Source organism: Arthrobacter sp. S39 (genome assembly GCF_004320525.1).
Classification (GTDB): domain Bacteria; phylum Actinomycetota; class Actinomycetes; order Actinomycetales; family Micrococcaceae; genus Arthrobacter.
The window spans coordinates 1-57,671 of record NZ_SIHX01000013.1 but is presented as its reverse complement, the minus strand read 5'-3'; the positions used below and the strand labels follow the sequence as shown (position 1 = coordinate 57,671).

The 57,671-nt window shown below is 66.0% G+C and carries 51 protein-coding genes (1 of these 51 running past the window's edge); 37 read left to right on the top strand and 14 right to left on the bottom strand.

Annotation, left to right across the window (positions count from 1 at the left end; genetic code table 11):
• Positions 1-10, bottom strand: the start of a protein-coding gene (locus tag EYS21_RS20030; protein ID WP_131134998.1) for a ParA family protein. Its footprint begins 809 nt before the window's first position; the window shows 10 of its 819 coding nt (coding positions 1-10); its start codon is at positions 8-10; its stop codon lies beyond the left edge, outside the window.
• A gap of 304 nt (positions 11-314) precedes the next feature.
• Between EYS21_RS20030 and EYS21_RS20025 the strand changes: the two genes are divergently transcribed.
• Positions 315-3,710: a pyruvate carboxylase gene (locus EYS21_RS20025; RefSeq protein ID WP_131134997.1), complete on the top strand. Its 3,396-nt coding sequence runs from the start codon at positions 315-317 to the stop codon at positions 3,708-3,710.
• 83 nt (positions 3,711-3,793) lie between these two features.
• Here EYS21_RS20025 and EYS21_RS20020 read toward each other — a convergent pair whose 3' ends face one another.
• The gene (locus EYS21_RS20020) at positions 3,794-5,605 is read right to left on the bottom strand and encodes an AMP-dependent synthetase/ligase (protein WP_131134996.1); all 1,812 of its coding nucleotides are present in this window, start codon (positions 5,603-5,605) and stop codon (positions 3,794-3,796) included.
• A 175-nt stretch (positions 5,606-5,780) separates the two neighbouring features.
• On the opposite strand from EYS21_RS20020, the gene EYS21_RS20015 reads away from it, so the two are divergent.
• Positions 5,781-6,872, top strand: a complete 1,092-nt coding sequence (locus EYS21_RS20015) for an ROK family glucokinase (protein ID WP_242633529.1) — start codon at positions 5,781-5,783, stop codon at positions 6,870-6,872.
• 18 nt (positions 6,873-6,890) lie between these two features.
• Here EYS21_RS20015 and EYS21_RS20010 read toward each other — a convergent pair whose 3' ends face one another.
• The 3 genes from EYS21_RS20010 to EYS21_RS20000 are packed head-to-tail and all read right to left on the bottom strand — an operon-like array spanning position 6,891 to position 9,107.
• On the bottom strand, positions 6,891-7,496 hold the full coding sequence (locus tag EYS21_RS20010; RefSeq protein ID WP_131134995.1) for a hypothetical protein: 606 nt from the start codon (positions 7,494-7,496) through the stop codon (positions 6,891-6,893).
• Positions 7,489-8,322: an alpha/beta fold hydrolase gene (locus tag EYS21_RS20005; RefSeq protein ID WP_131134994.1), complete on the bottom strand. Its 834-nt coding sequence runs from the start codon at positions 8,320-8,322 to the stop codon at positions 7,489-7,491. Before EYS21_RS20005 ends, EYS21_RS20010 begins: the two co-directional genes overlap by 8 nt.
• On the bottom strand, positions 8,319-9,107 hold the full coding sequence (locus EYS21_RS20000) for an alpha/beta fold hydrolase (RefSeq protein WP_131134993.1): 789 nt from the start codon (positions 9,105-9,107) through the stop codon (positions 8,319-8,321). The genes EYS21_RS20005 and EYS21_RS20000 overlap by 4 nt, the downstream gene beginning before the upstream one ends.
• 112 nt (positions 9,108-9,219) lie before the next feature.
• Between EYS21_RS20000 and EYS21_RS19995 the strand changes: the two genes are divergently transcribed.
• Positions 9,220-9,996, top strand: a complete 777-nt coding sequence (locus EYS21_RS19995) for a lysophospholipid acyltransferase family protein (protein ID WP_242633528.1) — start codon at positions 9,220-9,222, stop codon at positions 9,994-9,996.
• 68 nt (positions 9,997-10,064) lie between these two features.
• Positions 10,065-11,459, top strand: coding sequence for a 3-deoxy-7-phosphoheptulonate synthase class II (locus EYS21_RS19990; RefSeq protein WP_131134992.1), 1,395 nt, complete (start codon positions 10,065-10,067; stop codon positions 11,457-11,459).
• A 90-nt stretch (positions 11,460-11,549) separates the two neighbouring features.
• Here EYS21_RS19990 and pknB read toward each other — a convergent pair whose 3' ends face one another.
• A complete protein-coding gene (gene pknB, locus EYS21_RS19985) occupies positions 11,550-13,613 on the bottom strand; it encodes a Stk1 family PASTA domain-containing Ser/Thr kinase (protein WP_131134991.1) in 2,064 nt (687 codons plus the stop codon).
• A 112-nt stretch (positions 13,614-13,725) separates the two neighbouring features.
• Positions 13,726-15,111 (bottom strand): lytic transglycosylase domain-containing protein, encoded by a 1,386-nt coding sequence (locus tag EYS21_RS19980; protein WP_131134990.1) that lies wholly within the window; start codon positions 15,109-15,111, stop codon positions 13,726-13,728.
• A gap of 241 nt (positions 15,112-15,352) precedes the next feature.
• Between EYS21_RS19980 and EYS21_RS19975 the strand changes: the two genes are divergently transcribed.
• A complete protein-coding gene (locus tag EYS21_RS19975; RefSeq protein ID WP_131134989.1) occupies positions 15,353-15,706 on the top strand; it encodes an Rv2175c family DNA-binding protein in 354 nt (117 codons plus the stop codon).
• A 9-nt stretch (positions 15,707-15,715) separates the two neighbouring features.
• Here EYS21_RS19975 and EYS21_RS19970 read toward each other — a convergent pair whose 3' ends face one another.
• Positions 15,716-16,810 (bottom strand): polyprenyl synthetase family protein, encoded by a 1,095-nt coding sequence (locus EYS21_RS19970; protein WP_131134988.1) that lies wholly within the window; start codon positions 16,808-16,810, stop codon positions 15,716-15,718.
• Positions 16,807-17,334 carry a hypothetical protein gene (locus tag EYS21_RS19965; protein WP_131134987.1) on the bottom strand — a complete coding sequence of 176 codons (528 nt, stop codon included), beginning with the start codon at positions 17,332-17,334 and terminating at the stop codon, positions 16,807-16,809. The genes EYS21_RS19970 and EYS21_RS19965 overlap by 4 nt, the downstream gene beginning before the upstream one ends.
• 88 nt (positions 17,335-17,422) lie before the next feature.
• Here EYS21_RS19965 and dinB point away from each other — a divergent pair, with 88 nt between their 5' ends.
• From dinB to dnaE, 23 genes are all read left to right on the top strand, one after another.
• Complete coding sequence (gene dinB / locus EYS21_RS19960) at positions 17,423-18,634, top strand: DNA polymerase IV (protein ID WP_242633527.1); 1,212 nt, start codon at positions 17,423-17,425, stop codon at positions 18,632-18,634.
• Between the two features lie 239 nt (positions 18,635-18,873).
• Complete coding sequence (locus tag EYS21_RS19955; RefSeq protein ID WP_131134986.1) at positions 18,874-19,248, top strand: DUF3040 domain-containing protein; 375 nt, start codon at positions 18,874-18,876, stop codon at positions 19,246-19,248.
• A 374-nt stretch (positions 19,249-19,622) separates the two neighbouring features.
• Complete coding sequence (gene mraZ, locus EYS21_RS19950) at positions 19,623-20,051, top strand: division/cell wall cluster transcriptional repressor MraZ (RefSeq protein ID WP_108599862.1); 429 nt, start codon at positions 19,623-19,625, stop codon at positions 20,049-20,051.
• A gap of 168 nt (positions 20,052-20,219) precedes the next feature.
• Positions 20,220-21,212, top strand: coding sequence for a 16S rRNA (cytosine(1402)-N(4))-methyltransferase RsmH (gene rsmH / locus EYS21_RS19945; RefSeq protein WP_131134985.1), 993 nt, complete (start codon positions 20,220-20,222; stop codon positions 21,210-21,212).
• The gene (locus tag EYS21_RS19940; RefSeq protein ID WP_131134984.1) at positions 21,209-21,895 is read left to right on the top strand and encodes a hypothetical protein; all 687 of its coding nucleotides are present in this window, start codon (positions 21,209-21,211) and stop codon (positions 21,893-21,895) included. Before rsmH ends, EYS21_RS19940 begins: the two co-directional genes overlap by 4 nt.
• A gap of 42 nt (positions 21,896-21,937) precedes the next feature.
• The gene (locus EYS21_RS19935; RefSeq protein WP_207307836.1) at positions 21,938-23,740 is read left to right on the top strand and encodes a penicillin-binding protein 2; all 1,803 of its coding nucleotides are present in this window, start codon (positions 21,938-21,940) and stop codon (positions 23,738-23,740) included.
• Positions 23,741-23,800: 60 nt separating this feature from the next.
• Positions 23,801-25,441 (top strand): UDP-N-acetylmuramoyl-L-alanyl-D-glutamate--2,6-diaminopimelate ligase, encoded by a 1,641-nt coding sequence (locus EYS21_RS19930; protein ID WP_131134983.1) that lies wholly within the window; start codon positions 23,801-23,803, stop codon positions 25,439-25,441.
• A 6-nt stretch (positions 25,442-25,447) separates the two neighbouring features.
• Positions 25,448-26,914 (top strand): UDP-N-acetylmuramoyl-tripeptide--D-alanyl-D-alanine ligase, encoded by a 1,467-nt coding sequence (gene murF, locus EYS21_RS19925; RefSeq protein ID WP_131134982.1) that lies wholly within the window; start codon positions 25,448-25,450, stop codon positions 26,912-26,914.
• Positions 26,911-28,020 (top strand): phospho-N-acetylmuramoyl-pentapeptide-transferase, encoded by a 1,110-nt coding sequence (mraY, locus tag EYS21_RS19920; protein ID WP_131134981.1) that lies wholly within the window; start codon positions 26,911-26,913, stop codon positions 28,018-28,020. The genes murF and mraY overlap by 4 nt, the downstream gene beginning before the upstream one ends.
• A complete protein-coding gene (gene murD / locus EYS21_RS19915; RefSeq protein ID WP_207307835.1) occupies positions 28,002-29,579 on the top strand; it encodes a UDP-N-acetylmuramoyl-L-alanine--D-glutamate ligase in 1,578 nt (525 codons plus the stop codon). Before mraY ends, murD begins: the two co-directional genes overlap by 19 nt.
• A 2-nt stretch (positions 29,580-29,581) precedes the next feature.
• A complete protein-coding gene (ftsW, locus tag EYS21_RS19910; protein ID WP_131134979.1) occupies positions 29,582-30,910 on the top strand; it encodes a putative lipid II flippase FtsW in 1,329 nt (442 codons plus the stop codon).
• Between the two features lie 6 nt (positions 30,911-30,916).
• On the top strand, positions 30,917-32,017 hold the full coding sequence (murG, locus tag EYS21_RS19905; protein WP_131134978.1) for an undecaprenyldiphospho-muramoylpentapeptide beta-N-acetylglucosaminyltransferase: 1,101 nt from the start codon (positions 30,917-30,919) through the stop codon (positions 32,015-32,017).
• The gene (murC, locus tag EYS21_RS19900; RefSeq protein WP_131134977.1) at positions 32,014-33,390 is read left to right on the top strand and encodes a UDP-N-acetylmuramate--L-alanine ligase; all 1,377 of its coding nucleotides are present in this window, start codon (positions 32,014-32,016) and stop codon (positions 33,388-33,390) included. Before murG ends, murC begins: the two co-directional genes overlap by 4 nt.
• Positions 33,383-34,402 carry an FtsQ-type POTRA domain-containing protein gene (locus EYS21_RS19895; RefSeq protein ID WP_131134976.1) on the top strand — a complete coding sequence of 340 codons (1,020 nt, stop codon included), beginning with the start codon at positions 33,383-33,385 and terminating at the stop codon, positions 34,400-34,402. The genes murC and EYS21_RS19895 overlap by 8 nt, the downstream gene beginning before the upstream one ends.
• 188 nt (positions 34,403-34,590) lie before the next feature.
• On the top strand, positions 34,591-35,823 hold the full coding sequence (gene ftsZ, locus EYS21_RS19890) for a cell division protein FtsZ (protein ID WP_066285766.1): 1,233 nt from the start codon (positions 34,591-34,593) through the stop codon (positions 35,821-35,823).
• A gap of 8 nt (positions 35,824-35,831) precedes the next feature.
• On the top strand, positions 35,832-36,521 hold the full coding sequence (locus EYS21_RS19885; protein WP_131134975.1) for a polyphenol oxidase family protein: 690 nt from the start codon (positions 35,832-35,834) through the stop codon (positions 36,519-36,521).
• Positions 36,514-37,236 (top strand): YggS family pyridoxal phosphate-dependent enzyme, encoded by a 723-nt coding sequence (locus tag EYS21_RS19880; RefSeq protein ID WP_131134974.1) that lies wholly within the window; start codon positions 36,514-36,516, stop codon positions 37,234-37,236. Before EYS21_RS19885 ends, EYS21_RS19880 begins: the two co-directional genes overlap by 8 nt.
• Before the next feature lie 88 nt (positions 37,237-37,324).
• On the top strand, positions 37,325-37,855 hold the full coding sequence (sepF, locus tag EYS21_RS19875; RefSeq protein ID WP_131134973.1) for a cell division protein SepF: 531 nt from the start codon (positions 37,325-37,327) through the stop codon (positions 37,853-37,855).
• A 122-nt stretch (positions 37,856-37,977) separates the two neighbouring features.
• A complete protein-coding gene (locus EYS21_RS19870) occupies positions 37,978-38,265 on the top strand; it encodes a YggT family protein (RefSeq protein ID WP_131134972.1) in 288 nt (95 codons plus the stop codon).
• 175 nt (positions 38,266-38,440) lie between these two features.
• Complete coding sequence (locus EYS21_RS19865) at positions 38,441-39,136, top strand: DivIVA domain-containing protein (RefSeq protein WP_131134971.1); 696 nt, start codon at positions 38,441-38,443, stop codon at positions 39,134-39,136.
• A gap of 90 nt (positions 39,137-39,226) precedes the next feature.
• Positions 39,227-39,823 carry a signal peptidase II gene (lspA, locus tag EYS21_RS19860; RefSeq protein ID WP_131134970.1) on the top strand — a complete coding sequence of 199 codons (597 nt, stop codon included), beginning with the start codon at positions 39,227-39,229 and terminating at the stop codon, positions 39,821-39,823.
• Positions 39,816-40,742: an RluA family pseudouridine synthase gene (locus EYS21_RS19855; protein ID WP_131134969.1), complete on the top strand. Its 927-nt coding sequence runs from the start codon at positions 39,816-39,818 to the stop codon at positions 40,740-40,742. The genes lspA and EYS21_RS19855 overlap by 8 nt, the downstream gene beginning before the upstream one ends.
• Before the next feature lie 35 nt (positions 40,743-40,777).
• Positions 40,778-44,335, top strand: a complete 3,558-nt coding sequence (dnaE, locus tag EYS21_RS19850; protein ID WP_131134968.1) for a DNA polymerase III subunit alpha — start codon at positions 40,778-40,780, stop codon at positions 44,333-44,335.
• A gap of 3 nt (positions 44,336-44,338) precedes the next feature.
• On the opposite strand, the gene EYS21_RS19845 is transcribed toward dnaE, so the two are convergent.
• Positions 44,339-44,839 carry a flavin reductase family protein gene (locus EYS21_RS19845; RefSeq protein WP_347559580.1) on the bottom strand — a complete coding sequence of 167 codons (501 nt, stop codon included), beginning with the start codon at positions 44,837-44,839 and terminating at the stop codon, positions 44,339-44,341.
• A 137-nt stretch (positions 44,840-44,976) separates the two neighbouring features.
• Between EYS21_RS19845 and EYS21_RS19840 the strand changes: the two genes are divergently transcribed.
• The 3 genes from EYS21_RS19840 (at position 44,977) to nrdR (ending at position 47,563) form a co-directional block, all read left to right on the top strand.
• Positions 44,977-45,510: a hypothetical protein gene (locus EYS21_RS19840; RefSeq protein ID WP_242633526.1), complete on the top strand. Its 534-nt coding sequence runs from the start codon at positions 44,977-44,979 to the stop codon at positions 45,508-45,510.
• A 9-nt stretch (positions 45,511-45,519) separates the two neighbouring features.
• Complete coding sequence (gene hisD, locus EYS21_RS19835) at positions 45,520-46,896, top strand: histidinol dehydrogenase (protein ID WP_131134967.1); 1,377 nt, start codon at positions 45,520-45,522, stop codon at positions 46,894-46,896.
• 151 nt (positions 46,897-47,047) lie between these two features.
• Positions 47,048-47,563: a transcriptional regulator NrdR gene (gene nrdR / locus EYS21_RS19830; RefSeq protein WP_131134966.1), complete on the top strand. Its 516-nt coding sequence runs from the start codon at positions 47,048-47,050 to the stop codon at positions 47,561-47,563.
• 78 nt (positions 47,564-47,641) lie between these two features.
• Here nrdR and EYS21_RS19825 read toward each other — a convergent pair whose 3' ends face one another.
• The 3 genes from EYS21_RS19825 to map form a co-directional block, all read right to left on the bottom strand.
• Entirely contained in the window at positions 47,642-48,376 is a 735-nt protein-coding gene (locus EYS21_RS19825) for a glucose 1-dehydrogenase (protein WP_131135032.1), read from the bottom strand.
• Positions 48,377-48,411: 35 nt separating this feature from the next.
• Positions 48,412-49,215, bottom strand: coding sequence for a polyphosphate--glucose phosphotransferase (gene ppgK, locus EYS21_RS19820; RefSeq protein WP_131134965.1), 804 nt, complete (start codon positions 49,213-49,215; stop codon positions 48,412-48,414).
• A gap of 73 nt (positions 49,216-49,288) precedes the next feature.
• On the bottom strand, positions 49,289-50,167 hold the full coding sequence (map, locus tag EYS21_RS19815) for a type I methionyl aminopeptidase (protein WP_131134964.1): 879 nt from the start codon (positions 50,165-50,167) through the stop codon (positions 49,289-49,291).
• A 133-nt stretch (positions 50,168-50,300) separates the two neighbouring features.
• On the opposite strand from map, the gene EYS21_RS19810 reads away from it, so the two are divergent.
• Positions 50,301-50,465: an SPOR domain-containing protein gene (locus tag EYS21_RS19810; RefSeq protein ID WP_131134963.1), complete on the top strand. Its 165-nt coding sequence runs from the start codon at positions 50,301-50,303 to the stop codon at positions 50,463-50,465.
• Between the two features lie 30 nt (positions 50,466-50,495).
• Here the strand turns inward: EYS21_RS19810 and panB are convergent, their stop codons facing one another.
• Entirely contained in the window at positions 50,496-51,401 is a 906-nt protein-coding gene (gene panB / locus EYS21_RS19805; protein ID WP_131134962.1) for a 3-methyl-2-oxobutanoate hydroxymethyltransferase, read from the bottom strand.
• 264 nt (positions 51,402-51,665) lie between these two features.
• On the opposite strand from panB, the gene glnA reads away from it, so the two are divergent.
• From glnA to EYS21_RS19780, 5 genes are all read left to right on the top strand, one after another.
• Entirely contained in the window at positions 51,666-53,006 is a 1,341-nt protein-coding gene (gene glnA, locus EYS21_RS19800; protein WP_131134961.1) for a type I glutamate--ammonia ligase, read from the top strand.
• A 9-nt stretch (positions 53,007-53,015) separates the two neighbouring features.
• On the top strand, positions 53,016-56,027 hold the full coding sequence (locus EYS21_RS19795; RefSeq protein ID WP_131134960.1) for a bifunctional [glutamine synthetase] adenylyltransferase/[glutamine synthetase]-adenylyl-L-tyrosine phosphorylase: 3,012 nt from the start codon (positions 53,016-53,018) through the stop codon (positions 56,025-56,027).
• A 63-nt stretch (positions 56,028-56,090) separates the two neighbouring features.
• A complete protein-coding gene (locus EYS21_RS19790) occupies positions 56,091-56,534 on the top strand; it encodes a VOC family protein (RefSeq protein ID WP_131134959.1) in 444 nt (147 codons plus the stop codon).
• Positions 56,535-56,539: 5 nt separating this feature from the next.
• The gene (locus EYS21_RS19785) at positions 56,540-57,100 is read left to right on the top strand and encodes a GNAT family N-acetyltransferase (RefSeq protein ID WP_131134958.1); all 561 of its coding nucleotides are present in this window, start codon (positions 56,540-56,542) and stop codon (positions 57,098-57,100) included.
• Between the two features lie 204 nt (positions 57,101-57,304).
• On the top strand, positions 57,305-57,487 hold the full coding sequence (locus EYS21_RS19780; protein WP_131134957.1) for a hypothetical protein: 183 nt from the start codon (positions 57,305-57,307) through the stop codon (positions 57,485-57,487).
• The last annotated feature ends 184 nt before the right edge of the window (positions 57,488-57,671 follow it).

The window sequence follows — 57,671 nt, the reverse complement described above, 5'->3', positions numbered from 1 at the left end:
CTACTTGCACTTGAGAGACCAAAACCTAACGCCGGCTGCCGTGTTGGGGGTAATGTTTGCTCCGGCAGTGCCGAAGCCGGGCGGCTCCTGCCGCCCTACTCATCATATGTTGATGCGCCGGCGATTCCTGCTTTATCGGGCGTCGGCATGGCACCTCGGCGTGATGGCAACAGCTGGTTCCGGCGGTCCCGGTCAAAGCGTCGCGGACATGACGGCAACTTCTGTGACGGTGGCCACAATGATTTGTATTTCTAAGCGCGGGTCTTAGACACTGTGACCACTTACCGATACACCCGCAATGATGCAGGAGAAGTATGTTTTCCAAGATTCTGGTGGCCAACCGCGGCGAAATCGCGATCAGGGCATTCCGCGCCGGCTACGAGCTGGGCGCCAAGACCGTTGCTGTGTTCCCGAACGAGGACCGTAACTCGATTCACCGCCAGAAGGCCGATGAGGCTTATCTGATCGGAGAGGAAGGCCATCCCGTCAGGGCATACCTTGACGTGGCCGAAGTGGTCCGGGTGGCCAAGGAGTCCGGTGCCGACGCCATCTACCCCGGCTACGGATTCCTGTCCGAGAACCCGGACCTCGCCCGCGCCGCGAAGGAAGCCGGGATCACGTTTGTTGGTCCGCCGGCTGAGGTGCTGGAACTCGCCGGCAACAAGGTTGCCGCGCTGGAAGCTGCGCGGAAGGCCGGCGTCCCGGTGCTGAAGTCCAGCCAGCCGTCGAAGGACCTTGATGAGCTCATTGCCGCGGCCGACGAGATCGGGTTCCCCATCTTCGCCAAGGCTGTCGCCGGCGGCGGCGGGCGCGGCATGCGCCGCGTGGACACCCGCGAGGCCCTTCCGGAAGCCCTGCAGTCCGCCATGCGCGAAGCGGATGCGGCGTTCGGTGATCCCACCATGTTCCTGGAGCAGGCTGTGCTCCGGCCGCGGCACATCGAGGTCCAGATCCTCGCTGATGCCGAAGGCAACGTCATGCACCTCTTCGAGCGCGACTGTTCCATCCAGCGGCGCCACCAGAAGGTCATCGAGATTGCACCGGCCCCCAACCTTGACGAGGGGATCCGCCAGGCCCTCTACCGTGACGCGGTCAAGTTCGCCAAGGCGCTGAACTACGTCAACGCCGGAACCGTCGAGTTCCTGGTGGACACCGTCGGCGAACGCGCCGGGCAGCACGTCTTCATCGAAATGAACCCCCGCATCCAGGTCGAGCACACCGTCACCGAGGAAGTGACGGATGTGGACCTGGTGCAGGCGCAGCTGCGGATCGCGTCCGGCGAAACCCTCGCGGACCTGGGTCTCTCCCAGGAAACCGTCCAGCTCAAGGGCGCAGCCCTGCAGTGCCGTATCACCACCGAGGACCCTGCCAACGGGTTCCGGCCCGACGTCGGAAAGATCACCGGTTACCGCTCCGCCGGCGGCGCGGGAGTACGGCTCGACGGCGGTACCGTGTACTCGGGTGCCGAAATCAGCCCGCACTTCGACTCCATGCTGGTGAAGCTGAGCTGCCGTGGCCGCGACTACCCGGCCGCGGTGGCCCGCGCCCGCCGGGCCCTCGCGGAATTCCGCATCCGTGGCGTTTCCACGAACATCTCCTTTCTGCAGGCCGTGCTGGACGACGCCGACTTCATTGCCGGCAACGTCGCAACGAACTTCATCGACGAGCGGCCCCAGCTGTTGAAGGCCCGGGTCTCCGCGGACCGCGGCACCAAGCTGCTCACCTGGCTGGCCGAGGTCACGGTGAACAAGCCCAACGGCGAACTCACCGTCCACTCCAATCCCGCATCCAAGCTTCCGTCCGTCGCAGGCATCCAGCCCGTGAAGGGGTCCCGCCAGCGGCTCCAGGAGCTGGGCCCGGAGGGCTTCGCCAAGGCGCTGCGTGAGCAGACCGCTGTGGCCGTCACAGACACCACGTTCCGCGACGCCCACCAGTCCCTGCTCGCCACCCGGGTCCGGACCCGCGACCTCGTGGCCGCCGGCCCTGCCGTCACCGCCCTGGTGCCTGAGCTGCTCTCCGTCGAGGCCTGGGGCGGCGCCACGTACGATGTGGCCCTGCGCTTCCTTGGCGAAGACCCGTGGGACCGTCTTGCCGCACTGCGGAAGGCCCTGCCCAACGTCTGCCTCCAGATGCTGCTCCGTGGCCGCAACACCGTCGGGTACACCCCGTACCCCGAAGAGGTCACGGTTGCCTTCGTCAACGAGGCAGCCGCCACCGGCATCGACATCTTCCGGATCTTCGACGCCCTGAACGATGTCAACCAGATGGCGCCCGCCATCCGTGCAGTCCGCGCCACCGGCACGGCAGTCGCCGAAGTGGCCCTGTGCTACACCGGTGACCTGCTGGACCCGGACGAGAAGCTCTACACGCTGGACTACTACCTCGAGCTCGCCCAGCGGATCGTGGATGCCGGCGCGCACATCCTGGCCATCAAGGACATGGCAGGGCTGCTCCGTCCCGCCGCCGCCGCGAAGCTCGTGGCCGCGCTCCGTGAGAGGTTCGACCTTCCGGTCCACCTCCACACCCACGACACCGCCGGCGGCCAGCTGGCCACCCTCCTGGCAGCCGTCGACGCCGGCGTGGACGCGGTGGACGTGGCGTCCGCCTCGCTGGCCGGAACCACCAGCCAGCCGTCCGCTTCGGCCCTGGTGGCGGCACTGGCGCACACACCGCGTGACACCGGGCTCAGCCTGGCGGCAGTCAGCTCCCTGGAGCCCTACTGGGAGGCCGTGCGGCGTGTCTACGCGCCGTTTGAGTCGGGCCTGCCGGGCCCCACAGGCCGCGTCTACCAGCACGAAATCCCGGGCGGGCAGCTGTCCAACCTCCGCCAGCAGGCCATGGCCCTGGGCCTGGGGGAGCGCTTCGAAGCCATCGAGGACATGTACACAGCGGCGGACCGCATCCTGGGCCGCCTGGTGAAGGTCACTCCGTCTTCGAAGGTGGTGGGCGACCTCGCGCTGCACCTCGTAGGCCTGAACGCCGACCCTGCGGACTTCAACGAGAACCCGCAGAACTACGACATCCCCGACTCCGTCATCGGCTTCCTGTCCGGCGAGCTCGGTGACCCGCCGGGAGGCTGGCCGGAACCGTTCCGGACCAAGGCACTCCAGGGCCGCAGCATCAAGGTCCGCGACGTTGAGCTCAGCCCCGAGGACAGTGCCGCGCTCCAGGGCGATTCCAAGACCCGCCAGGGTACGCTGAACCGCCTGCTCTTCGACGGCCCCACCAAGGACTACCTCAAGAGCGTGGAAACCTACGGCAACATCTCCGTGCTCGACACCAGGGATTACCTGTACGGCCTGCAGCGCGGGCAGGAGCACGAGATCCAGCTGGAAAAGGGCGTCCGCCTGATCGCCTCGCTGGAGGCCGTCTCGGAGCCGGATGAGAAGGGCATGCGCACCGTCATGTGCACGCTGAACGGGCAGTCCCGGCCCGTCGTCGTCCGCGACCGTTCCGTGGTGAGCAACGTCAAAGCTGCCGAGAAGGCGGACCCGGCCCAGCAGGGCCACGTCGCCGCGCCGTTCGCCGGTGCCGTCACCGTCACGGTCAAGGCAGGCGACACCGTGAGCGCCGGTGACACGGTGGCCACCATTGAAGCGATGAAGATGGAAGCGTCCATTACGACGCCGGTGGGCGGCAAGGTTACCCGCCTCGCCATCTCAACGGTTGAACAGGTGCAGGGCGGGGACCTGCTCCTGGTTGTGGAGTAACCCCTTAAACGCAACGCGGGGTCACTCCTTACCCAATAAACACTGTTTATCGGGCGAGGAGTGACCCCGCGTTGTTTTTTTGCTCAAGACTCCCGGGGCGCGCCGTACATCTCTTCGATGACGGTTTCGAAGTCCTTCATGACCTGGCCACGCTTGACCTTCATTGAAGGCGTCAGGTGGCCTGACGCCTCGGTGAAGTCTGCGGCCACGATCCGGAAGGACTTGATGGCCTCAGCCTGGGACACCGAATTGTTCGCGTGGGTGATGAGGTCCTGGACCGCGGCCTTCACCACCGGATTCTCCACCGCCTCGTCGAGGGTGGTGGTGTTCGGCAGGCCATGGCGCTGCAGCCAGCCGGGAAGTGCTTCCTGGTCCAGGGTGACCAACGCGCCGATGAAGGGCCTGTTGTCGCCAACTACCAGGACCTGGGAAACCAGCGCGTCGGCGCGGATCTGGTCCTCCAGGAGGGCAGGGATCACGTTCTTGCCGCCGGCGGTGACGATGATCTCCTTCTTGCGTCCGGTGATCCAGACGAAGCCGCTCTCATCGAGGCGTCCGATGTCGCCGGTCCTGAACCAGCCGTCGGCGAACGTCTCGCTGGTCAGGTCCTCGCGTTTGTAGTAGCCGTTCATCACGCAGACGCCCTTGGCGAGGATCTCGCCGTCGTCGGCAATCTTGACCGAGTTGCCCGGCAGGGGCTTGCCCACGGAACCGATCTTGATCAGGGCAGGCGTGTTTACGGAAATCGGGGCGGTGGTCTCGGTGAGGCCGTAGCCCTCGAGCACTTGCAGGCCAATGCCCTGGAAGAAGTGGCCCAGGCGCTCTCCCAGCGGCCCGCCGCCGGACACGGCGTGGGCAACGTGCCCGCCCATGGCGGCACGCAGCTTGCCGTAGACCAGCTTGTCGAACAGTGCATGACGGAGCTTTAGGCCGAGGCCAACGTGCCCTTCCTGCCGGGCCTTGGAGAAAGCGATGGCGGTGTCGGCTGCTTTGTGGAAGATTGCTCCCTTGCCGCCGTCCTCTGCCTTGGTCAGGGCGGAGTTGTAGACCTTCTCGAAGACGCGTGGAACGGCCAGGATGAATGTGGGCTCGTAGCTCTGCAGGTCAGCCAGCAGGTTCTTGATGTCCGGGGTGTGCGCCACGGTGGTTCCGGCGGCCATGGCCAGGACGGAGATGAAGCGCGCGAACACGTGCGCCAGCGGCAGGAACATGATGGTCTTGGCGTTCTCATGCACGATCTCGCCGATGATGGCCAGGGCGTTGTCGGAGAGCTCAACAAAGTTGCCGTGGGTGAGTTCGCAGCCCTTGGGGCGCCCGGTGGTTCCGGAGGTGTAGATAATGGTGGCAATGTCGGCCAGGTTGGCGGCACTGCGGCGCGCCTCGAGGTCGGCGTCGCTGATATCCCGTCCGGCTTCACGGACAGCGTCCAGGCCGCGGCCCTCGAGCTGCCAAACGTGCTGCAAGGCAGTCAGGCCTTCGGAAGTGGCTGCCTGGCGAATGATGTCCTCGTGGTGGGCGGCTTCGCCGAACGCGGCCACCGCTCCCGAGTCGCCGAGGTTCCAGGCAACCTGGGACGGGGACGAGGTTTCATAGATCGGCACCGACACGGCGCCGGCGAACCAGATGGCGAAGTCCACCAAAGCCCACTCGTACCGGGTGCGGGACATGATTCCCACCCTGTCTCCGGCGTTGACGCCACTGGCGATCAGGCCTTTGGCCAGTGCCTGGACATCGGCCAGGAAGTCGGTGGCGGATACGTCCTGCCAGGCTCCCGCGGAGTCGAGCCGGGAGAACAGGGCAGGGTTGCTGGGCTTGGCAGCCTGCCGCAGCACCAGGTCAGTGATGTTGGTTTCAGGTGGGACAACAACCAGCGGCGGAACGCTGAATTCGCGCACTATAGCTCCTTTGATATCCGTAGGCCCGGACAGGGTATGTCTAACACTAGTACGCCTGTACCCGGCAGTGCAGTAACAAACCTACTGGCGAGTAACTTATGCGTCAATGCGGGCCGGTCAAGGGGCCGTCCTGGCTTGCCGGGAGGCGGCATCCGTCGGCCTAGAATGGGGAACTATGTATGAACCGCCCCCCGGCGTACAGGCCGGCCCCAACAGACGCCCGGCGCCCTGGAAGCGGCGGCCACCCGCCATCGCGGCCCGGACCGGGCAGGGGGCAACTTTCCGTGAGCACCTCCGGCTGGGCCGGAAAGGACTCGCCATCGGCATAGATATTGGCGGGACCAAAGTTGCCGCCGGGGTAGTGGATGCCGACGGCAGGATCCTCAGCGAAGCGCGGCGCTCAACTCCCGGCAGTGATCCAAGGGCTGTGGAGCGGGTCATTGTTGAGCTCGTTGAAGAACTTGGAGCGGGGCACCGCATCTGGTCTGTGGGCATCGGCGCGGCCGGCTGGATGGACCTCGACGGCGGCACGGTCCTGTTCAGCCCGCACCTCGCCTGGCGCAACGAGCCCCTGAGGGAAAACCTCCAACGCCTCCTGCGCAGGCCAGTCCTGCTCACCAACGACGCCGACGCCGCGGCCTGGGCCGAATGGCGCTTTGGTGCAGGGCAGGGCGAGAGTCGGCTCGTATGCATCACGCTGGGGACCGGAATCGGCGGCGCGATGGTGCTGGACGGGCGGGTTGAGCGCGGACGGTTTGGCGTCGCTGGGGAGTTCGGCCACCAGATCATCATGCCCGGAGGCCACCGGTGCGAGTGCGGAAACCGCGGCTGCTGGGAGCAGTATGCTTCCGGCAACGCGCTGGGCAGGGAAGCGAGGATCCTGGCCCAGGCGAATTCACCCGTGGCGCAGGAACTGATTGCCGCCGTCGGCGGAAACCCTGCCGTCATCACCGGGACGATCGTCACGGAGCTTGCCCTGGCCGGCGACGCCGCCTCCCGCGAGCTTCTTGAGGAAGTCGGGGAATGGCTGGGCCTTGGACTGGCCAACCTGGCAGCCGCCCTGGATCCCGGCCTGTTTGTCATTGGCGGCGGGCTTTGCTCGGCCGGAGACCTGTTGGTGGAGCCGGCAAGGAAAGCGTTCGCCAGGAACCTGACCGGACGGGGCTTCCGCCCGGCGGCGGGCATCGAGCTCGCCGCACTGGGTCCCAATGCGGGACTGATCGGCGCGGCAGACCTGTCCCGGGTCAGCAGCCGGATGCGCAGCTGACCGCTACATAACCGCAGTTCAGACGCGGGCTCCGTCGTCGTTCTCGTCCTTTTCCTGGGGCAGCTTCATGATCAGGTACACCACCGACAGGATAAACACCGCAACCATCCCCAGGATGGCAAGCAGCGGTGCGGACCGCCAGAACATCACGGAGAGCAGCAGGGCAAGCGGGCCTCCCACGGCGCCCAGCCACGCGAGCATGGTCAGCGGGTCGGTGCCGGCAAGGCTGGGCGGCTCCTCCGGAACAAAAGTGTCGTCGTCGTCCACGCCGTAGTCCCGCGGTCCCTGGGCGGGATCGTCCGTGCTCCCGGGAGTCCCAGGGGTCGCGGCGGCGGCCAGCCTCTCGGCAGCTGACGGCTCGGTCGGGGCGGACGGTGCCAGCCCCAGCGGATCAAAGTCCCGGAAGCTGGCGCCGGTGCCCGTAGTACGCCCGGCTGCCGTTCCGGCGGCCGGGCTTTCCGGGGAGCCCGGTGCACCGGCGGGCTTTGGGGTATCGGCGCCGCCTGGCCGCAGTGCTTCGTCCTGGGCCGATGAGGAGCCTTCCAGGCGTGCCACCAGATCCAGCCAGACGGCGTCGTCCTGGTTGGCACTCGGATCCGGGGCGCCGGAATCGGGTTTAGTCACGGGCGGTGCCCTCCTGGCTCGTGGCGGGCGCCTGGTGGACCGGTGCGGCGTTGCTCCCGCCGGCCGGCGCCGTCGCCGGGATGACCGACCGGATGAACTCGATTGAACCTTCGAAGATCTGGTCCGCGTCGTTGTCCAGGGTGGCCACGTGGTAGCTGTTCTCCAAACTGGTCAGCTGCAACGTGGCGTTGGTGAGGCCGCGGCGCAAGGCAACGATGCTGGAGTCGGACACCACGTGGTCCACGGTGGACCTGAAAACACGTACCGGCGCGGTGACCCGGGGGAGAAGCCGGATGGTGTCCTTGAACATCTTGTTGAGCTCATGGGCGGCAGCCACCGGGGTCCGGGGATAGGCGCCCTCATCCATGCCGGCTTTCAGGATGTCGTTGGCGATCGCCGGCGTGCTCTTGAGCACCAGCTTGAGGATGCCCGCCAGCGGGGCGCGGGGATCGTCAATGACAAGGCCGGGGTTGACGAGGATGACCCCTGCGACGGGCCGGGTGGCCGCGACCCGCAGGGCCAGGGCGCCGCCCATGCTGAGTCCGGCGGAGAAAACCTGGTCGCATTCGGCGTCGAGTTCGAGGTAGGCGCCGTCCAAAGCATCGTGCCACTGGGTCCAGCGGGTCCGCGCCAGTTCCTGCCACGTGGTGCCGTGGCCGGGAAGGAGCGGCATACGCACGGCGAATCCGGCGTCGGCCAGCGAAGCGGCCCAGGCCCGCAGGCCGTGCGGGCTGCCGGTGAAGCCGTGCGAGAGGACCACGCCGATGCGTGGTCCGTCGCCGCTGAAGGCACTGTGGAACGGGCTGTGGTCCGGAAGCGCTGTCATGAACTCTCCGACGTGATGGGGCGGTGGGCGTGCTGAAGGAAAAACGAGGTGGATTTCGCAAAAATTTCGGGGGCGTCGGCGTCCAGTGTGGCCACATGGCTGCTGTGGTGCAGCTCCACGACCTCCACCAGGTGCCCGCCCAAACGTCGCCTCAGCATGGCCAGCGACGACGGGGGAACCACGGCATCGGTCCGTGACTTGAATACCTGGACCGGCGCCGTGACCCGTGGCAGGCCGCGGATGCTTGCGCCGAAGAGCTTCTTGAGCTGGTGGACAGCGGCCAGGGGCGTCCGTGAATAGTCCCCGTCATCGGTGACGGCCGCCGTGGACTCGTCCTCCTGGATGGGAAGCGTGGTCTGCTGGAAGTACTTGAGCAGGCCGATGACCCGCACCCGGCGGTCATAGAAACTCAGGCCGGGGTTGACCACGGACACGCCCGCCACCGAATGCCGGGATGCAGTCAGCAGCGCGATGGCCCCGCCCATGGACAGGCCGGCCACGTAGCAGGTTTCCGTGCGTGCGGCGAGGTCAAGGTAGGCGGCTTCAAAGGTGCGCTGCCAATCAGGCCAGGTGGAGCGGGCCAGCTGGCGCCAGTCCGTCCCGTGCCCTGGAAGGAGCGGCACCGAGACGGCGAAGCCCTGGGCCGCGAGATGTTCCGCCCAGGGCAGGACACTTAGGGGACTCCCGGTGAACCCGTGGCAGATGGCGATGCCGGTGCCGGCATTGGGTCCGTGGCCCGGGTAGCTGAAAGCGGCAGGCCGGGGCGGGATGCTGCTTTCTGTCATGACTCCATCGTGTCACTGTTCCCGATAAATCTCACTAGAGTAGGGTGGCATTGGATTCCTGGCCCTGCCCCGCTGAGCCCGGGCCTGCCGCCTTCTTCGAGAGGTTCGTCGCGTGTTTTATTGGGTCATGAAAAGGATCTTTCTGGGTCCGGTGCTGCGGCTCCTGTTCCGCCCCTGGGTCAAAGGCCTGGACAACGTCCCGGCGGAGGGCGCAGCCATCATCGCCTCCAACCATTTGTCGTTTTCCGATTCGATTTTTATGCCGCTGATGGTGCCCCGGCCGGTGATCTTCCTGGCGAAGTCCGAGTACTTCACCGGCACCGGGCTCAAAGGCCGCCTCACGGCGTTGTTTTTCCGGCTGACCAACCAACTTCCCATGGACAGGTCGGGCGGCGCGGCGTCGGCTGTTTCGCTCAACGCCGGCATGGACGTCCTGACCGGCGGTGGTCTGCTGGGAATCTACCCCGAGGGCACCCGCAGCCCGGACGCCCGCCTCTACCGCGGCAAGGTCGGTGTGGCCCGGCTGGCCCTGCAGGCCGGTGTCCCCGTCATTCCGGTGGCCATGATCGGTACGGACAAGGTCCAGCCCATCGGCAAACGCCTGCCCAACATCCGCCGCATCGGCATGATCTTCGGGGAGCCGCTGGACTTCAGCCAATACCGGGAGCAGGCCGAAGACCGCGTGGTGCAGCGCAAGGTAACTGACGAGATCATGTTCGAGCTGATGCGTCTTTCCGGCCAGGAGTACGTGGACGAATATGCCGCCGTGGTGAAACTCCGGCTTGCGGGCAAGCAGGACAAGCCGGCGACGGACACGGCCGCTGATACTTCCGGCGGCCTTGCCGCACCGGAGCCGCAGGACGACGACGGGACGCCGGCCGCCGGATGATGTGACGCCGGTCGCCCCCGCGCGTGACGGCCGGGTGTCCGGATGCCGCCCAGTGACACTACTCTTAGATGGTGACTGAGCTATCCGCAAAACCCGCCTTCTCGCTGTCCAGTACCGCCCAGAGCGGCGCCGCCAATTATCCAGGCCTGGATGACTGGCGGGACCTCCCCATCTCCCAGCAGCCCAGCTGGCAGGACAAGGACGTCTTCGACTCTTCGGTCAAGGAGCTGTCCGTGCTCCCGCCGCTGGTTTTCGCCGGTGAGGTGGACATCCTCCGCGAAAGGCTGGCCGCCGCCGCCCAGGGCAAGGCTTTCCTGCTTCAGGGCGGCGACTGCGCTGAAACCTTCGAAGCCGCCACCGCGGACAAGATCAGCGCCCGTGTCAGGACCATCCTGCAGATGGCGGTGGTCCTCACCTACGGCGCGGCCATGCCCGTGATCAAGATGGGCAGGATGGCAGGCCAGTTTGCCAAGCCCCGGTCCTCGAACGACGAAACCCGCGACGGCGTCACGCTCCCCGCCTACCGCGGCGACATCGTCAACGGCTACGACTTCACGCCCGAATCCCGTGGCCACGACGCAGCCCGGATGCTCCGGGCTTACCACACCTCGGCATCCACCCTGAACCTCATCAGGGCGTTCACACAGGGCGGCTTCGCCGACCTCCGGCTGGTCCACCACTGGAACAAGGGCTTCACCGAGAACCCGGCGCACGCGCGCTACGAGTCCCTGGCCCGCGATATCGATCGGGCCATCAAGTTCATGGCCTCCTGCGGCGCCGACTTTGAGGCGCTCAAGCGTGTGGAGTTCTTCGCCAGCCACGAGGCCCTGCTGCTTGACTACGAGCGGGCGCTGACGCGCATCGACTCCCGGACCGGATTCCCGTACGACACTTCGGCCCACTTCCTGTGGATCGGGGAGCGCACCCGCGAGCTGGACCACGCGCACATCGACTTCCTCTCACGCGTGCGGAACCCGATCGGCGTCAAGCTCGGCCCCTCCACCACAGGCGATGATGCCCTCCGCCTTATCGACAAGCTGGACCCCGAGCGTGAGCCCGGACGGCTTACCTTCATCACCCGCATGGGCGCGAAGAACATCCGGGAGAAGCTGCCCGCCGTCGTCGAGAAGGTTACCGCCTCCGGCGCCCAGGTCCTCTGGGTCACCGATCCGATGCACGGCAACACCGTCACCTCGCCGAACGGCTACAAAACGCGCAACTTCGACGACGTCATTGACGAAGTCCGCGGCTTCTTCGAGGTCCACCATGGCCTGGGCACGGTTCCCGGTGGCCTGCATGTCGAGATGACCGGCGACGACGTCGCCGAATGCCTTGGCGGCGCCGACCCCGTGGACCAGGAGGCGTTCCTGGACCGTTACGAGTCTGTGTGCGATCCGCGGCTGAACCACATGCAGTCGCTCGAAATGGCGTTCCTGGTCGCAGGGGCACTCTCCAAGCACTGACCGCCGTCGTTTTTCAGTCGAAAAGGATGCCTCCCGGACTTCGCGTCACGGGAGGCATCCTTTTGCGTCTGCCGGCACGGGCCGGCCGCGCTACACCACCGTCAGGGTAATGACTGATCCCTCGGGAACGTCTTTGTTAACCGGGTCCTGGTCCCGGACGGTTCCGAAGAAGCCGCCGAGGACGTTGTTCACTTTCACTTCGAAGCCGAGCTGGCGCAGAGCCTGTTCGGCTTCTTTGGCCTGCTTGCCCACGTAGCTGGGAACCCTAACCATCTTCGGGCCATCTGAGATGGTGAGCGTCACCGTGCCGCCCCGGGTGAGGGTGCCGTTCGACGGCGACTGGCTGGCCACTGCGCCCTTGGGCACCTTCTTGTCGTTGACTTCGTCCTTGGCTACTTCTGCCTTCAGCCCGGCTGCCTCGATGGCATCGACGGCGTCGTTCTCGTCCATCCCGACGACGGACGGCACGGGAATGGGCTGGGGACCCTTGGAGACGGCCAGGGCCACCGCGGTGCCGTGCCGGGCGGGGGTCCCGGATGCCGGGTCCTGGGCGAGCACAACGCCGGCGGCAACGCCCTCATCGAATTGCTCGGTGATGGTGCCCAGGGCCATCTCGGCCTTGTTCAGTTCCGTCTTGGCCTGCTCCAGCGTTTGTCCGGTCAGTTTCGGCAGCTCAAACAGCTGGGGCCCCTTGGAGACAAACAAGGCCACCGGCTGGAATTTCCGGATCTCCGTGCCGGCCCCGGGCTCCGTTCCAACTACCAGCCCGGAGGGGACGTCATCGTCAAAAACGTCACGCGTGCTGGACTGGAACCCGGCATCGCTCAGCAGCAGTTGGGCCTGCGCCACCGTTTTGTTCGCGACGGCGGGGATGGTCGCTGGGGATCCCGGGCCCATGCCAAAGAACCAGCCTGCCCCGGTGGCCAGCAGCGCCGCGATGATCAGGATGACCACCCACAGGGCGCCACGGCGCCGGGGGTTGCCTTCCCGCAGGGACCTGAGCGGAGTAGCGGCCGCCCGGGACCTTGCCTTTTCGGCTTCCTTGTCCGCCTTGCGCCGGGCGCGCTTGGTCAGGGGAGCGGGCGTGGTGTCCGGGTAGGGGGAGTACGCCGCCGTGTGCTGTGCGGCCGGGGCACTGGGAAGGGCCGTGGTTGCATAATCCCCGGACAGGGCAGACGCAATCTGTGGTTGTCTTTCGGGCCGCGCCAGCGGTGACATCACCGTCGTGGGGTGGCTGGGGCGGGTGATGATTTCAGTGGGATTCTGCGCGCCGTGGTCGAGCGCTGCCGGCGGCTGGAGGTCCAATTCGCGGTCCGTGAGGTTGGTGCGGATATGGCGGAGTTCCTGGAGCAGGGCGGTACCGTCCACGGGCCTGTTCTCGGGGTCGTTGGAGGTACACCACTGCACCAGTTCATCGACTTCGGCGGCCAGGCCCGGGACCAGGGCCGACGGCGGCCCCACCGTGCCGTTCACGTGCTGGTACGCAACCTGGATGGGGACCTCGCCGCTGAAGGGCTGCTGGCCGGTCAGCATTTCGTACAGCATGATCCCGACCGAGTAGATGTCACTCCGGGCGTCGGCCTGGTTTCCCAGCACCAGTTCGGGGGAAAGATAGGCCACGGTGCCGATCAGTGCACCCGTGCTGGTGGACGTGGTGACGGCACGTGCCAGGCCAAAGTCCCCCAGTTTGATCCGGCCGTCGTCGGCGATCAGGACGTTTTCGGGCTTGATGTCGCGGTGGATCATGCCGGCGGTGTGCGCCGCCGCCAGTCCTTCGACGACGGGATCTATGAGTGCCAGGCCGAGCCGGGGAGGCAACGCGCCCTTGGACCTAATGACGTCCCGGAGCGTATGGCCTTTGATGTACTCCATGACGAGGTAGGCCGTCTGGCCGTCGTTGCCCTGGTCGAGGACACCCACAACGTGGGAGTGGGAAAGCCGGGCCGCTGCCTTCGCTTCACGGCCCAGCCTGCCCAGGAAGGTATCGTCGCCGGCGAGGTGCGGGTGGAGTACTTTGAGTGCGACGTCGCGTTCCAGCCGCAGGTCCGTTGCCAGGTAAACGGTGGACATTCCGCCGCGCGCGAGCTTGGACTGGACGGCGTAGCGGTTATCCACCAGCGTTCCAACAAGTCGGTCAGACACGTGTTCCTGCACCCTACGATCCTAATCCCGCAACGAAACGGGCCCGAATCAACATGCGATCCGGACCCGTATCGTTACCGCGCATGCCACGTCCCTTCCGGGACCGGGCGTTGGGCTTGGTGGCCTAGCCGAAGTTCTTTTCGTGCGCCTTGATGGCCTCCACGTATGTTTTGGTGTCGTCGTACATTCCGTACTTGCTGACGGAATACTGGCCCTGGTAGTAGCCGGCGATCGCGGTGTCGCGGTCCTTGCTGGTGGCGATCAGCTGGCGGATGATCGCTACGCCTGCGGTCGCGTTGTCGTACGGATCCAGCAGGTTGAGCTTGCGTCCCACCAGGTCCGAGGCCCACTGGCCGGAGGACGGAATGACCTGCATGGTGCCGATGGCGTTCGCAGGGGAGACGGCGCGCTGGTTGAAACCGGATTCCTGGTAGGCAAAAGCCAGGGCCAGTGCCGGTTCCACACCCATGGCCCGTGCGGTGTCCGCCACGATGGCCCGCATCTGGTCCCGGGAAGGAACGGGAGATGCGTTGAGCAGCGCCTTATTTTCGTTGGCTGAGCTGACCACTGCCGCGGGGTAGGTGAATCCGAGGAACGAACTCGGCACCAGGGGAGTGACATTCGCGGCCGGCTGCGTGGCGGCCGGCTGAACGGCGGCGCCGGGGATGACCAGCTTGTTGCCTGGGTAAATGACGCTGGACAGGCTCAGCTGGTTTGCGGACAGGACGTCGGAAAGCTTCACGCCGTGCTTGGAAGCAATGGCGCTGAGGGTGTCGCCGGCCTTTACCGTATAGGAACCGGTGGGGGCGGCAGGCGCCGGAGCAGCGGGTGCCGGCGCCGCGGGTGCGGACGCGGGCTGGAGCGTGGGCGCAGGAGCTGCAGCCGGCGCGGCATCTCCGGCGTTCACTTTGATCTTCTGGCCGGGGTAAATGATGGAACGCATGTTCAGGCCGTTCCAGCCGAAGATTTCCGAAAGGCCCACTCCGTGCCTGGAGGCGATGGCGCTGAGCGTATCGCCGGACTTGACGGTGTAGGTTGCACCGGACGTGGCCAGCGGCGCCGGCGCCGGGGCAGCAGGAGTTGCGGCGGGCGCACTGCCCGAACCTGAGAGCCTGATCTTCTGGCCCGGGTAGATGATGGTGTTTGGCTGGAGATTGTTCAGCTTGAGCACCTCGTAGGTATCCAAGCCGTGCTTTCCGGCGATGCTGCTGATGGTGTCGCCCCGGGCGATGGTGTATTCGGAGGGGACGGACGGCTGGGCAGGCCGGAACGCGGACGGAATCGTCGTCGAAACCGAGGCGGCCGGGATAACGGCAGCCGTGGCAGCGGCTGCCTGGGCCTTCATGGCCGCCACAAGGGTGGCAGGGATCGTGCGGGCGGGGGCAACAGCCTCGGCAGGGTGGGCAAGGGCCAGTGACGACAGGATAACCGCAGGGAGCGCCGCCGTCGTAGCGGCTATCTTCGGCAGGCTCGGCCTGGGTGGCTGCTGTGGCGAGCGGGACGTCGTCATGGAAGGAATCCTCTTCTCAACTGCGGAGCGGTGGGTGTTGCCTGTGTTAATAATGCTTCTAGTGTTACTTAAGTTATTGCTGTTACCAATGTGATCTATGTGAATCTCTCACGGATTGGCAATTAGCACAAGAATTCTCTAAAGGCTGACAACAGGAATTTTTTGGAGTGTCGCCCGCTGATGCATCCGCCGGAATGGCGGCGACTAGGCGCCAGGGTGCACGTCATGGCAACCTTGATCCGTGAGTAACGTAGAAAGCCTTGTTGGCGAGTGGCTGCCCTTGCCTGATGTCGCGCAGTTGTTGGACGTTTCAATTACGAAAGTCCACAGTCTCCTTGATGAGCGGGCGCTGGCCGCGCTGCGCGTGGGGGAACGGCGAATCCGGTGTGTCCCCGCGGAATTTATCCAGGACGGTCACGTGGTGGACAGCCTTAAGGGCACCATTGTGGTGCTGTCGGATGCCGGCTATTCAGACGAAGACCTGATTGTCTGGCTTTTTACTGCCGACGAATCATTGCGCGGTCGGCCTATCGATGCCCTCCGTGAAGGCCGCAAAACGGAAATCCGCCGCCGCGCCCAAACGCTGGCCTGGTAGCCGGAATTTTCAGGATGCCCGGCTGACGGTTGCCTCGGCCAGCCTGCGGAGGGCTGTCTTGGGCAATTCGTCCAGTTCCAGTTGTTCCAGCGCGTCAAACGCGGCTGCCCCGAATTCGCCAATCAGGACTTCGGTTGCCTGCAGGGCTCCGGATTCTTCGATGATGCGGCGGATCTCGGCGATGTCTGCGTCGCCGAGATCCGGGCTTCCGAGCTTGGCGTCGATGAAGGCGGATTCTTCAGCCGTTGCCTGGTCCAGGGCCAGCGCCACCAGAACGGTTCGCTTCCCCTCGCGGAGGTCATCGCCGGCGGGCTTTCCCGTGGTGACGGGGTCGCCGAAGACGCCCAGGACGTCGTCGCGCAACTGGAAGGCCTCACCCAGCGGAAGCGCGAAGGCGGAGTACCCGCGGAGAAGCTCGTTGGAGGCTCCCGCAAGTGCGCCGCCCAGTGCCAGGGGATGCTCAGTGGAGTACTTGGCGGACTTGAAGCGGATGATGGACTGCGCCCGGGACACGGCCCCGGCCCTGTCCCGGACAGGTCCGGCCACTTCTTCGAGGATGTCCAGGTACTGGCCGGCCATAACCTCGGCCCGCATGAGGTTGAAGATCAGCCGGGCCCTGCTCCCGGAAGCGGCTTTTTCGCCGATGTCCGTGAAGGCTTCCTCACTGAAGGACAGGCACAGGTCGCCGGTCAGGATGGCAGCGGCGTGGCCGAACCTCTCGTTGTCCAGGGCCCACCCCTGTGCCGTGTGCAGCTGGCTAAAGCGGCGGTGGACGCTGGGCCCGCCCCGACGTGTGTCGGACCGGTCGATGATGTCGTCATGGATGAGCGCCGCCGCCTGGAAGAGCTCGAGCGCCGAGCCTGCAGTCACAATTTGGCTGGCCCCGGCTTCCCCGCCGGCTCCCCGCCAGCCCCAGTAGCACATCAGGGCCCGGAGCCGTTTGCCGCCGGTGACCAGGTTGGAGATGGAACCCATGATGGGATCGATGTCCGGGGAAATGGCCGTCATCACGGATTGGCGCGTGGTCAGGAAGTCCGTCAGTTCACCGGCGACAGCCGCCACGTATCCGGTCTGTTCAAGGCGCAGCTGCTCTGCAACCGTCACTTGGCTGACTCAGCTGCCACGTTGGCGCCGATGGTGAACGTGGAAACGCCCGCGGTTTCCACCACCGCAAGGTTCACGGTCTCGTTGTCGCCCCGGACGAAGTCCTTGGACGCCACGGCGCCCACGGTTTCGCCTGGCACCGCCTTGAAGCCCTGGGCTTCAAGGGCCTTGGTGTAGAACTCGAGGACGGGTGCGGGCGGGCCGGAGATGCTGCCCACCAGCGCAACGGTTGCCGGCGTCGCTGACTTGTCGAAGCTGCTGGAAATCACGGTGGCTCCCGGCATGGCGGGAAGAAGCTGCTGTGGGAACCCGGCGACGAGCGCGCCCACGGTCGCTGAAGTCCCGGGTGAGGCCGAGGGGCTGGCCGACGCCGTGGCCGTGGGCTGGCCGGAGGTTTGCGGGGAAGTGGCGGAGGACGGCGTGGTTACTCCCGGTGCCGCGGGGCTGCAGGCGGCCAGTGCCAGCGCTGCGATGGCCACGAGGGCGGCCGATCCTGTTGGCTTAAGACTTCCAATGACCGTCACAGGGACTTTCCTCCTGGTGTTGATGCCGGATTCAGCCTCCAGTTTAGTCAGTACCAGCGGATAGGATTGTTTCGTGGGGCCGGACGGGATGAATCAGCACACCGAAGCGGGTCTTCGGGAGCTCCGCCGTACGCCCATCATGCATGTGGACATGGACGCTTTCTTTGTCACCGTCGAGTTGCGTACCCGGCCTGAACTCCGCGGCAAGCCTGTCATTGTGGGTTACCCCGCAGACCGTTCGGTGGTGCTGTCCGCCTCATACGAGGCCCGGAAATTCGGTGTGAAGTCCGCCATGCCAATGGTCATCGCAGCACGGATGTGTCCCAGGGCTGTCATCATCGAACCGCGGCACAAGCTGTACTACGAGGTCTCCGCCCAGCTGATGGGGATTTTTGAATCGGTCACCGATCTGGTCGAACCGCTCAGCGTCGATGAGGCCTTCCTTGACGTTGGCGGTGCCATCCGGCGGCTCGGCCCGCCCCGTGACATCGGCGAACTGATCAGGCGCCGCGTAGCCGCCGAACTCGGCATCACCGCCTCGGTGGGTATCGCCGCGAGCAAGTTCGTGGCCAAGATCGCATCCACGCGGTGCAAACCCGACGGACTGCTCCTGATCGGGCCGGAAGAAACCGTCCCCTACTTGCACAGCCTGCCGGTTGGTGCCTTGTGGGGAGTGGGAGCAAAGACTGCCGAGGTCCTCGCGCGGATGGGAATCAGGACCGTTGCGGATCTTGCCGCCACCCCGCTTCACACCCTGAAACGGACCCTGGGCGCCACGGGCGAGCATGTCTACCAGCTGTCCTGGGGGATCGACCCGCGTCCAGTGACCCCGGTGCGGCTTGAGAAGAGCATCGGAGCCGAGGAAACCTTTGCCGTCGACACCGCCGATAATGCCCTCCTGCACCGCGAACTGCTGCGCCTGTCGCACCGGACAGCGGAGCGGTTGCGCAGTTCCGGAATGGTGGCCAGGACGGTGGCCTTGAAGCTGCGCTACGCGGACTTCTCCACCATCACCCGTAGCCGGACGGTGCACACGCCGGTGGACAGTACGCAAATGATCTACGCCGTTGTACTCCAGCTCCTGGAGTCACTCGGTGACCGAAGCATGACGGTGCGGCTGGTGGGCGTCCGGGCAGAACAGCTGGAGGAAACGGCCCAGACCTCCCTGCAGCTCAGCCTGGACCGCAGGGATGACAACTGGCGGGCAGCTGAACAGGCATTGGACAAAGTGAGCCGGAAATTTGGCAATAAATCCGTGCTCCCGGCACGCCTGTTGGATTCCGGAAAAGGTTCAGCCTAGTTCCTGCCCCCTGCTGCGTCTTTTCCGTCGTCGAGCCCCTTGACGAAAGTCATTGCTGTCTTTCAGAACGGCTCTCGACAAACTATCCTTATATATACATAGTTTTCGAACGACTGGACATACCGCTCCCGTTCCGCCAGTGACGGCGGTGCGGGAACTCGTACGGGAGTCCGGTCGTTATCGGAGCAGAAGTACTGGCTGGGCCCAGCCCGGACGTTGGCCTACTTAAGGAGGTCGTGATGCCGCTCTCGGAGCACGAACAGAAGCTGCTTGAACAATTGGAAAAGCAGCTGCACGAGGACGATCCAAAATTCGCGAATTCCATGGGGTCTGATCCAGGGCGCTCATGGTCCACGCGGCATGTGGTGATCGGCGTTCTCTGCGCCCTCGCCGGGATTTTCCTCCTGCTTGTTGGCGTCACCCTCCAGAACATCTTCGTCGGCGTCCTGGGATTTGTGGTGATGGGAGCCGGCGTCTACTTCGCGACGATGCGCAGCTCGGCACCCGGAAAGTCCGGCAGCGGCGGCCGTCCAGGGAAGCCGGGCAAAGCCAGGAGTTCCTTCATGAGCAGCCTTGAGGAACGCTGGGACGAGCGGCGCCGCGGCGACTCCTGATCCAACCGGCCGCCAGGCCACCGGACTCCTCCATTCCGCACCACCTGACCCCCGCTCCAGCTCCGATGCGCCCCGCGAAAGCGGCCATTCAGTAAGCCACACCAGTAATTCCTGCAAAAGACCCGCCACGGCGGGTCTTTTGCTTTAACCGCGCACTGAAACCGGCTGCCCGGACGCTCCTCGGCATGCAAAAAGCCCTCCACTTTCCACCACCCCAGGAATCGCCGGATTTGCGGGCCCAATTCCCTAAAGTGGGGGAATCTGCGCCAATCTTGCGTTGACTGTGGGGGAAAGTGGAGTAATGTGGAGGGCATAAGAGGGTAGTTGCAACACAGGGGATGTGCAGTTCCTGACAGCAGACAGGCGGTGGGCCGGTGTTTCTTGGCACCCACTCGCCCCGTTTGGATGAAAAGGGCCGAATTATCCTCCCCGCGAAGTTCCGCGAGGAACTTGCCAGCGGCCTGGTGCTCACGAGGGGCCAGGAGCGTTGCATCTACGTCTTCAGCGAGCAGGAATTTGCACGTGTCCACGAGCAAATGCGGGAGGCGCCCATCTCCTCCAAGCAGGCCCGGGACTACATCCGCGTCTTTCTCTCTGGAGCCTCGGACGAGGTACCTGACAAGCAGGGGCGCGTGACCATTCCGGCGGCGCTTCGGGAGTACGCAGGCCTCGGCAGGGAACTGGCCGTGATCGGCGCAGGAACCCGCGCCGAGATCTGGGACGCCCAAGCCTGGAACGAGTACCTCGCAGAGAAGGAAACAGCCTTCTCTGAGACTGACGACGCCATTCCGGGGATTCTGTGATCGCCGGCATGGAACGGCGCAAAGCTTCTTGAACGAGATCTCCAGCCGCCCATCGGCCGGCCAACCTGGCTCACTTCCCCGGAGCCAGGCGGGCAGGACGACAGGCGCGGATGGGGATCTGGCTCAAGAAGCAACACCACGGCAATCATGGCAGGAGAGGACGAAGGCATGAACGATCACCCGAAGCCGACGTCCGAACGCCATGTACCGGTCCTTCGGGACCGGTGCATCAATTTGTTGGCCCCGGGCTTTGAGGCCGCGAGGCTGAGGGGAGACACCCCTGTGGCCATCGACGCCACCCTCGGCATGGGCGGCCACTCGGAAGCCATGTTGCAGCGCTTCCCGGACCTGCACCTGATCGGGATCGACCGCGACGAGGAAGCACTGGCCCTGGCCGGCGAACGGCTGGCGCCGTTCTCCGCACGGACTGACCTGGTGCACGCCGTCTACGATGAGATCGCCGATGTCCTTGACGACCTCGGTGTCAGTGAAGTCCACGGAATCCTGATGGACCTCGGGGTTTCCTCACTGCAGCTTGACGAACGCGAACGCGGCTTTGCCTACTCCTTCGACGCGCCGCTGGACATGAGGATGGACACCAGCCGCGGGCAGACCGCCGCAGATGTGGTCAACAACTACTCCGAAGACGAACTCGTGCGGATCATCCGCAAATGGGGCGAGGAGAAGTTTGCCGGACGCATTGCCAACAGGATCGTCGCAGCCCGCGCAGTGAAGCCTTTCGCCACCACCGGGGAACTCGTCGAACAGATCCGCTCGGTGGTTCCGGCCGCCGCGGCCAAGTCAGGCGGACATCCCGCCAAACGGACCTTCCAGGCGCTCCGCATCGAAGTCAACGAAGAGCTGGACGTCCTCGAGCGGGCGGTTCCCGCCGCCGTCGCAGCAACGGCACTTGGCGGACGGATTGTGGTCATGTCCTACCACTCGCTGGAGGACAAAATCGTCAAGGGCGTCTTCCAGGCAGGCTCCAAATCCTCGGCCCCGCTCGGATTTCCGGTGGAGCTGGAGGAACACAAAGCCGAACTCAAGACCCTCACGAAGGGCACCGAGGTGCCCACCGCCGTCGAAATCGCCGAAAACCCGCGCGCTGCCTCAGCAAGGCTGCGGGCCGTGGAACGCATCAGAACCAGGAGAACCGCATGAGCACCGCAGCCGCCGCCAAGAACTTTCCGGTCGTCTCCGGCAGCGCTGCGCCTGCGATTGGGCCCACTCCCGCCGGCGCTCCCGGCCCGGTCCGCAAGGCCCGCACCCCTCTCTCGGTGGTGCGCACCGCTCCCAGGAAGCGCCGCGCGCCCTTTGTTGTCCTCTGCTTTGCGCTGCTCGCCGTCGCACTCGTGGCCGTCCTGGTGCTGAACATCTCGGTGTCCACCGCCCAGTACCAGCTCGTGGAACTCCGGGGCAAGCAAAGCACGCTGACCAAGCAAAACCAGGATCTGACGCAACAGGTGCAGAACTTCGAAGCTCCCCAGAACCTGGCGGCCAAGGCTGCAGACCTGGGAATGGTGGCATCCACGGTTAAAGGCCAGATCGACCTTTCAACCCTGGCGGTCACCGGCAAGGCGACACCGGCCGTCAAGGGCGGAAACGCCGGTGCCGTCATCCCGGCGCCGGCAGTTGCCGGGCAGTTGAACGTGGTCCCGCCGGCAAGCACCGGGGAACCGCTGGCCAGCCGGAAGCCGGTGACTGAAGAACCTGCCGCAAATCCGCCGGCCGCGCAGGCTGCCGCTCAGGCCCCTGCGAATCCGCCGGCAGCAGCCCCTGCAGCGGCCAAGGAACTCCACGGCGGCTCCGTGCCGGCACCGGAACAGAAGACGCCCGGGCAGTAACTGGCACTGACAGGCAACACAGCAAACAGCAAGGAATTCAGGGTGGCGCAGAGGACCGGCAAGTCGAAGAACGGCAAGGTGCCCAACGCCACCAGACGGCTGCGCCTCGGCCTGGGCATCATGCTCACCCTGCTCCTGGTGGTAGGCGGCAAGCTGTTCCTGGTCCAGGGGCTGGACGTCGGCGGCATGGCCGAAGCGGCCCTGAACAAGCGGATGACCCAGACTGTCCTGCCGGCCGAGCGTGGAAGCATCCTGGATGCTGACGGCACCGTCCTGGCGAACAGCGTTATCCGGTACAACGTGGTGGTGGACCAGACCGTCAATACCAAAACGGAAACCTTCAAGCGCCTCGAAACCGTGGACGGCCAGGAAAAACTCGTTGATGTCTCCCGCGACCAGGGGATTTCCGAGCTGGCCGGGGCACTCGGAATGGACAAGGATGACGTCCGCAAGGCCGTCACCGGAGAATCCCGCTACTACATCGTGGCCAAGGACCTGAAGCCTGACGTTGAGGACAGGATTTCCAAGATGCAGATCCCCGGCATCGTCACGGAGGGCGTGAGCAAGCGCGTCTATCCCAACGGTTCGGTGGCAGGCGGCATTGTTGGCTTCCTCCAGGACGGGTACACGGGCCAGGCGGGAATCGAGCAAACGCAGGATGAGCTGTTGAAAGGCAAAGACGGCAAGCGGCTCTTCGAGATCGGTGCCGACGGCCTCAGGATTCCGGTCGGCCTGGACGAACTCACGCCCCCGGAGGACGGCAAGGATGTCAAGCTCACGCTCAACTCCGACCTCCAGTACTTTGCCCAGCAGGCCATCCAGAGCCAGTCGGACAAACTGGGCGCCGAGTGGGGCATCATCATCGTGATGGACGCCAAGACCGGCAACCTCATCGCCATGGCCGACACCAATTCCCCCGACCCCAACAACCCCGGCCTGGTGGCAGCCAAGGACCGCGGCGTCCGCTCCGTGGCGGCCGCCTACGAGCCAGGGTCCGTGGAGAAGATGATCACTGCCGCGGCGCTGATTGAGGAAGGCAAATCCAGTCCGCTGGACACGTTCACCCTCCCGCCGTCGTACACCGTGGATGGCCAGACCTTCAGCGACTCGTTTGCCCACGGCACCGAGGAGCGGACCCTCGCCGGCATCCTTGGCTGGTCCATGAACACGGGAACGGTCATGGCAGGCCAGCGGCTCAGCAAGGAACAACGGCACGACTGGCTGCAGAAGTTCGGCATCGGGGAGGCGCCGGACGTCGGCCTTCCCTCCACCGCCTCGGGCATCCTCACGCCGGCGGACCAGTGGGACGGCAGGCAGGAGTACACCGTACTGTTCGGCCAGGGTGTATCCCAGTCAACGCTCCAGACAGTGCGCGCCTTCCAAACCATCGCCAACAACGGCGTTATGCTCCAGCCGCGCCTGATCGATTCGTACATTTCACCGGACGGATCCGAAGAAAAGGCAGTCCAGCAGCCGCCCCGGCAAGTGGTATCCGACAACACCGCACAGCAGGTCCAGGACATCCTGGAAAGCGCCGTGACCGAGGGGCAGATCAAGGACGCAGCCATTGACGGATACCGGGTCGGCGCCAAGACGGGCACCTCGGAATCGCCGTGCGACGACGGCAAGTCAGGATTCTGCGGGTACACCGCGTCCATCGTGGGCATGGCGCCGATGGACGATCCGCGGTTTATTGTTGAGGTGGTACTGCAGCGGCCGAAGGGCAGCATCTACGGCATTACCCAAGGGCCGGTCTTCCGGTCAGTCATGAGCCAGGCGCTGCGGACCTACAACGTCCAGCCGTCCACCGGTGAACCGGCACGGCTGCCGCAATACGCCAAGTAGTACGGCCGCACGCCCAGCAGCGCCCGCTGGCACGATCCACTAGCACTTTCGGAGACCCTCTTGTCAGATCACAATGCCCCCGGCGCCAATACTTTTCCGGCCGGGGGATCCGCCACGTCGCAGTTCAGGCCCACGTCCGTTTCCGCGGTGCGCCTGGACAGCATCGGCGAATCCGTGGGCGTGTCAGTTCCCGGCCACTCGGCATCGGTCACCATCACCGGGATCTCCCTGAACTCACGCACCGTTGAGCCGGGCGACCTTTACGTCGCCCTTCCCGGGGCAACTCGGCACGGCGCGGACTTTGTGTCCCAGGCAATAGACGCCGGGGCGGCGGCCGTACTGACGGACGACGCCGGCGCACGCCTCCTCGCGCTCTCTGCCGACACGTCCGTTCCGGTCCTGGTGGTTGCCAGCCCGCGGAATGTGGTGGGGCCCCTGTCCGCCATGATCTACGGCAGCCAGCCTCCGGCCGGCGGAAAGCCCACGCTGTTCGGTGTCACAGGTACCAACGGCAAGACAACCACCACCTACTTCATCAATGCCCTGCTGCGTGCCCTGGGCCTGCAGACAGGGCTGATCGGCACCATTGAAATCAAGGCCGGCGGCGATCCCATTCCCAGCCTGCTGACCACTCCGGAGTCACCGGATGTCCACGCACTGCTGGCACTGATGCGGGAGCGGGGACTGGACGCCGCATCCATGGAAGTCTCCTCACACGCCGTGTCCTTCCAGCGCGTCGACGGGGTGGTCTTCGACGTTGCAGGGTTCACCAACCTCACGCAGGACCACCTGGACCTGCACGGAACCATGGACGACTACTTCCAGACCAAGGCCGAACTCTTCACGCCCCCGCGCGCCCGCCATGCAGTGGTGACTGTCGACGATTCCTGGGGCCGGCAGCTTGCCTCCACAACGGAGATCCCGGTCACGACCCTTGCGGCCACATCAGCCGGGGCTCCCGCAGACTGGACGGTCGCGTCGGCGACGGCGCGCGGACTCGGCACGGACTTCACCCTCACCGGGCCTGGCGGTGCGTCCCTGAACGTCCACACCGGCCTCCCGGGCAGCTTCAATGTGGCCAACGCGGCCCTGGCCGCCGTCATGGTCCTGGCCAGCGGCGTGGACGTGGCGGCAGTCCAGGCCGCCCTGGATGAACACGATCCGTTCACCGTGGCAGTCCCGGGCCGCATGCAGCTGGTCTCCGAGTCGCCGGCCGCGGTTGTTGATTTTGCCCACAACACCGACGCCCTGGCGCGCGCACTGGAAGCCGTGCGGTCCCCGCAGCCGGGGTCCAGCCTGATCGTCGTGTTCGGCGCCACCGGGCAGCGGGACCAGGGGAAGCGCCCGGCCATGGGCGCCATCGCGGCCACCCTCGCCGACACCGTCATCGTGACCGACGACGACCCGCACGATGAGGACGCTGCGGCGATCCGCGCGGACGTGCTGGCAGGGGCCCTGGAGGCGAAGGAACAGGCTTCGCTTGCGTGCCGCATCCTTGAAATCTTCCCGCGCGACGCCGCCATCCGGCAGGCCGTGGAACTCGCCGGGCCGCAGGACACCATCCTCGTGGCCGGCCGCGGACACGAGGTCTGGCAGGAAGTGAAGGGCGTCAACGTTGCCCTCGACGACAGGGTGGAACTCCGGAACGCCTTGACAGCCAGGGGATTCACCGTTCTCCAAGACGACCGGATAGAGTCCTAGACCGAGATGATTGCATTTACTGCGGCGGAAATCGCCGAAATCACAAACGGCCGCCTGGACGCCGATCCCGGGATCACCCCCCTGTCCGTGGTCACGGATTCACGCGTTGCCACGCCCGGGTCCCTCTACGTCGCGAAACCGGGGGAGCACGCGGACGGCCACGACTTCGTTGCCACCGCATTCGGGAACGGCTCAACTCTGGCACTGGTGGAGCGGCCGGTTGCCGGCCCGGACGGGGCACGCTACCCCGCGGTGCTTGTCGCCGACGCCGTGCTGGCCATGGGCGCCCTCGCCGCTGAGGCGGTGCGCCGCATCCGTTCTGCCCGCCAGGCCGCCGGTGAGGAATTCACGGTGGCAGGCATCACCGGTTCTGCCGGCAAGACCACCACCAAGGACCTGCTCGCCGGTATCCTCGCAGGCCAGGGAAACACCGTCGCGCCGCAGGGCTCCTATAACGGCGAGATCGGCGTGCCGCTGACCGTCTTCCGCGCGGACGCCACCACCCGGTTCCTGGTCATTGAAATGGGGGCGACAGGCATTGGCCACATCCGTTACCTCGCCGACATGGTGAAGCCGGACATCGGCGTCGTCCTGGGTGTTGGTACGGCCCACGCGGGGGAGTTCGGCGGAGTCGAAAACATCGCACGCGCCAAAGGCGAACTGCTCGAAGGGCTGTCCGCCACCGGGACCGCCATCATCAACCTCGACGACGACCGCGTCGCCGCCATGCGCGGCCGTACGCAGGCCGAGGTGCTGGGGTACTCCGCCGAAGGCCGTCCCGGCGCTGCCGTCCAGGCAGTCGACCCGGACACCAACTCCGCAGGAAACCCTGAATTCGACCTCATCCTGCCCTCCGGCGAGCCGGACCTGCACGTCAGCAGCAAACTGATCGGCGCGCACCACGTGGGCAACCTCCTGGCCGCAGCGGCGGCCGCGGCTGCCGCGGGGGTCCCGGGGCGCGACATCGCGGCCTCACTCAGCACGCAGGCGGCTGCCAGCCGCTGGCGCATGGAGCGCACCGAGCGGGCCGACGGCGTCACCGTCATCAACGATGCCTACAACGCCAACCCCGAATCCATGCGGGCCGCCCTGCGCACCCTCGCCGACCTGGGCCGGGGCCGCCGCACCTGGGCAGTCCTCGGCGCCATGCTCGAACTCGGACCCGAATCCATCCGCGAACACACCATTGTGGGCACGCAGGTTGTGCGGCTCAACATCTCCCGCCTGGTGGTTGTTGGCCGGGCGGCCCGGCCACTGTACGTCTCCGCCGTCCAGGAAGGTTCCTGGGGCGATGAATGCAGCTTTGCCGAAACCATCGATGAGGCCTACGAACTGCTGAACGCCGAGCTTGAACCCGGCGACCTCGTGCTGTTTAAGTCCTCCAACAGCGTGGGACTGCGCCACTTAGGCGATCGGATAGCATTACCCCCACAAACCCCGGTACCTGCCACTGAAGGGAGCGAGCAGCTGTGATTGCACTATTGATCGGCGCTGGCCTGGCCCTGTTGTGCGCCCTGGTGGGAACCCCGCTCTTTATCCGGCTGCTGGTCCGTAAGAGCTACGGCCAGTTCATCCGGGATGACGGACCGACCTCCCACCACACCAAGCGCGGCACGCCCACCATGGGCGGAACCGTGGTGGTGGGCTCCGTGCTGCTGAGTTACGGGCTGACGCACCTCATCATGTGGATGCTGAATCCCGCGTCCGCGGGCCCCTCGGCGTCCGCCCTGATCCTGCTGTTCCTGATGGTGGGCATGGGACTGGTTGGCTTCCTGGACGATTTCATCAAGATCTCCAGACAGCGAAGCCTGGGGCTGGACGCCAAGGCCAAGCTCATCGGCCAGGGCGCCGTGGGAATCGCGTTCGCCGTTCTCGCCCTGAACTTTCCGGACGCCGACGGCGTCACGCCCGCCTCCACCAAAATCTCCCTGGTCCGGGACCTTCCCTGGCTGGACCTGGCCTTCGGCGGGACCGTCCTTGGCGCCATCCTGTTCGTCGTCTGGTCCAACCTGATTGTGACCGCCGCGACGAACGGCGTGAACCTCACGGACGGCCTGGACGGCCTGGCCGCCGGCGCTGCGGTTATGGTGTTCGGCGCCTACACCCTGATGGGCATCTGGCAGAGCAACCAGGCCTGCGGCTCCCCGCGGGAGGCCGGCAGCGGCTGCTACTCGGTCCGCGACCCGCTCGATCTCGCCCTCCTGGCCGCCATCATGAGTGCCGCCCTCGTTGGATTCCTCTGGTGGAATACTTCGCCGGCCAAAATCTTCATGGGCGACACCGGGTCCCTGGCCATCGGCGGCGCGATTGCCGGCTTCGCCATCCTGTCCCGGACCGAACTGCTGCTGGGCATCATCGGCGGCCTTTTTGTCCTCATCACTTTGTCCGTCATCATCCAGGTCGGCTACTTCAAGGCCACCCGCGGCAAACGCTTTTTCAAGATGGCACCGCTGCAGCACCACTTCGAGCTCAAGGGGTGGGCAGAGGTCACCGTCGTGGTCCGGTTCTGGATCCTTGGGGGGCTCTTTGTGGCCGTTGGCCTGGGCATCTTCTACGCTGAATGGGTTGTGCTCCTGTGACCGTTTCCTCCCGCCTTCAGGACCTCGTCAGCTGGGACTCGGACTGGGCCGGGCTGCGCGTCGTGGTCACCGGCATCGGCGTGTCCGGCTTCGCCGCCGCCGACACCCTCATTGAACTGGGCGCCCGCGTAGTGGTGGTTGACGCCGCCACGTCCGAGACCGCCAAAGCCCAGGCGGACACCCTCAAGATCGTCGGCGCCGCCGACGTGCTCCTTGGCGAGGAAGCAGTCAGCAGGATCCCGAAAATCGACGGAGCCCTGCCGGAACTCATCGTGACGTCACCGGGCTGGCGCCCCGACCAGGCCCTCCTGGCATCGGCCGCGCGTGCCCACATCCCGGTCTGGGGCGACGTCGAACTCGCCTGGCGCCTGCGTGTCCGCGAAGGCCACAAGACCGCTGACTGGCTGACCATCACCGGAACCAACGGCAAAACCACCACTGTAGGGCTGACCGAAGCGATGCTGCAGGCCGCGGGGCTGAAGGCCATCGCCGTCGGAAACGTCGGGACTCCCATCCTGGACGCCCTCCGCGATCCCGTGGAGTACGACGCCTTCGCGGTGGAGCTGTCCAGCTTCCAGCTGCACTGGGCAGAATCCCTGTCACCGGTAGCCAGTGTGTGCCTCAACGTGGCCGAGGACCACGTTGACTGGCACGGCTCGTACACGTCCTACCTCGCGGACAAGGCCAAAGTCTACGAACGCACCCAGAAGGCGTGCATCTACAACGCGGAGCAGATCGAAACCGAGCGCATGGTGGAGAACGCGGACGTGACGGAAGGCTGCCGTGCCGTCGGCTTCACCACACTCACCCCTGCCATCAGCATGCTCGGGGTAGTGGAGGGCCTGCTGGTGGACCGCGCGTTCATCGCCGAGCGCAAGGACAGTGCGGCCGAGCTCGCCTCCATGGCAGACCTTGGCGAGTTCGCCCCGCGCCACATGGTGGCCAACGCCCTGGCGGCAGCGGCCCTGGTGCGGGCCTACGGCGTTGACCCCAAAGCTGTCCGGCAGGGTATCCGGGACTACATCCCCGGCAACCACCGGATCCAGCCGGTTGCCCGGCAGAACGACGTGCTGTGGGTCAACGACTCCAAAGCCACCAACCCGCACGCAGCCTCGGCATCGCTGGCCACCTTCGGGAACGTGGTCTGGATCGCCGGTGGCCTTTCCAAGGGCGTCAGCTACGACGACCTGGTACGTGACCACGCCGCACGGCTCAAGGCCGTGGTCCTGATCGGCACCGACACTGCGGCGCTGGCCGAGGCCCTCAGGCGACACGCACCGGATGTCCCGGTGATCGGAGCACCTGCGGGCGACACTGAAAACATGCAGACTGCCGCGCAGGACGGTGCCGTCGCAGGCAGCTCGCCGGATTCCGGGGAGGCCGTGATGTCCCGTGCTGTTGCGTCAGCGGCGGAGCTGGCCGCGCCGGGAGACACCGTCCTGATGGCTCCGGCAGCTGCATCCATGGATCAGTTCTCTTCCTACGCTCACCGTGGCGACGCCTTTATCAAAGCTGTCCGCGAGCTGGTGGAAGGGCAGGCCCAGACCGGCGAGGAGTAACAATGGTCAGCACGCCCACCCGGCCGCCGGCTGCAAAGCCGCGCCCGGGGAACACCGCCAAGGCGGCCTCCCCCCGGCTTTCCTTGCCCGCTCGGATCCGTAACGGGTACCGCCGCTTCTGGTCGGCACTGGAAGGTACAGGGACTTCGCGGAACGGCTCCACCTACTACCTCATCCTGGGTTCCACCCTCGCACTGACCGCCATCGGGATCATGATGGTTTTATCGGCCTCCAGCGTGGAATCCATCGCGGCCGGGAAATCCCCGTACGGGGACGCCCTCAAGCAAGGCATGTTTGCCGCCATCGGCATCTTCACCATGTTCGTCCTGTCGCGTATCAACGTCGTCTGGCTCAAGCGCCTGGCCTGGCCCGGCCTGGGCATCGCCCTGGTGCTCCTGGCCCTGGTCCAGGTCATCGGCGATGAAGTCAACGGAAACAAGAACTGGATCGACATCGGCGGCATCACCTTCCAGCCGTCCGAGGCGTCCAAACTTGCCCTGGCACTGTGGATGGCCACCGTCCTGGCCAGGAAAGGCAAGCTCCTGCGCCGGTGGCAGCACGCCCTGATCCCGGCGATTCCCGTAGCAGGCCTCGTCATCGGCCTCGTTGTGCTGGGGAACGACCTGGGCACGGCGATCATCATCATGATGGTCACCGCGGCCGCGCTTTTTTTCGCAGGGGTGCCGCTGTACCTGTTCGGCTTCGCCGCGCTGATCGGTGCTGCGGGAACCGCGGCCATGGCAGTCACCAGCTCCAACCGCATGTGCCGCATCACGTCCTGGTGGACGGGGCAATCCTGTGCCGACGGCATCGATGCGAACTACCAGGCCACGAACGGGATCTACGGCCTGGCCTCCGGCGGCTGGTTCGGCGTGGGCCTGGGCCAAAGCCGGCAGAAGTACAGCTGGATCCCCGAAGCCCACAACGACTTCATCTTCGCCATCATCGGTGAGGAACTGGGCCTGGTGGGCACCGTCGTCGTCCTGATCCTGTTCGCCATCCTGGGTGCGGCGATCTACCGCGTTGTGGTGGCGCAGGAGGACATGTTCCACCGGGTCCTGGCGGGCACCATCATGGTCTGGCTCCTCGGCCAGGCCACCGTCAACATGTCCGTGGTTACCGGGCTGATGCCCGTGATCGGCGTCCCCCTGCCCTTCATCTCCTACGGCGGCTCGGCGCTCATGATGTCGCTGTGCGCCGTCGGCGTGGTGCTGTCCCTCGCCCGGGAACAGATGCCCCCATCAATCAGGCCCAAGAGGATGCTGAAGTTCGGCAACAGGGCCTCCCGCGGATCCACCGGCCCGAAGAAAACCGCCAGAAAGCGTACCTAGCACCAGATGACTTCCCAGAACCTTTCCATCGTCCTCGCCGGTGGCGGAACGGCAGGCCACATCAGCCCGCTGCTTGCCATCGCCGCCGCCATCCGGGCCGCCGCGCCCGGGGCCAGCCTCCTTGCCGTCGGGACACCGTCCGGCATGGAAACCCGCCTGGTGCCGGCGGCCGGCCTGGACCTTGCCACCATCGACCGGGTGCCGCTGCCGCGCAAACCCTCCATGGACCTGCTCCGGCTCCCCGGCCGCCTGGCCGGGGCCGTGCGGCAGGCCGGCCGGATCCTGGACGAACACGGCGCAGACGTGCTCGTGGGCGTTGGCGGGTACGTGTGCACCCCCATGTACCTGGCTGCCCGGCGGCGGGGGATCCCCATTGTGATCCACGAGGCCAACGCGCGCCCCGGCCTCGCCAACCGTGTTGGCGCGTTGCTGACCAAGTATGTGGCCGTCGCCTTCGACACCACGCCGCTCCGGCACGCCCGCCACGTCGGGATGCCCATGCGCACTGAAATTTCCGGGCTGGAGCGGTCCGCCGCCCAGGCGGGTGCCCGCGAAGCGCTGGGATTGGACCCTGACCGGCCCACGCTGATCGTCACGGGGGGATCCTCCGGCGCCCAGAGCATCAACCGCACGGTGGAAGCGGCCGTGGGGGACCTGGCTGCCGCCGGCGTCCAGACACTCCACATCACCGGACGAGGTAAGACCCTGCTCGACGCCGATGGCAGGAAGCTCACAGCACCCGGCTACCGGCAGGTCGAGTACATCGATGGCATGGAGCTGGCCTACGCGGCCGCGGACTTGCTGCTGGCGAGGTCCGGCGCCGCGACGGTCTGCGAAGTGGCCGCCGTGGGCGTACCGGCTGTCTTCGTCCCGCTGCCCATCGGCAACGGAGAACAGGCACTCAACGCCGCCGGGCTGGTGCGGGCGGACGGGGCGCTGCTCGTCCAGGACCGGGACTTCTCCGCGCAGTGGGTCCGGGAGAAGCTCATTCCGCTGGTGACGGACACGTCCCGGCTGGCCACCATGGCCGCCAACTCCCAGCGCCTTGGAATCAGAAACGCCGACCAGCGCATGGCTGGTCTTGTCCTGGAAGCGGTATCCGCATGACCCCCGCCAACATCCACAGCCAGGAATCCCTGGGCCGCGTCCACTTCATCGGAATCGGCGGCGTCGGCATGTCCGCGGTCGCCCGGATCATGGTTGCCCGCGGGGTGGCAGTCAGCGGCTCAGATGCCAAGGACCTGCCCGTCATGGCAGACCTGCAGGCGGCGGGTGCCAGGGTCGCCGTCGGATATGACGCTGCCAACCTGGGCGACGCCCAGACCGTCGTGGCTGGCTCCGCCATCCGCGCCGACAACCCTGAACTGGTGGCAGCCCGGGAGGCCGGGTTGCCGGTCCTGCACCGTTCCGAGGCCCTGGCAGCCACCATGGGCGATGACGTGGTGGTGACCGTTGCGGGAACGCACGGGAAGTCCACTACGACGTCGATGGTCACCGTGCTGCTGCAGGGCGCGGGCCTGGAACCCTCGTTTGCCATCGGCGCCAACGTTCCGTCCCTCGGCGTCAACGCCGCACACGGCGCCTCCGGGATTTTTGTGGCCGAAGCCGACGAATCGGACGGCTCGTTCCTGAACTACCGGCCCAGGATTGCCGTGGTCACCAACGTGGAGCCGGACCACCTGGACCACTACGGAACCGCGGAAGCCGTTTACGCGTCGTTCGACCTGTTCACCGCCCTGCTGCCCGCCGACGGCGTCCTGGTGGCCTGCGCCGACGACGCCGGTGCGCTGGCCCTTGCCCGGCGCACCCAAGCGCGTGGCAACACCCGCGTGGTCCTGTACGGGACCTCCGCGGACGCGGACGTAGTACTGCACGACGGCGGCCCCGGCGACGTTTCCGTTTCCACCGCTGACGGCCGGTTCGCCCTCGAACTGCAGGTCCCCGGCCGGCACAACGCCCTGAATGCCGCAGCCGCCTTCGCTGTCGCCCTGGAACTGGAGGTGGACGCCCGTGCAGCCGCCGCCGCGCTGGCCGGCTTCTCCGGTGCGTCACGGCGCTTTGAGCTGAAGGGGGAGGCCGGCGGTGTCCGTGTCTTCGACGACTACGCCCACCACCCCACCGAGGTACGGGCCGCACTGTCGGCAGCCCGGTCCGTCGCCGGTGACCACCAGGTCCACGTCCTCTTCCAGCCGCACCTCTTCTCCCGGACCCGGGAGTTTGCCCGGGACTTCGCAGAAGCCCTGAACCTCGCGGACACAGCCCTGGTCCTGGACATCTACCCGGCCCGCGAAGATCCGATCCCCGGCGTCTCCAGCCAGCTGATCGCCGACCACCTGGGTTCCGGCGGGCGCCTCGTGGACGGAGACGCGGCAGTGGCCGAACTGGTCGCCGCCGCACGTCCCGGCGACATTATCCTGACCGCGGGGGCCGGCGACGTGACGGCGTTCGGGCCGAAGATTGTGCAGGCACTGCGTGGCTAGTGCCCGGCGCCCCACCTACACGTCGCCGGGTCGCGCCCAGCGGGGGAGCGGCGGATCCGGAAGCGGATCCGGCGGCGTGCCCGGAAACCGCGCGCCGGCCCAGTCGATGCAGTCGGAGGTCATCTCCGCCTCCAAGAGCGCTCCCGCGGCGGACCCGGACCCGACCCGGGGCAAACAGCCCAAGGACACGGGGTCCAAAGGCGCCAGGTCCAACGACGCGCCGTCGTGGGCCTCACGCCGCAAGGAAAAGAAGTCCAAGGACAAATTGCTCCCGGGCGCCGCCGCCGGCGCGAACGTCCTCGCGTTCCCGGAGCCCAGGGGCAGACGGCTGAAGCGGAACATCATCGTCACGGTCTGCACCGCGGCGGCGCTCATCGCCGGGATCCTCGCGGCCGCCATTTTTTCGCCGCTTCTCGCCGTCGGCACCATCACCGTGTCCGGCACTAAGCTGCTCACGCCTGACCAGGTGCAGGCCGCCCTGGAACCGCTGAAAGGCAAGCCGCTGCCACAGGTCAGCGACGAAGAGGTGGACCGGCTCCTGGAACCGCTGGTCCAGATCAAATCCGTGACCGTCCAGGCCAGGCCTCCTTCAGGACTGGTGGTTAACGTCAGGGAGCGCGTCCCGGTGGCACTGGTCAAGCAGGGGGAGCAGTACCAGCTGGTGGACGTCGACGGCGTCCAGCTGGCCGCCACCGCCGACCCGGAGTCCGTGTCACTGCCGGTCATCGACGGCGGCGCGGGCACGATCGGCAAGGACCTCTTCCAGGCGACTGCGGCGGTGCTGGGTGCCCTTCCCGCCGAAGTCCTGGCCAAGCTTTCAAATGCCTCGGCCCAGTCGGTGGACGCCGTTGAACTCAAGCTGGTCGACGGGCAGACCATCGTGTGGGGGAATGCCTCCGAAAGGGAGCTGAAGGCCAAGGTGCTGCAGGCTCTGCTGAAGGTGCCGGCCGATCCGAAGAACCCCGTGCGCGTCTACGACGTCAGTGTGCCCAGGCATCCCGTGACGCGCTGAACCTCTTTATTTCCCGGTATTCCCACGACACGCGGCCCCGGTTATTGAATGTGTGAACCATAGGAAATACCGTCACAGACATGAGTTACTTGACATAACTATAACCTTCAACTCGAAGGTTAAGGTTCAAAGCTTCAAGCCCGACTCCAAAAGTTTTCGCAATAGGACACGAACAAGGGACACGTAACGTGGCAGCTCCGCAGAATTACTTGGCCGTCATCAAGGTCGTCGGCATCGGCGGCGGTGGCGTGAACGCAGTCAACCGCATGATCGAAGTCGGTCTTCGCGGTGTCGAATTCATCGCAATCAACACCGATGCCCAGGCCCTGCTGATGAGCGACGCCGACGTCAAACTTGACGTCGGCCGGGAGCTGACACGCGGTCTCGGTGCAGGCGCCAACCCGGAGGTGGGCAAGCAGGCTGCAGAGGACCACGCTGACGAAATCGAAGAGGTCATCCGTGGCGCTGACATGGTCTTCGTGACCGCCGGCGAAGGCGGCGGAACAGGTACCGGCGGCGCTCCCGTCGTGGCCCGCATCGCACGCTCCCTTGGCGCGCTCACCATCGGCGTGGTCACCCGCCCGTTCACGTTCGAAGGCCGCCGCCGCGCCGGCTCCGCCGAGGCCGGCATTGACGCCCTCCGCGACGAAGTTGACACGCTGATCGTCATCCCCAACGACCGCCTCCTGTCCATCAGCGACCGCAACGTCTCCGTCCTGGACGCTTTCCGCTCCGCTGACCAGGTCCTGCTGTCCGGTGTCCAGGGCATCACCGACCTCATCACCACCCCCGGCCTGATCAACCTCGACTTCGCCGACGTGAAGTCGGTCATGCAGGGTGCAGGCTCCGCGCTGATGGGCATCGGTTCGGCCCGCGGCGAGGACCGTGCCGTCAAGGCTGCCGAGCTGGCCATCGCCTCGCCGCTGCTCGAGGCTTCCATCGACGGTGCCCACGGTGTCCTGCTGTCCATCCAGGGCGGCTCCGACCTCGGGCTCTTCGAGATCAACGAAGCGGCCCGCCTGGTACAGGAGGTGGCCCACCCCGAGGCGAACATCATCTTCGGCGCAGTCATCGACGACGCCCTCGGCGACGAAGCCCGCGTGACGGTCATCGCGGCAGGCTTCGACGACGTGAAGGCAACCTCGCCCTCCATGGACCAGTCCCAGCCGCAGGTGGCCCCCCAGCGCCCCGCTGCCCCCGCGCCGGCACCGGCCCAGGCCCCGTCGGGCGGAAGCCACCAGATGAACGTGCAGCCGGTCCACGCAGGCGTCGGCGCATCCGGCCTGAGCAACTGGGGCCAGCAGCGCCCCTCAGCTGTCCCCGCGGACTCCGGCTTCGACGTCGACCTCCCTTCGGTAGTGGAGCCGGACCTGTCCGGCAGCCGCTCCGATGACCTGGATGTCCCCGACTTCCTGAAGTAGGGCCCGGCTTGTTCCTTTGGAAGGCTGAGGTCCTGCCCGGTGTGTCCGTGGCGTTCACGGACACACGCGCCGGCAACCTGGCACTGCACGTGGGGGACAACCCCGCCGGCGTCCGGGCGCGCAGGGAAGAACTCGAACGCGGCGCGGGCATGGTTGCGGGCTCCCTCCGGTTCATGAACCAGGTGCACGGAACCGCCGTAGCGGTAATGGAAGCCGGCAGCGAAACACCAGAGGCAGACGCCATGGTTTCCCATGGCGTGCCGCTGGCGGTCATGGTGGCAGACTGCATCCCCGCCGTGCTGGTCGGCCAGGCAGCCGGCGGCCCGGTACTTGCCGCTGTCCACGCCGGCCGGCCAGGGCTGGCAGCGGGCGTCATTCCCGCCGCCGTCGAGCAGATGCGTGCCCTGGGAGCCGCCGGCATCCAGGCCTGGCTCGGTCCATCCATCTGCGGCGCCTGCTACGAAGTCCCGGCCGCGCTCCGGGAGGACGTGGCCGCCGCTGTCCCTGCAACATGGTCCACCACCAGCTGGGGAACGCCCGGGCTCGACCTGCCGGCCGGAGCGCGGGCCCAGCTGGAAGCGGCGGACGTGGACATCATGTACTCCGGGCCCTGCACCCTGGAGAACGAGGACCTGTTCTCCTACCGCCGGAACAAAGACACCGGCCGGTTTGCCGGACTGGTGTGGTCCCATGACTGAGGCTGTTGCCCGCACCGCGGAGCTGGAGAAGGGGCTCGCCGCCGTCCGGAGCCGCATCACGGCCGCCACCAGTGCATCCGGCCGTGCGGACGAGCCCACACTGATCGTGGTCACGAAGTTCCATCCGGCAGAGGACATCCGCCGTCTCGCCGGGCTTGGCGTCACCGACGTGGGTGAAAACCGCGACCAGGAGGCCTCGGCGAAAGCCGAGGCCCTGCACGGGCTCGGCCTCAACTGGCATTTTGTGGGCCAGCTCCAAAGCAAAAAAGCCAAGTCCGTGGTCCGCTACGCCTACGCCGTCCACTCCGTGGACCGGCCCCAGCTCGCTGACGGGCTCGCCCGGGCTGTTGCTGCCGAACAGGACCGTTCCGGACGGGCCGCGCTGGAATGCTTCATCCAGGTCAGCCTCGACGACGACGCCGGTGCACACCGCGGCGGCGCCGCTCCCGCCGACGTGCCATCCCTCGCAGAACAACTGGCTGCCGCCGACGGACTGGTCCTGGCCGGTGTCATGGCCGTGGCGCCGCTGGGGGTTCCGCCTGAAGCATCCTTCGAGAAGCTGGCCGGGATCTCTGCCCGGCTCACCGCGGAACATCCCGCCGCCACCGGCATTTCGGCAGGCATGAGCCAGGACCTTGAAGTGGCCATCCGCTTCGGAGCGACACACCTGCGGATCGGTTCGGATATTCTCGGATCGCGTCCTGCGGTGGGGTAGCGTCAAAGCATTGGAAGTGAATGGCGGGGATTTCCAGTGCTGTCAAATCATTGGTCGGCCCGCCTACGGACACGATTAGGAGTCGACCATGGCCGGCGCTCTGCGCAAGACAATGATCTATCTTGGGCTCGCCGATGGCGATGAACACTACGAGTCCGAGCACCACACCACACGTAAGGATGAGGACGAACCCATGGAAGTTGACCGCGATGAACGCCGTGCACCCGCACCCGTCCGCGATGTCAGCCGTGAGGCGTCCTACGTCCCCGAAGAGGAATACCGCGCACCAGTGACCCCCATCAAGCGTGCGGCATCCAGCCGCGAAGAATCTACCGGGCTCCGGCAGATCACCACCATCCACCCGCGGTCCTACAACGACGCCAAGCTGATCGGCGAGAGTTTCCGCGACGGCATCCCCGTCATCATGAACGTCACCGACATGGGCGAGGCCGATGCCAAGCGCCTGGTGGACTTCTCCGCGGGGCTTGTGTTCGGACTCCGGGGCAGCATCGAACGTGTCACGAACAAGGTCTTCCTCCTGTCGCCGTCGTACATCGAGGTCATCGGCGATGACAAGAAGGTCAGCGAGACCCAGGCAAGCTTCTTCAATCAAAGCTAGCCATTAAGCTCATTGCGGATGCCAGGCAGGTGGACCTGTCTGGCATCTGTGCTGAAATAGACAATGAAGCATTGGCAGGACACCGCGGTATCCGGAATGAAGATGGAGATATGAGTTAAGTCATGGGAATTGTTTTCGGACTTGTCTATATCGCCCTTTTACTCTTCCTCGTGGCGCTCATCGTGAGGCTGGTGTTCGACTGGGTCCAGATGTTTGCCAGGGAATGGCGGCCCCGGGGACCGGCCCTCGTGGTGGCCCACGCTGTGTATTCGGTCACCGATCCGCCCCTGAAAGTCCTGCGGCGGATGATCCCTCCGCTCAGGCTTGGCGGCATCAGCCTGGACCTGGGGTTCCTGATATTGTTCATCGCCGTCAGCGTGGCGATGGGGATCACCAGGAGTTTCGCGTAAATTTCCATTTAGACCTAGCTGTGCAGGTACTGATCCTTAGGGAACTGTTACGTGCAACGCGAAGAAACTCCGGTTTGACACCACGGTGTTGAATTAGAGGAACCAGACCATATTTAGGTACCGTAGTTTTGACGGCCGGAAGGCCACTGACTAACTAGACCAGTGAGGTGACCAGATGGCTTTGACGCCAGAAGACGTTGTCAACAAGCGCTTTCAGCCGACCAAGTTCCGCGAAGGCTACGACCAGGACGAAGTAGATGACTTCCTGGACGAAATCGTCGTTGAGCTCCGGCGCCTGAACCAGGAAAACGACGAGCTGCGCAAGAAGCTCGCCGAAGGCGGATCCGCCGTTCCTGCCAGCGCCACCGCTGCAGCACCGGTGGTCGAGAAGGTCCCCGCGCCCGTCAAGGCCGAGAAGGATGACTCCCGCGCCAAGGCCGAGGCCGAGGCCAAGGCCGCCGAGGCAAGCAAGAAGAAGGAAGCCGAGCAGGCTGCCCCCGTGGCTGCTGTTCCGGCTGCCGCCCCCGCCCAGGCGGCAGGCAGCACCGTTTCTGCCGAGTCCGCCGCCGGCCTGCTGGCCATGGCGCAGCAGATGCATGACCGCCACGTCGCTGACGGCCAGTCCCAGAAGGACAAGATCATCGCCGAGGCGCAGATCGAAGCCAGCAGCCTCGTCAACGACGCCCAGGAGAAGTCCCGCAAGATCCTCGGTGCCCTGGAGCAGCAGCGTTCCGTGCTGGAACGCAAGGTGGAGCAGCTGCGCGGCTTCGAGCGCGACTACCGCTCACGCCTGAAGGCCTACATCGAAGGCCAGCTGCGCGACCTTGACGCCCGTGGTTCAGTGGCCGCACCCGAGGTCGAAGCCAACTAGTCTGTCAAGCACGTATTCTGAAAGCCGGTGGCTGAGGATTCCTCGGCCGCCGGCTTTTGTGATTAACATCGGTACCCGAATGAAAGCACCATGACAGACGAACTTGCCGCTGACGCTGCACACCCGCTTCCCCCCACGCCCCGGCGTCCCCGCCGCAGGCTCCTGCTGTCCCTTTTCGCCGGGTTTGCGGTCTTCGCCTACGCGCTGGACCAGCTGACGAAACTCTGGGTCACCTCCAGCATGGTGGAAGGCGAACGCATCCCCGTCCTGCCGCCGCTGCTGCACTGGTACTTCATCAGGAATTCGGGGGCAGCATTTTCCATCGGCGAAAACGTGACCTGGGTGTTCTCCATCATCATGGCCGCGGTTTCCGTGGCCATCCTGTTCCAGGTGCGCAAGCTGGGCTCCGCCTGGTGGTCGCTGGCGCTCGGCCTGCTCCTGGGCGGGGCCCTGGGCAACCTCACCGACCGGCTGTTCCGGGAGCCCTCGTTCGGGATGGGGCATGTGGTGGACTTCATCCAGCTGCCCAACTTTGCCATCTTCAACATCGCCGATTCTGCGGTGGTCTCAGCGGTGTCCATCATCTGCATCCTGACACTCCGGGGGATCTCGCTGGACGGGTCCCGGCATGTGGCGGCCGCCTCACCGGAGAAGTCCGGGCCGAAGAAGGAATCGGACGATGCCTGAACGCATCGTGGTGGCTGACGAATTCGGCGGGGCGCGCGCGGATGCCGGGCTGGCAAAACTCATGGGCATATCCCGTTCCCTCGCGGCCACGCTGATCGCCGAAGGCAACGTCATCAGCCGCGGCAAGGCCGTGGGCAAGTCCGCGAAGCTGGTCGCAGGAGACGTGCTGGACGTCACGGTGCCCGAACGGCGGGACCCGCTCGAAGTGGTGGAGGAAGTTGTGGAAGGCCTGAAGATTCTGTTGGATGACGACGACTTTGTTGTTGTCGACAAGCCGGTGGGGGTCGCAGCCCACCCGTCACCGGGCTGGGTCGGACCCACCGTGGTGGGCGGCCTGGCGGGGGCCGGGTACCGCATCTCGACGTCGGGTTCGCCTGAGCGCGCCGGCATCGTCCACCGGCTCGACGTCGGCACGTCCGGCGTGATGGTCGTGGCCAAGACTGAACGCGCCTACACGGCCCTGAAAAGGGCCTTCAAGGAGCGCACGGTCGACAAGGTTTACCACGCCGTGGTCCAGGGCCTGCCGGACCCGTTGGAGGGCACCATCGACGCGCCGATCGGGCGGCACCCGGGACACGACTGGCGCTTTGCCGTGATTGAGGACGGCCGGCCGTCCATTACGCATTACGAAGTGCTGGAAGCATTCGGCAAGGCCACGCTCGTGGAGGTCCACCTTGAGACGGGCCGCACGCATCAGATCCGCGTGCACTTTTCCGCACTGCGGCACCCCTGCACGGGGGACCTGACCTATGGTGCGGACCCGCGGCTCGCCGCCACGCTGGGCCTCACCCGGCAGTGGCTGCACGCCCGCCAGCTCGGCTTCGACCACCCGGTCACGGGGGAGCGGGTGACCGTCACCAGCGAATACCCGCAGGACCTGTCCTTTGCGCTGGAAGTCCTGGAGTCCGGGCAAGCCTGAGCACCCGGCCCGGACCGAGCGCATAGAATAGTCCGGTGACTTCCAGCAATGCCTCGTTCGTCCATCTGCACAACCACACCGAGTACTCCATGTTGGACGGCGCCGCCCGCCTGGGGGAGCTTTTCGATGAGACCGAACGCCTGGGCATGCCGGCCCTGGCCACCACTGACCACGGGTACCTGTTCGGCGCCTTCGACTTCTGGAAACGCGCCACGGACCAGGGCATCAAGCCGATCATCGGCGTCGAAGCCTATGTCACACCGGGCACGGCGCGGACGGACAAAAGCCGTGTCCGCTGGGGCGAGGAACACCAGCGCAAGGACGACATCTCCGGCGGTGGCTCCTACACCCACATGACGCTGCTGAGCTACAACAACGCCGGCATGCGCAACCTCTTCCGTGCCTCGTCCATCGCATCCCTGGACGCCGTTTTCGGCAAATGGCCACGGCTGGACCGCGAGCTCCTGAACACCTACTCCGAAGGCCTGATCGCCACCACAGGCTGCCCGTCAGGGGAAGTCCAGACCCGGCTGCGGCTTGGCCAGTACCGTGAAGCCCTGGAAGCAGCCTCCGAGTTCCGTGACATTTTCGGGGCGGAGAATTACTTCTGCGAACTGATGGACCACGGCCTGGACATCGAACGCCGGGTCACCGGAGACCTGCTGCGGCTCGCCAAGGACCTCAACCTTCCCCTCGTGGCCACCAATGACCTGCACTACACGCACGAGCATGACGCCAAGGCGCACGAGGCACTGCTGGCCATCCAGTCGGGTTCAACCCTGCTGGAGCCCACCTACGACAACGGCGGCTCCCGCTTCGCGTTCTCGGGCAGCGGCTACTACCTGAAGTCCCCCCAGGAGATGCGGGAGCTGTTCAGGGACCACCCTGACGCGTGCGACAACACCCTGCTGATCGCCGAGCGCTGCGAAGTCTCGTTCAACACCGGGGCCAACTACATGCCGCGCTTCCCCTGCCCGCCGGGTGAGGACGAAACGTCCTGGCTGGTCAAGGAAGTGGCCACCGGGCTGGACGTCCGCTACCCGGGCGGTGTCCCGGACAAAGTCCGCACCCAGGCCGACTACGAACTCGAAGTCATCACGTCCATGGGGTTCCCCGGCTACTTCCTCGTGGTGGCTGACTTCATCAACTGGGCGAAGAACAACGGCATCCGCGTTGGACCCGGCCGTGGCTCCGGTGCAGGCTCCATGGTGGCCTACGCCATGCGCATCACCGACCTTGACCCGCTGCACCACGGCCTGATCTTCGAACGCTTCCTCAACCCGGACCGCGTCTCCATGCCTGACTTCGACGTCGACTTCGATGACCGGCGCCGCTCCGAGGTCATCGACTATGTGACCCGCAAGTACGGCGACGAGCGCGTGGCCATGATTGTCACGTACGGCACCATCAAGACCAAGCAGGCGCTGAAGGACTCCTCCCGCGTGCTGGGCTACCCGTTCAGCATGGGCGAGACGCTCACCAAGGCGCTTCCGCCGGCCGTGATGGCCAAGGACATTCCGCTGGCGGACATCCAGAACAAGGATTCCAAGCGCTACAGCGAGGCCGGGGACTTCCGCCAGCTGATCGGCACGGATCCCGAGGCCGCCAAGGTCTTCGAAACAGCGCTGGGCATCGAAGGGCTGAAGCGCCAGTGGGGCGTGCACGCCGCCGGTGTCATCATGTCCTCGGACCCCATCATCGATGTCATCCCCATCATGCGGCGCATCCAGGACGGGCAGGTGATCACGCAGTTCGATTACCCCACCTGCGAAGGCCTCGGCCTGATCAAGATGGACTTCCTGGGCCTGCGGAACCTCACGATCATTTCCGACGCCCTGGAGAACATCAAACTCAACCGCGGCCACGAACTGGACCTGGACAGCCTGGCCCTGGACGACGTCGCCTCCTACGAGCTGCTGGCCCGTGGCGACACCCTGGGCGTGTTCCAGCTCGACGGCGGGCCGATGCGGTCCCTGCTCAAGCTGATGAAGCCTGACAACTTCGAAGACATCTCCGCCGTCCTGGCCCTCTACCGCCCGGGTCCGATGGGCGCCAACGCGCACACCGACTACGCGCTGCGCAAGAACGGGATCCAGGAAGTCATTCCGATCCACCCGGAACTGAAGGAACCGCTCGCCGAAATCCTGGGCGGAACCTACGGCCTGATCGTGTACCAGGAACAGGTTATGGCCGTCGCGCAGAAGCTCGCCGGCTATTCCCTTGGCCAGGCCGATATCCTCCGCCGCGCCATGGGCAAAAAGAAGAAGTCCGAGCTGGACAAGCAGTTCGCCGGGTTCTCCCAGGGCATGCAGGACAACGGCTACTCCATGGAGGCCGTCAAGACCCTCTGGGATATCCTGCTGCCGTTCTCCGACTACGCCTTCAACAAGGCACACTCGGCCGCGTACGGTGTCATCTCGTACTGGACCGCCTACCTGAAGGCCCACTACGCGCCGGAGTACATGGCGGCGCTCCTGACGTCCGTGGGCGACGACAAGGACAAGTCCGCGATCTACCTCAACGAGTGCCGCCGCATGGGCATTACGGTGCTCCCGCCGGACGTCAACGAATCCGCGCTGAACTTCACGCCTGTGGGGACCGACATCCGCTTCGGCATGGGCGCCATCCGCAACGTCGGTTCCAACGTGGTCCAGGCCATGGTGGCTGCCCGGGAGAGCGAAGGGGCTTACACCTCGTTCAAGGACTTCCTGATGAAAGTCCCCGCAGTGGTCTGCAACAAGCGGACCATTGAATCCCTGATCAAGGCAGGGGCATTCGACTCCCTCAACCACCACCGGCGCGCCCTGGTGATGATCCATGAAGAGGCCATCGATTCGGTCATCACGCTCAAGCGCAACGAGGCGATCGGCCAGTTCGACCTCTTCGCCGGGTTTGAGGAAGCCGAGTCCGAGGCCTCACTGAGCATCGAGATCCCGGAACTTCCCGAATGGGAGAAGAAGGACAAGCTGTCCTTCGAACGCGACATGCTGGGGCTCTACGTGTCGGACCACCCGCTGCAGGGGCTGGAGGGTGTGCTGAGCCAGCACGCGGACCAGTCCATCACGTCCATCATTGCCGAGGACGGCCCGCACGACGGTGCCATCATCACGATTTCCGGAATGATCACCTCGTTGAGCCGCCGGATCGCCAAAGCCAGCGGCAACGCCTACGCCCGCGCCGAAATCGAAGACCTCGGCGGCTCCATGGAGGTCATGTTCTTCGGCCAGGTCTACGGCCCCATCGCCTCGGTCCTGGCCGAGGACCTGATCGTTGTGGTCAAGGGCCGGCTGCAGCGGCGCGACGACGGCGCCGTGACGCTGAACTGCATGGAACTGTCCGTACCCGACCTCAGCGAGGGCACCAACGGGCCGCTCCAGATCTCCATGCCCACGCACAAAGCCACCGAGGCGGTGGTCACCGAACTCGGGGACGTCCTCCGGAACCACCGGGGAAACTCGGAGGTCAGGGTCCACCTGCATGGCGATTCACGGGTGGAGGTCATGGGTCTTCCCGTCCACATGCGGGTGAATCCCAACCCCTCGCTGTTCGGCGACCTCAAAGTGCTGCTGGGACCGGCCTGCCTTGACGTCTAGCAGCTAGATTTCATAGTCCAGGGGGACGGGCTGGCTGTAGCCGCCGGCGTGGTAAAGCAGCGGCGAGCCGTCCTCGCCCACTTGGCCGTCCACGACCTCAACCACCACCACGGCGTTGTTCTCGAAGGAGAGCCGCATCTGGATCTTGCCGATCAGCCAGCCGGCCACGTCCTTGAGCACCGGAACATCGTGCGGGCCAAGCTCCCAGTGGTCGCCGCCGAACCGGTCCTTGGTACGGGCGAAGCGGTCTGCGAGCTCCTGGTTTTCCAGGCCCAGCATATGAACGCCGATGTGCGTGGTGTTTGCCACGGCGGGCCAGGAGCTGGAGCTCCTGGCCATGTTGAACGTAAAGCGCGGCGGCTGGGCAGACAGCGACGCCACGGACGTTGCGGTAAAGCCATAGGGCTGGCCCTGGTAGTTGACAGTGATGATGGCCACGCCGGCCGCATGGCGGCGGAACATTTCCTTAAACGTACGCTCGAACGGCACGCGGTCTTCGGTCACTATGAAAAACTCCCTGGATTACCCTGAACAAGACTTGCCTCTGCTTTCAAGGGTATGGCGGAGGCGGCATCCGTAGGAAACTGTTTACCCGCACGTCCCCCGGTTGAGGGGCCTGAACATTTGTTAAGGTTTGTTTCATGACACAACGCATCCGGCGACGCTTCTCCGGGCTCCAGTGGGCCTGGTTCGCGGTGGCAACGGCCGCAGGCCTCCCCATTGGCCTGCTGTGGTGGCTGCTTGCACCGGGCGGCCTGAACCTGATCACCAGGGACCCTGCCCTGGGGACCGGCTCCAACCCGGAGGTGTGGTTGCCCCGGGACCTGACGCTTGCCGGCCTGTTCGTTTTTGCCGGCTGCCTGCTGGCTGTGTTCATCACCGACAACGCCAGGCAGTCCCGGCAGGAGGACCTGGTCCTTGCCCTGGCCGGCGGCCTGGCGGGAGCTGTCCTTGCGTGGCAGGTGGGGACTTTCGCGGCCCAGTTCTGGGGTGCCCCGGCTGATACGTCCGTCAATGCCAGCGTTGCCTTTTCGCTCCGGTCGCTGCCGGTGCTGCTGCTCTGGCCGGCGGCCACCGCGGTGGGTACCTTTGCCATCAGCCTCCTGACGCTCCTGAAAAAGGGGCCGGAAGGTACTGCCGGGCCCGTCGCCGGGGACGCGGCTCCCGGCGCGTAAAATGGACCGGTGACCATTTCTCCTGAGTTTCCTGCCACCCCTTCTGCCTCAGCCGTCAGCTTCCGCACGGTTGATCTCCGCGGCAAGGGCCTGACGCTGGCCGGACTGCGCGCAGCCGTTCCGCGTGCCCAGCACCAGACGGTGGCGGATGCTGAACAGAAAGTCCTGGACATCATCGGGGATGTCCGCCGGCGCGGCTACGCAGCACTCACCGAGTATGCGCAGCGCTTCGACGGCGTGGACCAGGCCCACCCGCGCGTGCCCGCCGAAGAGTTGGCGCGCGCACTGGCGGAACTTGATCCTGCCGTGCGGAAGGCGCTGGAAGAGTCCATCAGCCGTGCCCGGCGGTTCGCTGACAGCCAGCGTCCACGGAATATCGACGTCGAACTCGGGGACGGTGCCCTCGTCAGCCAGAACTGGGTCCCCGTGGCCCGGGTGGGACTGTACGTCCCCGGCGGTCTCGCCGTGTACCCGTCCTCGGTGATCATGAACGTTGTCCCCGCCCTCGCTGCCGGCGTTGCGTCCATTGCGCTGGCATCGCCTCCGCAGAAGGACTTCGGCGGCCTTCCGCACCCCACCATCCTTGCCGCGGCCGCCTTGCTGGGCATCGGTGAGGTCTACGCCATCGGCGGGGCGCAGGCCATCGCGGCGTTCGCCTACGGCGTGGACGCCACAGCGGCCGGACCCGCGCTGGAGCCCGTGGACGTGGTTACCGGTCCGGGCAATATCTTCGTGGCCACCGCCAAACGGCTGGTCAAGGGCGTCGTCGGCATCGACTCGGAAGCGGGAACGACTGAAATTGCCATCCTGGCTGATTCCACGGCCCAGCCGGCACTGGTGGCCGCGGACCTGATCAGCCAGGCCGAACACGATCCCAAGGCGGCGTCGGTCCTGATCACGGATTCGGAGGACCTCGCTGCTGCCGTCCGGACGGAACTCACCAGCCAGGCGGCGGCCACCAAGCACTCCGAACGGGTCCGGGAAGCACTCTCCGGCCCCCAGTCCGGTGTGGTGTTGGTGGAGGACCTCGAGCAGGGCATAGCAGCCTGCGACGCCTACGCGGCCGAGCACCTCGAAATTATGACGGCGGACGCTGCAGCGGTGGCCGCCCGCATCCGGAACGCCGGCGCCATCTTCGTGGGCGACTACAGCCCCGTCAGCCTGGGGGACTACTGCGCCGGTTCCAACCACGTCCTGCCCACCAGCGGAACGGCGGCTTTTTCCTCCGGCCTGAACGTGACCACTTTCCTGCGCGCCATCCAGGTGATCAACTACACCAGGGAGGCCTTGCAGGAGGTCAGCGGACACATCGTGAGCCTCTCCGGGGCCGAAGACCTCCCGGCCCACGGCGAAGCCGTGACAGCCCGCTTCGGCGGGCGCTCCTGACCCCACGGCAGGCCGGCCCACAAGCACTACATGTAGTAATTACAAGCTTGTTATTACGCAACATGTAGTCGTAGACTGATAGCTGGAGAATTCAGGCGGAAGCCGCCATTCACCGAGAAACCTGTGACCGAGAGAGCGAGGGAGGGACGCCATGTACTGTCCGTTCTGCCGCAACCCGGATTCGCGCGTCGTGGACAGCCGCATGGCCGACGACGGTTCAGCCATCAGGCGCCGCCGCCAGTGCCCCGAATGCGGACGCCGGTTCACCACGGTGGAGACCACCAGCCTCTCGGTCATCAAGCGCTCGGGCGTTGGCGAGCCCTTCAGCCGGAGCAAGGTCATCAACGGCGTCCGCAAGGCGTGCCAGGGCCGGCCGGTCAGTGAAGACGACCTTGCGCTCCTGGCGCAGGAGGTCGAGGAACAGATCCGGGCCTCCGGGGCTGCTGAAATCGACGCCCACGAGGTGGGGCTGGTGATCCTCGGTCCGCTGCAGAAGCTGGACAAGGTGGCCTACCTTCGCTTCGCCAGCGTGTACCAGGCCTTCGAATCCCTTGAGGACTTTGAAACGGCCATCTCCCTGCTCCGCCATGAGTCGGAGCAGGAAGCGAAAGCTGCCGGGGCGGAAACGTCCAAGGGCGCCCCGAGTTCCGAGAAGAGCTCCCTGTAGATTCCGGTGGTGGCAGCGGAGGGGAAGCCGAAGTCACCACCGGCACCGCTGCCCGGTAAGGCCGGGCCCGGTTGCCCGTTACCGGCCGCCTGAGACCGGCAGTACGGCGCCGGTGATGTAGCCCGCTTCAGCGGACATCAGCCACATCACGGCAGCTGCCACCTCATCGGGCTCGGCGCCGCGTCCCATCGGTATGGTCGGGTTCAGGCGCTCGACCCGGTCGGGCATTCCAGCGGCCGCGTGAAGGCCCGTGTTGGTGCTCCCGGGAGCCACGCAGTTGACCCGGATTCCCAGGGGCGCAACCTCGGCTGCCAGTCCCGCCGTCAGGACATCAACGGCCCCTTTCGACGCAGCATAATGGGCCCACGTACCTGGCGAGCCCGCCTTGGTGGCCGTTGAGGAGATGTTAACGATGGACCCGCCGCTGCCGTTACCGTCCGCACGCATGCGGCGGACGGCCTCCTGGCAGACGTAGATGAGGCCGGTTACGTTGACGTCCATCACGCGCCGGACAGTTTCTGCCGGCACCTCGGTGAGGTTGCCGATCAGGTTCCCCGTGATTCCCGCGTTGTTAACAACGGCCGTGAGGCGCCCCAGCCGGGCGGCGGCGTCGAACATTTCCCGGACGGCCGCGGGGTCGCTGACGTCCGCCTGCACAGCCACGGCCGAGCCGCCGTCGTCCGTAATGGACTGCACCACCTCGCGGGCGCCGGAGCGGTCCACCGAATAGTTCACGACGACGGTGTGCCCGGCGAGGGCCGCGCGGCGGGCGATGGCCGCACCGATGCCGCGGCTCGCGCCGGTCACGATCATCACCCCGGGACGATCCCCGGCCCGCAGATCCAACGCTACTTGGAGAGCTTGTGCTTCAGCGCGATCTCGATGGCGGCGCCGACGATTCCCGCCTCGTTCTTCAGTTCCGCAGGCACAATCGGCGTGCGGAGCTTCATGTGGGGCAGGTACTCGTCGGCGCGCTTGGAGATGCCGCCGCCCACAATGAACAGCTCGGGCGAGAACAGGAACTCAACGTGCGAGAAGTAGCGCTGCAGCAGGACGCTGTATTCCTCCCAGCTCAGGCCGTCGCGCTCACGGGCCACGGCCGAGGCCTTGGTCTCGGCGTCGAAGCCGTCAATTTCGAGGTGGCCCAGTTCGGCGTTGGGGACCAGGCGGCCGTCGAAGATAAATGCCGAGCCGATGCCGGTGCCCAGGGTGATCACCAGGACGGTTCCTTCGACACCCTTGCCTGCGCCGTAGCGTGCTTCGGCCAGGCCGGCGGCGTCGGCGTCGTTGATGACCTCCACGGGGCGGCCAAGCCGTGCGGTGAGGAGCGAATCGATGTCTGTGTTCAGCCAGCTCTTGTCCACGTTGGCTGCGGAATGGACCACACCGTGCTGGATGATCCCGGGGAAGGTCACGCCAACGGGGGAGCCGGCAGCCGGTGCGTCGGGCCGGGAGGAGAGCTCCTCCACTACCTGCGCCACAACCTCGGCCACGGCCTCCGGGGTGGCGGGCTGCGGCGTGGGCACGCGGAACCGGTCACCGAGGAGCTTGCCCTTCTTCAGGTCGACAATGCCGCCCTTGATTCCCGTGCCGCCGATGTCGATGCCGATCAGCGGGGCGTTCTTGTGCGACTTCTCGTCCTTCTTGGCCAATGTGATTCCGTTCGTGGCAGTGGGCGGGCAGGGGAGGCCGGCCTGAGGGGCCGGCCTGAAATCTGGGGTGTCTCTAGGGCAGGGTGAGGATTTCGGCGCCTGACTCGGTCACCAGGAGGGTGTGTTCGAACTGGGCAGTCCGTTTGTGGTCGCGGGTGACCACGGTCCAGTCATCGGCCCACATATCCCAGTCCACAGTGCCCAGGGTCAGCATGGGTTCAATGGTGAACACCATGCCGGCCTCGATCACCGTGTTGTAGGCCGGTGCGGCGTCGTAGTGCGGAATGATCAGGCCCGTGTGGAACGCCTCACCAACACCGTGGCCGGTGAAGTCCCGCACCACACCGTAGCCGAAGCGTTTTGCATAGGACTGGATGGCGCGGCCGATCACGTTGATTTCGCGGCCGGGCGCCACAGCCTTGATGGCCCGGTTCAGGGACTCCTGCGTGCGTTCCACCAGGAGGCGTGATTCCTCGTCGACATCGCCCACCAGGAACGTGTAGTTCGTGTCGCCGTGGACCCCGTTGATAAAGGCCGTGATGTCGATGTTGATGATGTCGCCGTCCTGAACCACGGTGCTGTCCGGGATTCCGTGGCAGATGACTTCGTTCAGCGACGAGCACAGGGACTTCGGGAACCCCCGGTAGCCCAGCGTCGACGGGTACGCGTTGTGGTCCAGGAGGAATTCGTGTCCCACCCTGTCCAGCTGGTCGGTGGTGACACCCGGCGTGATGTGCTTGCCAACCTCAACGATGGCCTGCGCGGCGATCCTGCCCGCGATCCGGATCTTCTCCACCGTTTCGGCGGACTTGACCTCGGAGCCGGTGAATTTTGCCGGGCCGGGCTTCCCCACGTACTCGGGGCGCGGGATGGACGCCGGTACGGGAAGCTGCGGGCTGACGGTTCCCGGGGTGAGGGTGCCGGTGGGTGCAGTCGAGGCTAGGGAAGGCATAGATTGATCATATAAGGCACCGCAGAACGCCAAGTAACTGAAGGCCGCATCTGGCCCGCCTACGTGTTTACGTTACGTGGATCACGTGGCGGCACCCGCAGCCGCAACCCTGCCGTCGGAAAGAGGAACCACAATGACTGAGTACTGGTACAACGTCAACACCCACGAGGTGGAAGAGGACGCACTCTCGGACTGGACCCAGCTGATCGGCCCCTACAAGACACGCGAGGAAGCGGAGCACGCCCTGGAAAAGGTCAAGGCACGGAACGACGCCTGGGAAAAGGGCGACGAGGACTGATGCCCCTTGACGTACGGCGCGCGGAGCAGCCTAGAAGGAGTGCTCGGGCCCGGGAAACTGGCCTGAGCGGACGTCGTCGCCGTAGGCCTTCGCCGCATCGCTGAGCGTGCCGCGGAGGTCCGCGTACTGTTTGACGAACTTCGCCATCCTGCCGCCACGGAGGCCGGCCATGTCCTGCCACACGAGCACCTGTCCGGTGGTTTCGTTACCGGCGCCGATGCCAACGGTGGGGACGCTGACGGCAGCGTCGACGGCGGCAGCTGTCCCGGCCGGAACCATTTCCATCAGGATGCTGAAGGCGCCCGCATCCGCCAGCGCCACGGCGTCGTCAATCAGCCTCTGCGCGTCGTCGCCGCGGCCCTGCACCCGGAACCCGCCCAATTCGTGTTCGCTCTGAGGCGTGAAACCGATGTGCGCCATCACGGGGATCCCGGCCTGGACCATGGCCCGTACCGTTTCGGCGTAGAACGCACCGCCTTCGATTTTCACCGCGTGCGCGAGACCCTCCTTCAGGAAGCGGACGCCGGTAGCCACAGCCTGCTGCGCGGACACCTCGTAACTGCCGAATGGCAGGTCCGCCACCACCAGGGCCCGCTTCGCGGACCGCGCCACGGCACGGCACAGCGGAAGGAGCTCATCGACGGTGACGGGCAGGCTGGTCTCATTGCCAAACACGTTGTTGGACGCGGAATCGCCCACCAGCAGCACTTCGATGCCTGCCTGGTCGAAGATCTCCGCTGTGTACTGTTCATACGCTGTCAGCATCGCGAACTTTGTGCCGTCGCGCTTGGCCTGCTGGAGATGGTGGATGCGGACTCTCGGGGCAGGCTTGGGAGCGGCGTCCGACGACGGCGCCTGCGCCGGGGTGGGTCCGGTTCCGTACGGTGCGGGTACTTCAGCGGACGCGCGTGAGTCAGAACTATTGCTTGAGGCCATGGCAAGAGCGTAATGCGGCAGCCGCCGTCCTAGCTACCGGCCGGAGGCGCCGGACAGGTGATTCGCGTCATATTGGACCGCCCCGCGGGCCGCCTGCAGCCGACCCGTCCGGCGCCGCTGCCGTTCCTGTGGTGTAAACGCTGTGTTACGCGGGGCGCAGGCTCCCGCATCGGCGGCAATTGCTTAGTAAAGTGTTTGTGAACTGCTGCCGGCTTCCTGAACTGCGGACCCGGGGCATGGACGTTGACCGGAGAAGAGGCCATCATGGACCGCCAGCAAGAGTTTGTCCTGCGCACTATCGAAGAGCGCGACGTACGGTTTGTACGCCTGTGGTTCACCGACGTCGTGGGTTCACTCAAATCGGTGGCACTTGCCCCCGCCGAGGTTGAAGGTGCCTTCGAAGAGGGCCTGGGCTTTGACGGCTCGGCCATCGAAGGCCTCGCCCGCGTGTTCGAATCCGACATGCTGGCCCAGCCGGACCCCTCAACGTTCCAGATCCTGCCGTGGCGCGGCGAGACCGAACAGACGTCCAGGATGTTCTGCGACATCCTGACCCCTGACGGCGAGCCGTCTTCCGCGGACCCCCGCAACGTCCTCAAGCGCACCCTGGCCAAAGCCGCCGACATGGGCTTCACGTGCTACACCCACCCGGAGATCGAGTTCTACCTCCTCAAGTCCCAGGAACCGGGTCCGGACGGCGCACCGGTACCCGTTGACGAAGGCGGCTACTTCGACCACGTTCCAGGCGGCGTGGCACAGGACTTCCGGCGTACCGCCGTAACCATGCTGGAATCCGTGGGTATCTCCGTGGAGTTCAGCCACCACGAAGCCGGTCCCGGCCAGAACGAAATCGACCTCCGCTACGCGGACGCGCTGCAGACGGCGGACAACATCATGACGTTCCGCACCGTCATCAAGGAAGTTGCCCTCCAGCAGGGCACCTACGCCACGTTTATGCCCAAGCCCTTCACAGCCCACCCCGGCTCCGGCATGCACACGCACTTCTCGCTGTTCGAGGGTGACACCAACGCGTTTTATCAAGCGGGCACCGAGTTCCAGCTGTCCACCACAGCGCGGCAGTTCATCGCCGGCATCCTCAAACACGCCCCCGAATTCACGGCGGTGACCAACCAGTTCGTCAACTCCTACAAGCGTCTCTGGGGCGGCGGGGAAGCCCCCAGCTACCTCAGCTGGGGCCACAACAACCGTTCGGCCCTGGTCCGGGTCCCGCTGTACAAGCCCGGCAAGGGCCAGTCCGCCCGCATCGAATACCGGGGCATTGACTCTGCAGCAAACCCCTACCTGGCGTACGCGGTCCTGCTGGGGGCCGGCCTGAAGGGGATCGAAGAGGGTTATGACCTGCCCGCGGCAGCCGAGGACGACGTCTGGTCGCTGAGCTCGGCCGAGCGCCGCGCCATGGGCCACGACCCCCTGCCCGCCAGCCTCCACGACGCCATCCGGTCCATGGAGGAGTCCGAGCTGATGCCGCAGATCCTCGGCGAACAGGTGTTCGAACACTTCCTGCGCAACAAGCGTGCCGAATGGCAGGACTACCGGCTCCAGGTGACGCCCTACGAGCTGCAGCGCAACCTCGGCATCCTCTAGGCTGCGGCGGTGAGCCTTGCCCGCCGCCTGATCTCGGCCGGCTTCAGCGACCTGGAGAAGGGCGAGCGGTTCCTTGCTGCCCGGGAACTGCACGGCTTGGACCAGGACAAACTGTTTGCCGGCCTGCAGATGGCGGCCAACCCGGACACTGCCCTGCAGTCCCTGGTCCGCCTGATCGAAAAGCATCCGGCGCTCCGGGAGCTGGCGGCGGCCGATCCGGAGACCAGCGAGCCGCTGTACCGGGTCCTTGGCGCCTCCGAAGCCCTGGGCGAGTTCCTCATCCGGCACCCGGAGCACCTCGATGCCTTTGACGTCAGGGCAAGTCCGGAACCGCTGCAGGCGGATCCGGACCAGCTCCGGGCCGCCCTGCTGAAATCCGTCCAGGCGGATCCCCGGTCGGTGAGGCCGGTGGCGGGCGTCACCGGAACGGAAGCGTACGTTTCCCTGCGTACCGCCTACCGCCGCGGGGTGGTGGACCTGGCCGTCAAGGACCTGTGCGCCGCCGACCCCCTGGACTTCATGCCCGCGGTCGGTGCTGAACTGGCCGACCTGGCCGGTGCCGCCGTCGAAGCTGCCCTGGCGGTGTCGCGAGCCGAGGCGGCCGAGCAGTTCGGCGCAGGTGACGTCGCGGATGTCGGCCTCGCCGTCATCGGGATGGGCAAGTGCGGCGCCCGCGAGCTGAACTATATTTCCGACGTCGACGTGATCTACGTGATCGACTCCGCCGAGCTCGATGACGCGCGGGCCAACACGATCGGCACCGCCCTGGCCAGCGGCATCTCGCGGGCCATTTCGTCGATCGCCCGCGAACCGGGGCTGTGGGAAGTGGACGCGAACCTGCGCCCGGAAGGCAAGTCCGGACCCCTGGTGCGGACGCTGCCGTCGCACGAAAGCTACTACGCCCGCTGGGCGGAAAGCTGGGAGTTCCAGGCGCTCCTGAAGGCCCGCACCATCGCCGGGGACGTGGCGCTGGGCCGCCGCTACGAAGAGGCCATCGGGCCCCTGATCTGGAATTCCGCAGGACGCGAAGGGTTTGTGGAGTCGGTGCAGGCCATGCGGCGCCGGGTCACCGAACACATTCCGGCCGCCGAGGAACAACGGCAAATCAAACTCGGGCGCGGCGGGCTCCGCGATGTCGAGTTCACGGTCCAGCTGCTGCAGCTGGTCCACGGCAAGTCCGACGAATCCCTCCGGCGCAAGGACACCACGTCCGCCATCGCCGCGCTCTCGGCCGGAGGCTACATCGGCCGGTCCGACGCCGCCGGATTCGACCACGCCTACCGGTACCTGCGGCTCCTCGAGCACCGGATCCAGCTGTTCCAGCTGCGGCGGACCCATCTCATGCCCGTCAGCGACGCAGCGTTGCGCGCCCTCGCCAAGGCCGTGCTCGGCCCGTTCTCCAACGAACGGCCGCACCCGGACGCCCTGCTGTCCGCCTGGCAAAAGACCAAACGCTCGGTACGGGAACTGCACGAACGCATTTTCTACCGGCCGCTGCTCAACACCGCAGCCAAGCTCAGCAGCGAAGACGCCAGGCTCACCCCCGAGGCCGCCCAGGGCCGGCTTGCCGCGCTGGGCTACGGGGACCCGCAGGGCGCCATGCGCCACATCGAGGCGCTCACCGCCGGGGTCAGCCGGCGGGCCGCCCTACAGCGGCAGCTGCTGCCCATCCTGCTGGACTGGCTCGCCGAAGGCGTTGATCCCGACGCCGGCCTGCTCGCCTTCCGCCGCGTCAGCGAAACCCTGGGCACCACCCATTGGTACCTCGGCATGCTGCGTGACTCCACGGCCGCGGCCGAACGGCTGTGCCACGTCCTGTCCAACTCCAGGCTGATCTCGGACCTGCTGGAGGTCTCGCCCGAATCGGTGGCCTGGCTGGGCCAGGACAAGGAGCTCGCGCCGGTCAGCTTCGAAGCCCAGTGGCAGGAAATCACCTCCAAGATGTCACGGCATTCGGACCCGGAAAACGCCATGCGCCTCATCCGGCTGATCAGGCGGCGGGAGATCCTCAGGATCGCCATCGCGGACTCCGCCGGGCTGCTGGGCCAGGACCAGGTGGGAGCCGCCCTGGCGGACACGGACCGCGCCGCCGTACTCGGGGCCCTCCGGGTGGCCGAAGGCCTGGTGTCCGCCAAGGAGCCGCTGAAGACCGCGGTACTGATAGTGGCCATGGGCCGCCAGGGCGGGCGCGAGATCGGCTACGGCTCCGACGCCGACGTCATGTACGTGCACCGGGCACTGCCGGGCTACACCGATGAAGAGGCCCAGGCACAGGCGGCCAGGATTGTCACCAAGGTCTCCAGCCTCCTCACCCAGCCGCTGAAGCCGGCCATCATGGCCGAACGCGTCCTCCAGGTCGATGCCGACCTGCGGCCGGAGGGGAAAAACGGCGCGATGGTCCGGTCGCTGGATTCCTTCGCTGAGTACTACCGCCGCTGGTCCCTGATCTGGGAAGCGCAGGCGCTGCTCCGGGCCCGGCCGATGGCCGGCGACGACGGGCTCGCCAGGGACTTCCTGGAGCTGATCGACCCCATCCGGTACCCGGAAACGATCTCCGAACAGGACGTCCGGGAAGTCCGCCGCGTCAAGGCGCGGGTGGAATCGGAGCGGCTGCCGCGCGGGGCCGATCCCGCCCGCCACCTGAAACTGGGACGCGGGGGCCTGAGCGACGTCGAATGGCTGGTCCAGCTGATCCAGCTCCAGCACGCCGGCAAACATCCGGAGCTGCGGACCACCTCCACCGTGGAGGCCCTCGACGCGGCCGCTGCCCTGCACCTGCTGGAGAAGCGTGACGCCGAGCTGCTGGCCGCCGCGTGGCGCCTTGCCAGCAGGATCAGGTCCGCCAACGTCATCTGGAGCGGCCGGGCATCAGACCTGCTGCCGTCGTCGCGGCGCGACCTCGAGGCAGTCGCCCGCTGGTGCGGTTACGAACCGGGCCAGGCCGGCGCGCTCGAGGAAGACTACCTCCGCCTGAGCAGGCGTGCCCGCGCCGTCTTCGAAAAGGTCTTCTACGGCCACTAGCAGTCCCGGGCTGGCCGGCCGGGCCGGCTGACACCCGCAGCGGCCCGGTGCTACCTTGGGCCCATGGCTAAGCAAATCTACCTGAACCTGCCCGTCAAGGATTTGAAGAGGTCGGTGGACTTCTTCACCGCCCTGGGCTTCTCCTTCAACCCGGACTACACCGACGAAAACGCCACCTGCATGATCATCAACGACAACGCCTTTGTCATGCTGCTCGTGGAAGGCTTCTTCAAGACCTTTACCTCCAAGGACGTGGCCGATGCCACCGCTTCCACGGAGGCGATCCTGGCCTTTTCCGTGGACAGCAGGGACGCCGTGGACGAAACCGTGCGCAAAGCCCTCGCCGCCGGCGGCACCCCGTCCCAGGAAGTGCAGGACTACGGCTTTATGTACAACCACAGCTTCCAGGATCCTGACGGACACCTCTGGGAGGTCATGTGGATGGACCCCGCAGGCCCGCCGGCAGACGGCAGCCCGGCCGGGGGCGCCGAAGCGCCAGCCAGCTGAGCGGCATGGAGCAGTCAGTATGGCTGATTGCCCTTGACGACCTGGGACCGGACGCCTGCGCCATCCAGCTTGGCGCGGTCGCCCTGTTGGAACTGGCACCGGGGCAGTCCGACTTTGTCGGCGATCCGCTGCGGATGGCACTGGCTGGTCTCGCGGAACAGTCCCGGCGGCCTTATGTCATCGAGGCCGGCGGGGACGCGGTGGGCGTGCTGACACTCCAGGCAGGCGCCGCCAGGCTGGCAGGGTGGCCAGACGACGATTCCGCGTGGCTCCTGCGGGGCTTCCTCATCGACCGCCGGCGGCAGGGCACGGGATTGGGCCGGCTCGCGGCGGCAGCGGCCGTGGAGGCTGCCGCAAAACTGACGGCAAGGCACTCAGGCGGCGAGGCCGGCGTCGTACTTTCCGTCAACGAGCGCAACCCGGCGGGGCTGGCCGCCTACCAAAAGGCCGGGTTTGTGGACCGGGGACAGTACCTCGGTGGCAGTTCCGGGCCGCAGCGGACCATGTTCTGCAGCTTCACACAGGATCAGCCCGGCGGTTTGCCATTGCCTCGGGCGCCACATTGACAGATCATGTGGATTGGCGGTGTTCTTCAAACCTTGTTGGGGGGAAGGCTTGAAAAGTCTTCGTCTCGGGGAGCACATGCCAGGGGGCTGGCTCCCGGTCTCAGCACGTCTGGAGCCAGCCTCCACCTTTTGCCACAAGAAAGTCCGCACGGGCCGCCAGCGTGAGGCCTTTCCCAATCCCCGCTGGTGTTCTACGGTTGCGTTATGAAACTGAATGTCACCTATCGCGGCGGGGACAAGGACGGGACGTCCGATCTTCGTGAAACGCCGGAGTTCCCCCTTGATTTTCCAGGGGGAAGCTACGTCCTGACCTTCAGGCACGCGCTTCGGGAATCGGGGCCAACGGAGGCCCTGGCAACATGGGTGCCGCAGGAGACGCAGTCATGAGCCAAGCGGGAACGTAAGGGAGCCCGGCGCAACAAAAGGCCGGTCCCGGGTAAACCCGGCGGGTTCTAGCGGTCGTTGCAACACCCAGAATTTTTGGGAGTTGCAACGACCGTGTCGTTTTTAACGAAAGAAGCTGTCGGCCGGAGGAAATATACGCCGGAGCAGAAGGCGCAGTTCTTTTCCG

Excerpts from the sequence above, each read along its gene's own strand:
- EYS21_RS20025 (WP_131134997.1), top strand. The coding sequence starts at position 315 with ATGTTTTCCAAGATTCTGGTGGCCAACCGCGGCGAAATCGCGATCAGG.
- EYS21_RS20015 (WP_242633529.1), top strand. The coding sequence starts at position 5,781 with ATGTATGAACCGCCCCCCGGCGTACAGGCCGGCCCCAACAGACGCCCG.
- EYS21_RS20005 (WP_131134994.1), bottom strand. The coding sequence starts at position 8,322 with ATGACAGCGCTTCCGGACCACAGCCCGTTCCACAGTGCCTTCAGCGGC.
- EYS21_RS20000 (WP_131134993.1), bottom strand. The coding sequence starts at position 9,107 with ATGACAGAAAGCAGCATCCCGCCCCGGCCTGCCGCTTTCAGCTACCCG.
- EYS21_RS19990 (WP_131134992.1), top strand. The coding sequence starts at position 10,065 with ATGGTGACTGAGCTATCCGCAAAACCCGCCTTCTCGCTGTCCAGTACC.
- EYS21_RS19980 (WP_131134990.1), bottom strand. The coding sequence starts at position 15,111 with ATGACGACGTCCCGCTCGCCACAGCAGCCACCCAGGCCGAGCCTGCCG.
- dinB (WP_242633527.1), top strand. The coding sequence starts at position 17,423 with ATGAATCAGCACACCGAAGCGGGTCTTCGGGAGCTCCGCCGTACGCCC.
- EYS21_RS19955 (WP_131134986.1), top strand. The coding sequence starts at position 18,874 with ATGCCGCTCTCGGAGCACGAACAGAAGCTGCTTGAACAATTGGAAAAG.
- rsmH (WP_131134985.1), top strand. The coding sequence starts at position 20,220 with ATGAACGATCACCCGAAGCCGACGTCCGAACGCCATGTACCGGTCCTT.
- EYS21_RS19940 (WP_131134984.1), top strand. The coding sequence starts at position 21,209 with ATGAGCACCGCAGCCGCCGCCAAGAACTTTCCGGTCGTCTCCGGCAGC.
- murF (WP_131134982.1), top strand. The coding sequence starts at position 25,448 with ATGATTGCATTTACTGCGGCGGAAATCGCCGAAATCACAAACGGCCGC.
- murD (WP_207307835.1), top strand. The coding sequence starts at position 28,002 with ATGGGTTGTGCTCCTGTGACCGTTTCCTCCCGCCTTCAGGACCTCGTC.
- ftsW (WP_131134979.1), top strand. The coding sequence starts at position 29,582 with ATGGTCAGCACGCCCACCCGGCCGCCGGCTGCAAAGCCGCGCCCGGGG.
- murG (WP_131134978.1), top strand. The coding sequence starts at position 30,917 with ATGACTTCCCAGAACCTTTCCATCGTCCTCGCCGGTGGCGGAACGGCA.
- murC (WP_131134977.1), top strand. The coding sequence starts at position 32,014 with ATGACCCCCGCCAACATCCACAGCCAGGAATCCCTGGGCCGCGTCCAC.
- EYS21_RS19880 (WP_131134974.1), top strand. The coding sequence starts at position 36,514 with ATGACTGAGGCTGTTGCCCGCACCGCGGAGCTGGAGAAGGGGCTCGCC.
- sepF (WP_131134973.1), top strand. The coding sequence starts at position 37,325 with ATGGCCGGCGCTCTGCGCAAGACAATGATCTATCTTGGGCTCGCCGAT.
- EYS21_RS19870 (WP_131134972.1), top strand. The coding sequence starts at position 37,978 with ATGGGAATTGTTTTCGGACTTGTCTATATCGCCCTTTTACTCTTCCTC.
- EYS21_RS19865 (WP_131134971.1), top strand. The coding sequence starts at position 38,441 with ATGGCTTTGACGCCAGAAGACGTTGTCAACAAGCGCTTTCAGCCGACC.
- lspA (WP_131134970.1), top strand. The coding sequence starts at position 39,227 with ATGACAGACGAACTTGCCGCTGACGCTGCACACCCGCTTCCCCCCACG.
- EYS21_RS19855 (WP_131134969.1), top strand. The coding sequence starts at position 39,816 with ATGCCTGAACGCATCGTGGTGGCTGACGAATTCGGCGGGGCGCGCGCG.
- EYS21_RS19840 (WP_242633526.1), top strand. The coding sequence starts at position 44,977 with ATGACACAACGCATCCGGCGACGCTTCTCCGGGCTCCAGTGGGCCTGG.
- nrdR (WP_131134966.1), top strand. The coding sequence starts at position 47,048 with ATGTACTGTCCGTTCTGCCGCAACCCGGATTCGCGCGTCGTGGACAGC.
- EYS21_RS19825 (WP_131135032.1), bottom strand. The coding sequence starts at position 48,376 with ATGATCGTGACCGGCGCGAGCCGCGGCATCGGTGCGGCCATCGCCCGC.
- map (WP_131134964.1), bottom strand. The coding sequence starts at position 50,167 with ATGCCTTCCCTAGCCTCGACTGCACCCACCGGCACCCTCACCCCGGGA.
- EYS21_RS19810 (WP_131134963.1), top strand. The coding sequence starts at position 50,301 with ATGACTGAGTACTGGTACAACGTCAACACCCACGAGGTGGAAGAGGAC.
- panB (WP_131134962.1), bottom strand. The coding sequence starts at position 51,401 with ATGGCCTCAAGCAATAGTTCTGACTCACGCGCGTCCGCTGAAGTACCC.
- glnA (WP_131134961.1), top strand. The coding sequence starts at position 51,666 with ATGGACCGCCAGCAAGAGTTTGTCCTGCGCACTATCGAAGAGCGCGAC.
- EYS21_RS19790 (WP_131134959.1), top strand. The coding sequence starts at position 56,091 with ATGGCTAAGCAAATCTACCTGAACCTGCCCGTCAAGGATTTGAAGAGG.
- EYS21_RS19785 (WP_131134958.1), top strand. The coding sequence starts at position 56,540 with ATGGAGCAGTCAGTATGGCTGATTGCCCTTGACGACCTGGGACCGGAC.
- EYS21_RS19780 (WP_131134957.1), top strand. The coding sequence starts at position 57,305 with ATGAAACTGAATGTCACCTATCGCGGCGGGGACAAGGACGGGACGTCC.